At 51.0% G+C, this 57,671-nt stretch carries 51 protein-coding genes, 1 other RNA gene and 1 pseudogene (1 of these 53 running past the window's edge); 35 read left to right on the top strand and 18 right to left on the bottom strand.

Annotated elements, in window-relative coordinates; translation table 11 throughout:
- Window positions 1–594 carry the 5' portion of a DUF6683 family protein gene (locus tag AC4IE8_RS19730; protein ID WP_068988445.1) on the bottom strand. Its footprint begins 51 nt before the window's first position, so only the first 594 of its 645 coding nucleotides appear in the window; its start codon is at window positions 592–594; its stop codon lies off the left edge, out of view.
- A gap of 554 nt (window positions 595–1,148) precedes the next feature.
- Between AC4IE8_RS19730 and AC4IE8_RS19725 the strand changes: the two genes are divergently transcribed.
- Together AC4IE8_RS19725 and AC4IE8_RS19720 are read left to right on the top strand one after the other, a co-directional pair.
- Complete coding sequence (locus AC4IE8_RS19725; protein WP_068988447.1) at window positions 1,149–1,976, top strand: 2-oxoacid:ferredoxin oxidoreductase subunit beta; 828 nt, start codon at window positions 1,149–1,151, stop codon at window positions 1,974–1,976.
- Window positions 1,973–2,494 carry a ferritin-like domain-containing protein gene (locus tag AC4IE8_RS19720; protein ID WP_083225947.1) on the top strand — a complete coding sequence of 174 codons (522 nt, stop codon included), beginning with the start codon at window positions 1,973–1,975 and terminating at the stop codon, window positions 2,492–2,494. Before AC4IE8_RS19725 ends, AC4IE8_RS19720 begins: the two co-directional genes overlap by 4 nt.
- A 124-nt stretch (window positions 2,495–2,618) precedes the next feature.
- Here the strand turns inward: AC4IE8_RS19720 and AC4IE8_RS19715 are convergent, their stop codons facing one another.
- Complete coding sequence (locus AC4IE8_RS19715) at window positions 2,619–2,939, bottom strand: hypothetical protein (protein WP_068988449.1); 321 nt, start codon at window positions 2,937–2,939, stop codon at window positions 2,619–2,621.
- Window positions 2,940–3,282: 343 nt separating this feature from the next.
- On the opposite strand from AC4IE8_RS19715, the gene AC4IE8_RS19710 reads away from it, so the two are divergent.
- The gene (locus AC4IE8_RS19710; protein WP_490791808.1) at window positions 3,283–3,468 is read left to right on the top strand and encodes a hypothetical protein; all 186 of its coding nucleotides are present in this window, start codon (window positions 3,283–3,285) and stop codon (window positions 3,466–3,468) included.
- 293 nt (window positions 3,469–3,761) lie between these two features.
- On the top strand, window positions 3,762–4,223 hold the full coding sequence (locus AC4IE8_RS19705; RefSeq protein ID WP_490791807.1) for a hypothetical protein: 462 nt from the start codon (window positions 3,762–3,764) through the stop codon (window positions 4,221–4,223).
- A gap of 341 nt (window positions 4,224–4,564) precedes the next feature.
- Here the strand turns inward: AC4IE8_RS19705 and AC4IE8_RS19700 are convergent, their stop codons facing one another.
- The 3 genes from AC4IE8_RS19700 to AC4IE8_RS19690 are packed head-to-tail and all read right to left on the bottom strand — an operon-like array spanning window position 4,565 to window position 8,161.
- The gene (locus AC4IE8_RS19700; protein WP_490791806.1) at window positions 4,565–5,056 is read right to left on the bottom strand and encodes an efflux RND transporter permease subunit; all 492 of its coding nucleotides are present in this window, start codon (window positions 5,054–5,056) and stop codon (window positions 4,565–4,567) included.
- Window positions 4,983–7,472: an ABC transporter permease gene (locus tag AC4IE8_RS19695; RefSeq protein WP_490791805.1), complete on the bottom strand. Its 2,490-nt coding sequence runs from the start codon at window positions 7,470–7,472 to the stop codon at window positions 4,983–4,985. The genes AC4IE8_RS19700 and AC4IE8_RS19695 overlap by 74 nt, the downstream gene beginning before the upstream one ends.
- A complete protein-coding gene (locus AC4IE8_RS19690; protein WP_068988469.1) occupies window positions 7,469–8,161 on the bottom strand; it encodes an ABC transporter ATP-binding protein in 693 nt (230 codons plus the stop codon). Before AC4IE8_RS19690 ends, AC4IE8_RS19695 begins: the two co-directional genes overlap by 4 nt.
- Between AC4IE8_RS19690 and AC4IE8_RS19685 the strand changes: the two genes are divergently transcribed.
- The 5 genes from AC4IE8_RS19685 to AC4IE8_RS19665 all read left to right on the top strand — a co-directional run bounded on the left by AC4IE8_RS19685 (window position 8,160) and on the right by AC4IE8_RS19665 (window position 14,787).
- The gene (locus tag AC4IE8_RS19685) at window positions 8,160–8,810 is read left to right on the top strand and encodes an arylesterase (protein ID WP_068988471.1); all 651 of its coding nucleotides are present in this window, start codon (window positions 8,160–8,162) and stop codon (window positions 8,808–8,810) included. The genes AC4IE8_RS19690 and AC4IE8_RS19685 overlap by 2 nt on opposite strands.
- An 82-nt stretch (window positions 8,811–8,892) precedes the next feature.
- Window positions 8,893–8,989: signal recognition particle sRNA small type (gene ffs / locus AC4IE8_RS19680), an RNA gene on the top strand.
- A 78-nt stretch (window positions 8,990–9,067) separates the two neighbouring features.
- A complete protein-coding gene (locus tag AC4IE8_RS19675; RefSeq protein ID WP_083225950.1) occupies window positions 9,068–10,939 on the top strand; it encodes a sensor histidine kinase in 1,872 nt (623 codons plus the stop codon).
- A 218-nt stretch (window positions 10,940–11,157) separates the two neighbouring features.
- Window positions 11,158–12,516, top strand: a complete 1,359-nt coding sequence (locus tag AC4IE8_RS19670; protein WP_490791804.1) for a sigma-54-dependent transcriptional regulator — start codon at window positions 11,158–11,160, stop codon at window positions 12,514–12,516.
- A 612-nt stretch (window positions 12,517–13,128) separates the two neighbouring features.
- Window positions 13,129–14,787: a right-handed parallel beta-helix repeat-containing protein gene (locus AC4IE8_RS19665; protein ID WP_490791803.1), complete on the top strand. Its 1,659-nt coding sequence runs from the start codon at window positions 13,129–13,131 to the stop codon at window positions 14,785–14,787.
- 107 nt (window positions 14,788–14,894) lie between these two features.
- Here AC4IE8_RS19665 and AC4IE8_RS19660 read toward each other — a convergent pair whose 3' ends face one another.
- On the bottom strand, window positions 14,895–15,599 hold the full coding sequence (locus AC4IE8_RS19660; protein WP_068995652.1) for a DUF3581 family protein: 705 nt from the start codon (window positions 15,597–15,599) through the stop codon (window positions 14,895–14,897).
- Window positions 15,600–15,754: 155 nt separating this feature from the next.
- Here AC4IE8_RS19660 and hspQ point away from each other — a divergent pair, with 155 nt between their 5' ends.
- The 14 genes and pseudogenes from hspQ (at window position 15,755) to AC4IE8_RS19590 (ending at window position 27,618) form a co-directional block, all read left to right on the top strand.
- On the top strand, window positions 15,755–16,087 hold the full coding sequence (hspQ, locus tag AC4IE8_RS19655; protein ID WP_490791802.1) for a heat shock protein HspQ: 333 nt from the start codon (window positions 15,755–15,757) through the stop codon (window positions 16,085–16,087).
- Between the two features lie 59 nt (window positions 16,088–16,146).
- A complete protein-coding gene (locus AC4IE8_RS19650; RefSeq protein ID WP_490791801.1) occupies window positions 16,147–16,596 on the top strand; it encodes a DUF3465 domain-containing protein in 450 nt (149 codons plus the stop codon).
- Between the two features lie 39 nt (window positions 16,597–16,635).
- Window positions 16,636–17,148, top strand: a complete 513-nt coding sequence (locus AC4IE8_RS19645) for a paraquat-inducible protein A (RefSeq protein ID WP_490791800.1) — start codon at window positions 16,636–16,638, stop codon at window positions 17,146–17,148.
- Entirely contained in the window at window positions 17,145–17,612 is a 468-nt protein-coding gene (gene ybaK, locus AC4IE8_RS19640; protein WP_490791799.1) for a Cys-tRNA(Pro) deacylase, read from the top strand. Before AC4IE8_RS19645 ends, ybaK begins: the two co-directional genes overlap by 4 nt.
- 282 nt (window positions 17,613–17,894) lie before the next feature.
- The gene (locus AC4IE8_RS19635; RefSeq protein ID WP_068995656.1) at window positions 17,895–18,104 is read left to right on the top strand and encodes a hypothetical protein; all 210 of its coding nucleotides are present in this window, start codon (window positions 17,895–17,897) and stop codon (window positions 18,102–18,104) included.
- 89 nt (window positions 18,105–18,193) lie between these two features.
- A complete protein-coding gene (locus AC4IE8_RS19630; protein ID WP_490791798.1) occupies window positions 18,194–19,276 on the top strand; it encodes a 3-deoxy-7-phosphoheptulonate synthase in 1,083 nt (360 codons plus the stop codon).
- Between the two features lie 767 nt (window positions 19,277–20,043).
- Window positions 20,044–20,922 (top strand): hypothetical protein, encoded by an 879-nt coding sequence (locus AC4IE8_RS19625; RefSeq protein WP_490791797.1) that lies wholly within the window; start codon window positions 20,044–20,046, stop codon window positions 20,920–20,922.
- A 601-nt stretch (window positions 20,923–21,523) separates the two neighbouring features.
- Window positions 21,524–21,646: pseudogene (locus tag AC4IE8_RS19620) on the top strand (universal stress protein); the annotation flags it as partial.
- Window positions 21,647–21,665: 19 nt separating this feature from the next.
- A complete protein-coding gene (locus AC4IE8_RS19615; RefSeq protein WP_490791796.1) occupies window positions 21,666–23,945 on the top strand; it encodes an NADP-dependent malic enzyme in 2,280 nt (759 codons plus the stop codon).
- Window positions 23,946–24,064: 119 nt separating this feature from the next.
- Window positions 24,065–24,445: a succinate dehydrogenase, cytochrome b556 subunit gene (gene sdhC / locus AC4IE8_RS19610; RefSeq protein ID WP_490791795.1), complete on the top strand. Its 381-nt coding sequence runs from the start codon at window positions 24,065–24,067 to the stop codon at window positions 24,443–24,445.
- Window positions 24,442–24,783, top strand: a complete 342-nt coding sequence (gene sdhD, locus AC4IE8_RS19605; RefSeq protein WP_068995660.1) for a succinate dehydrogenase, hydrophobic membrane anchor protein — start codon at window positions 24,442–24,444, stop codon at window positions 24,781–24,783. The genes sdhC and sdhD overlap by 4 nt, the downstream gene beginning before the upstream one ends.
- Before the next feature lie 20 nt (window positions 24,784–24,803).
- A complete protein-coding gene (gene sdhA / locus AC4IE8_RS19600) occupies window positions 24,804–26,564 on the top strand; it encodes a succinate dehydrogenase flavoprotein subunit (protein ID WP_490791794.1) in 1,761 nt (586 codons plus the stop codon).
- 84 nt (window positions 26,565–26,648) lie between these two features.
- A complete protein-coding gene (locus AC4IE8_RS19595) occupies window positions 26,649–27,341 on the top strand; it encodes a succinate dehydrogenase iron-sulfur subunit (RefSeq protein ID WP_068995662.1) in 693 nt (230 codons plus the stop codon).
- A gap of 16 nt (window positions 27,342–27,357) precedes the next feature.
- A complete protein-coding gene (locus tag AC4IE8_RS19590) occupies window positions 27,358–27,618 on the top strand; it encodes an FAD assembly factor SdhE (protein ID WP_490791793.1) in 261 nt (86 codons plus the stop codon).
- 97 nt (window positions 27,619–27,715) lie between these two features.
- Here the strand turns inward: AC4IE8_RS19590 and AC4IE8_RS19585 are convergent, their stop codons facing one another.
- From AC4IE8_RS19585 to AC4IE8_RS19570, 4 genes are all read right to left on the bottom strand, one after another.
- A complete protein-coding gene (locus AC4IE8_RS19585) occupies window positions 27,716–28,075 on the bottom strand; it encodes a CZB domain-containing protein (protein ID WP_068995663.1) in 360 nt (119 codons plus the stop codon).
- 165 nt (window positions 28,076–28,240) lie between these two features.
- The gene (locus AC4IE8_RS19580) at window positions 28,241–28,777 is read right to left on the bottom strand and encodes a GTP-binding protein (RefSeq protein WP_068995664.1); all 537 of its coding nucleotides are present in this window, start codon (window positions 28,775–28,777) and stop codon (window positions 28,241–28,243) included.
- A gap of 11 nt (window positions 28,778–28,788) precedes the next feature.
- Window positions 28,789–29,928, bottom strand: coding sequence for a hypothetical protein (locus AC4IE8_RS19575; protein ID WP_490791792.1), 1,140 nt, complete (start codon window positions 29,926–29,928; stop codon window positions 28,789–28,791).
- Between the two features lie 403 nt (window positions 29,929–30,331).
- Complete coding sequence (locus tag AC4IE8_RS19570) at window positions 30,332–30,805, bottom strand: hypothetical protein (RefSeq protein ID WP_490791791.1); 474 nt, start codon at window positions 30,803–30,805, stop codon at window positions 30,332–30,334.
- A 299-nt stretch (window positions 30,806–31,104) separates the two neighbouring features.
- On the opposite strand from AC4IE8_RS19570, the gene dnaX reads away from it, so the two are divergent.
- The 6 genes from dnaX (at window position 31,105) to AC4IE8_RS19540 (ending at window position 37,528) form a co-directional block, all read left to right on the top strand.
- Window positions 31,105–32,751 carry a DNA polymerase III subunit gamma/tau gene (gene dnaX / locus AC4IE8_RS19565; RefSeq protein WP_490791790.1) on the top strand — a complete coding sequence of 549 codons (1,647 nt, stop codon included), beginning with the start codon at window positions 31,105–31,107 and terminating at the stop codon, window positions 32,749–32,751.
- 148 nt (window positions 32,752–32,899) lie between these two features.
- Window positions 32,900–33,223, top strand: coding sequence for a YbaB/EbfC family nucleoid-associated protein (locus AC4IE8_RS19560; RefSeq protein WP_068995668.1), 324 nt, complete (start codon window positions 32,900–32,902; stop codon window positions 33,221–33,223).
- Between the two features lie 72 nt (window positions 33,224–33,295).
- Entirely contained in the window at window positions 33,296–33,892 is a 597-nt protein-coding gene (gene recR, locus AC4IE8_RS19555; RefSeq protein ID WP_068995669.1) for a recombination mediator RecR, read from the top strand.
- A 9-nt stretch (window positions 33,893–33,901) separates the two neighbouring features.
- Entirely contained in the window at window positions 33,902–34,246 is a 345-nt protein-coding gene (locus tag AC4IE8_RS19550; protein WP_068995670.1) for a histidine triad nucleotide-binding protein, read from the top strand.
- A gap of 30 nt (window positions 34,247–34,276) precedes the next feature.
- Complete coding sequence (locus AC4IE8_RS19545; protein WP_490791789.1) at window positions 34,277–37,195, top strand: heavy metal translocating P-type ATPase; 2,919 nt, start codon at window positions 34,277–34,279, stop codon at window positions 37,193–37,195.
- Between the two features lie 18 nt (window positions 37,196–37,213).
- Window positions 37,214–37,528, top strand: a complete 315-nt coding sequence (locus tag AC4IE8_RS19540) for a hypothetical protein (protein WP_068995671.1) — start codon at window positions 37,214–37,216, stop codon at window positions 37,526–37,528.
- A gap of 39 nt (window positions 37,529–37,567) precedes the next feature.
- Here AC4IE8_RS19540 and AC4IE8_RS19535 read toward each other — a convergent pair whose 3' ends face one another.
- Window positions 37,568–38,344 carry a hypothetical protein gene (locus AC4IE8_RS19535; RefSeq protein WP_490791788.1) on the bottom strand — a complete coding sequence of 259 codons (777 nt, stop codon included), beginning with the start codon at window positions 38,342–38,344 and terminating at the stop codon, window positions 37,568–37,570.
- 321 nt (window positions 38,345–38,665) lie between these two features.
- Between AC4IE8_RS19535 and AC4IE8_RS19530 the strand changes: the two genes are divergently transcribed.
- Together AC4IE8_RS19530 and AC4IE8_RS19525 are read left to right on the top strand one after the other, a co-directional pair.
- The gene (locus AC4IE8_RS19530; protein WP_490791787.1) at window positions 38,666–40,633 is read left to right on the top strand and encodes an ATP-binding protein; all 1,968 of its coding nucleotides are present in this window, start codon (window positions 38,666–38,668) and stop codon (window positions 40,631–40,633) included.
- Window positions 40,623–42,230, top strand: coding sequence for a DUF3369 domain-containing protein (locus tag AC4IE8_RS19525; RefSeq protein ID WP_490791786.1), 1,608 nt, complete (start codon window positions 40,623–40,625; stop codon window positions 42,228–42,230). The genes AC4IE8_RS19530 and AC4IE8_RS19525 overlap by 11 nt, the downstream gene beginning before the upstream one ends.
- A 104-nt stretch (window positions 42,231–42,334) precedes the next feature.
- On the opposite strand, the gene AC4IE8_RS19520 is transcribed toward AC4IE8_RS19525, so the two are convergent.
- The 3 genes from AC4IE8_RS19520 to AC4IE8_RS19510 form a co-directional block, all read right to left on the bottom strand.
- The gene (locus AC4IE8_RS19520) at window positions 42,335–43,588 is read right to left on the bottom strand and encodes a diaminopimelate decarboxylase (protein WP_068995675.1); all 1,254 of its coding nucleotides are present in this window, start codon (window positions 43,586–43,588) and stop codon (window positions 42,335–42,337) included.
- 98 nt (window positions 43,589–43,686) lie between these two features.
- Window positions 43,687–44,907: an LL-diaminopimelate aminotransferase gene (locus tag AC4IE8_RS19515; protein WP_068995676.1), complete on the bottom strand. Its 1,221-nt coding sequence runs from the start codon at window positions 44,905–44,907 to the stop codon at window positions 43,687–43,689.
- 267 nt (window positions 44,908–45,174) lie between these two features.
- Window positions 45,175–45,516 (bottom strand): ArsC family reductase, encoded by a 342-nt coding sequence (locus AC4IE8_RS19510; RefSeq protein ID WP_068995677.1) that lies wholly within the window; start codon window positions 45,514–45,516, stop codon window positions 45,175–45,177.
- Window positions 45,517–45,962: 446 nt separating this feature from the next.
- Here AC4IE8_RS19510 and AC4IE8_RS19505 point away from each other — a divergent pair, with 446 nt between their 5' ends.
- Window positions 45,963–46,154: a hypothetical protein gene (locus tag AC4IE8_RS19505; protein ID WP_068995678.1), complete on the top strand. Its 192-nt coding sequence runs from the start codon at window positions 45,963–45,965 to the stop codon at window positions 46,152–46,154.
- Between the two features lie 259 nt (window positions 46,155–46,413).
- On the opposite strand, the gene AC4IE8_RS19500 is transcribed toward AC4IE8_RS19505, so the two are convergent.
- The gene (locus tag AC4IE8_RS19500; RefSeq protein ID WP_068995679.1) at window positions 46,414–47,880 is read right to left on the bottom strand and encodes a lipase maturation factor family protein; all 1,467 of its coding nucleotides are present in this window, start codon (window positions 47,878–47,880) and stop codon (window positions 46,414–46,416) included.
- Window positions 47,881–48,240: 360 nt separating this feature from the next.
- Between AC4IE8_RS19500 and AC4IE8_RS19495 the strand changes: the two genes are divergently transcribed.
- Complete coding sequence (locus tag AC4IE8_RS19495) at window positions 48,241–48,909, top strand: YceH family protein (RefSeq protein ID WP_068995681.1); 669 nt, start codon at window positions 48,241–48,243, stop codon at window positions 48,907–48,909.
- Window positions 48,910–48,979: 70 nt separating this feature from the next.
- Here the strand turns inward: AC4IE8_RS19495 and AC4IE8_RS19490 are convergent, their stop codons facing one another.
- On the bottom strand, window positions 48,980–49,693 hold the full coding sequence (locus AC4IE8_RS19490) for an SDR family oxidoreductase (protein WP_068995682.1): 714 nt from the start codon (window positions 49,691–49,693) through the stop codon (window positions 48,980–48,982).
- Window positions 49,694–50,319: 626 nt separating this feature from the next.
- Here AC4IE8_RS19490 and AC4IE8_RS19485 point away from each other — a divergent pair.
- Together AC4IE8_RS19485 and AC4IE8_RS19480 are read left to right on the top strand one after the other, a co-directional pair.
- Window positions 50,320–51,264, top strand: a complete 945-nt coding sequence (locus AC4IE8_RS19485) for a hypothetical protein (protein WP_068995683.1) — start codon at window positions 50,320–50,322, stop codon at window positions 51,262–51,264.
- Window positions 51,265–51,576: 312 nt separating this feature from the next.
- Complete coding sequence (locus AC4IE8_RS19480) at window positions 51,577–53,790, top strand: AAA family ATPase (protein ID WP_068995684.1); 2,214 nt, start codon at window positions 51,577–51,579, stop codon at window positions 53,788–53,790.
- Window positions 53,791–54,239: 449 nt separating this feature from the next.
- Here the strand turns inward: AC4IE8_RS19480 and cysC are convergent, their stop codons facing one another.
- Window positions 54,240–54,848: an adenylyl-sulfate kinase gene (gene cysC, locus AC4IE8_RS19475; RefSeq protein ID WP_068995685.1), complete on the bottom strand. Its 609-nt coding sequence runs from the start codon at window positions 54,846–54,848 to the stop codon at window positions 54,240–54,242.
- 41 nt (window positions 54,849–54,889) lie between these two features.
- Window positions 54,890–56,335 carry an undecaprenyl-phosphate glucose phosphotransferase gene (locus AC4IE8_RS19470; RefSeq protein ID WP_490791785.1) on the bottom strand — a complete coding sequence of 482 codons (1,446 nt, stop codon included), beginning with the start codon at window positions 56,333–56,335 and terminating at the stop codon, window positions 54,890–54,892.
- Window positions 56,336–57,671 lie beyond the last annotated feature (1,336 nt).

Here is a 57,671-nt window from a genome sequence, read left to right as displayed (position 1 = left end):
GATGGAGATCGACTCGGGTTCAATCTTCAGGCTGCGGGTGATGATCTCTCTGACCATGATTTTGACATTGTTCAATGCGGTCTCATCCGGTTGTGAGGTCAGGTGGTGCTGGATCATCAGCAGCCAGTTCCCAATCATCGCAAAAGTCTCATAGAGGGCCGACCGGTTGCCGCTGCTTGATTTCTCGTACTCTTTGAGAAACTCCGCTCTTTCGCGCATGGTATCCCTGGTCTGAGTGACCAGCGTATCGAACCGCTTGCCGGGGAGGGCGGCACCCTGGTTGTAGATCGACCAGATGCCATAGAGAAAGATGGTGATGGCTCCGTGAATATCCTGTTTTGGCAGCTTGTGGATCTCTTCAAAGCGATGGTGAATGAAGAGGGAGATATTGAACAGTTTTTCCATCTCCCCACGATGCTGTTGCGGTGCGTTTCTCGCCAGTTTGGCCGCGGTGGAGGACTTCTTGCGTACGGCGCTCTTGATCTCCTGTTCGGTCAGTTCATTAAACAGGCTTACATGATCCCGATAGACTGCCTGGGAGTAGTTGCCTTTGGCTTCGCTGTGATTGTTCCCGGATCTGTTGAGTGTGTTCAAGGGTTACCTCACTGAGTGGTGCTTATGCTGGTTTATCTGGGCTATTCTGTTTCAAGTGCGCTGTTCAGGCTTTGACAGGGAAACTGCCATGGGCGTAAATCTGCGGATAGGTGGGGGTAGAGTAGACAGATACTCATGTCTGTCAGCAGTTGCGTGATCTGGTATCGGGAACAGAGGTTGCCCTGCACTCAGGACGGACCGGGCCAATGGGTTTGCCGAAAACCTATGGTGATACCCGGTTCCCTGCTGGGAGGAGGTACGGTTAACGGGATTCAATCTACACTCCATGTAAGCTATCCATCCCTGATAAATACAGTATGCTGAATTTCCATATAAAAATTTGCAGATGACATGAGAGTCATCTGGTGTGCTCCTAACCACTTTATGCCATGTGCCAACTAGGTGGATATCAGGGATAACCCCTATATGCCAAGCTGATGCACACTAAAATTGTCGATGGCGGTTGATTTTCGACATGTGGGTTCTGGTGATATTGGTATATGCTTTTAATCGTTAAGGTGTTTATTTTTTTGGGTTAAATCGCTGGGGGGAACATGCCGGTACCTTCGCTGAAGGCAAAAGACTATAAATCGGATATCAAGCCAGTATGGTGCCCGGGCTGCGGTCACTTTGCCGTGCTTGCTTCATTGACCAAGGCGATGGCCCACCTCGGGCTGGTCAAAGAGAATGTGGCCGTGGTCTCGGGGATCGGTTGTTCATCCCGCTTGCCTGCCTATATCGACAGCTACGGTTTTCATGGTATCCACGGTCGCGCACTGGCGGCGGCCTCCGGTCTGAAGGCGGCAAGGCCCGATCTGACGGTGGTGGTGGCAGGCGGTGACGGGGATGGATTCTCGATTGGCGGAAACCATTTTCTGCATGCCTGCCGGCGCAATATGGATATGACCTATATTGTGATGGACAATGAGGTCTACGGCATGACCAAAGGACAGGCTTCGCCCACGACCAAGCCGAACTGGGATAAGAGCAAGCTGACACCCCATGGCACCGGCATACCCAGTTTCAATCCCGCCGCCATCGCCTTGGCTGCTGGCGCCGGTTTTATCGCCAGAGCGTTTGCCGGTAATCCTTCGGATTTGACCAAGGTTCTGGTGGAAGCGATCGAGTATCCCGGATTCGCCTTTATCCAGGTACTGAGTGGTTGTGTCACCTTTCGTCCAGACCAGAAGGCGTGGAAGGAGACGGTACACCCGTTCATCAACGAAGTGCCGACCGAGGATCGTATCAAGGCGGCGCAGATCATCCAGGCGGATGATGGACTTGCTACCGGAGTAATCTACGCCACACCGATACCGGTATGGCAGCCTGAAAATATAAAAAGTTGCGAAGTGGCAGAGTTGGAGGAGGAGTTTTGTCTATGAGTGATGATCTCGTCGAACCGATAATCAGCATCGAAGAGTTCCTGGTGCATGCGCTGGAACTGGAAGAGGCCTCCAGTGACCATTATGACGAACTGGCGGACAGCATGGAGATCCACAACAATCTGCAGGTGGCGGAGCTGTTTCGTAAGCTTGCAGGCTACAGTCGTCAACATGCCAAGGAGGTGATGGAGCGCACCCACGGTCTGGAACTGCCCCAAATGACACCCTGGGATTTCAAATGGCGCTGTCCCTCGTCGCCGGAAGCCTTCTGTATGGAGGAGGCGAACTATATGATGACGGTTACCCAGGCCATGGAGATCGCCCTCTATAACGAGATCCGGGGGCGGGAGTTCTATCTGCAGATATCCGAGCATTCACCCACTGAGGATGTGCGTAAACTGGCTGCCGAGATGGCGGAAGAAGAGGGTTGGCATGTGGCCATGCTGAAGGAGTGGCAGAACAATCTTCAGGATGAGCTGCCGGTGGAAGATCTGGATCCGCCCAATATTCCCGAGTAAGTCGAGCGGGAGATTTGACTGTTCTGCTTAACCAGCGATCAAAGCGTTTCTTGAAAGACCTTGTGGGCCTGCCATGGAAAGAAGCGTTATGTCGCTGGTTAGCAGAGTGCCGGGTTAATAGCTATCAGCTTGTGTGTATACCGGTCTCGTTCTCGTGAGATTGGTTTCGTTGTTCCATCTCTTCGGCTTCCTTCTCCATCTTCCTAAGCAGTTGACCGAAATAGAATGCCAGATAGGTTGAGGTGTTGAGAGTAAACCAGAAAAAGACAAAAACGCCGAGATAGATATTGAAGTTACTGGTTTGGGTTTTTTCCGCCAGATTCATGACGGCAGCAATGGCAGCCGGATCGATGAATGAAAAAAAGATGAATGTCAGCAGACCCGCTGCGATCGCACTGGTCCATAGAAAGCCGAATAGGCATTTACACTTCAGTAGATTTAGCACAGATTTCCTCCAGATTATTGGTGTCGCCGGAAAGGTGTTCCGGGTTGGAACCTCAACGTTCTTATCTTGCAACTGGTCGCGCTTTACTCTCGATGCGTGACAGGGGTCGGAGCGCATCGGTTGGACCGGACCAGACGAGTGGATATCCTGCAGGGTTCCTTATCGTTATCTTCTTTTACTGCCAGTACTAGATTAGCAACTCCACCCGCCGCATAAACCATAATTTTAATCAGGGATTGGTGAAAGGTGTGAGTCTTCATCTGAAGGGGTTGAGGAAGGCGGGAAATGACTCGGCTGCGAATGGACGCCAATCAGCGCAATGACTCGCCAATATACGACTGCAATGAAGACAATATCCTCATCAAAAATGATCTTACTCCCCGTCATCCCGGTGCATGCCGGGATCACTACCCTTCGGGGTGAAAAAGCACAACAGCGTGCTTCACACAATGATCCGGTTATTACCGGTCAATACGCTTCTGAGAAGGGACGCTATGTATTCGCCATCAGTACCACAGATATCAGTTAAATTGTTGTTTCATAAAAAATTAGACTGCTGCACCCACGGATATTGAACTGGTCAGAGTGTAAATCTGTGATTTGTTTACACAATTTTAATGTTGAATTAAGGAATTGCCGCTAGGATTTAAATGATTTTAAGGAAATGGATACTGCTTCAGCGGTTTTTGGAGCAATGTTCTGTACGGAGTTTGAAAATGCTCGGTTGGTGAGAACGGCTAGATCACTGGGTTTACAAGTGGCTGTACGATAACCGTTTTTACCTGAAACTCAAATAAAAGGCTTAAGGATAGGTGTTGTGATATGTTGAATTATATCTTCGAAAAAAGCCAGGAAAGGAAACACTTGAAAGTCACGCTCTCTCAATATGGTTTGGGCCTGACTGATCTGGATCCCCAGGATCTGAAACTGATACTGGCCGCTGTTCACAAACTGATCACTATGGTCTCGAAAAAGTACGGCCAACCCCCGGCGACCGTGCTTCACCATGTCATCACACCGGTGGGTTGGGCGATCGCCTATTGTTTGCTGGGCCGAAGCAAGATTGTTCAGATCGATCCCGGTTTTCTGGATATCATCGATGAGGTTGAGACTGAACTGTTACTCTATCTGTCCGGTGACAGCGGCAGCGCTCAGAGTATCTATAAGGAAGTCTTCCACATACTGCTTGAGTCAACTTCCTGCCATCCGCAGGTATTAGCTATTCTACGCAATCTGAATTACCTCGGGCATATCGATAAACGTCAGAGATCCTGGGCTGGCTGAACAATCACCTTACCTGAGTTCAACCTGAGTCGGTCTCTGCCATCCCTGTTGCTCTGGTGTAACGGAGTGCATTGCTGATCTGTAATTACAGGGGGCAGTCTCTAACATATTGCCGTAAGAATTCGGATCTTCCCCAGTTGGCGCTGGACGGTAGTAAAATCGTGCAGATCAAGGCTGGCATTTGAGATCAAATCGATGATGTCGAGACAGAGCTGGTACTTCACCTGTCTGGTGAGATTGGTGAAATTAAAAAAGCATCTACCCGGAGATTTTCTCCACCTTGCTGGTATCAGGTGCCTGCCATCCTGAGGTGATGACGTGCCAACACAAGCTGGGTTATATCAGCCATACCATGAATCAGCAGAGATCACAGGTGGTTTGATCCCTTGGCTCTGCGTGATTGTTCGGGATAGCCAACAAGCTGTCCAGAAATAACCGGTTTTACAGCTATTCACTGCATAATACAGGTGGCCTGTTAAGAGGTGGGTTGCTGGTGTTTGGGTAATCACTGAGAGTCTGCTGGGCAGGGACTTCCTTTTGATCAGCAGTACCAGTGCCGGGATCACAAACAGTGACAGCAGTGGGGCTGTCAGCATGCCTCCGATGACTGGTGCGGCGATACGCTGCATCACTTCCGAACCGGCACCATCGCTGAGCATGATTGGCATCAATCCGATCACAACCACCAGCACCGTCATGGCCTTGGGTCGTACTCTGAGGGCCGCACCCTCGATGATGGCCAGCTTGAGACTCTGCCGATCAAGCCCGTCGCAAAACCAGAATCGGCGGGGTGTTGAAAAGTGACCAGCTGGCCAGTGTGCCGGCAGCCCCAATGCCGATCGCTCCACCGAATACCGCCACCAACCAGAGCTGGGGATTGAACTGCCAGGGTAGATTGAAGACCCCGGTTGACAGGCTATAACCGATGCCACTGGCAAGCCCGGCGGAGATTACGCCTGCCAGTCCGCCGAGCAAAGCGAACTCCAGGGTGATGGAGAGGATCAGCTGTTGCCGGCTGAGCCCCAGGGTGCGCAGAATGGCGGTCTCCTGAACCCGCTGTTCATGACTTGCCTGGATACCGGCATAGAGTACGATCAACCCGGCAGCCAGGGTAAACAGGAATACCGATTCCACCGCCATCGCACCCCGATCCATAATCCCCCGTACCTGTTTCATCAAAGCCGTGACATCCAAGGCGGTGATACTCGGATAGTTGTGAATCAGTTTGTGTAACACCGTACGCTGCTCATCCGGCAGGTAGAAGCTGGTGATGTAGGTTGCAGGCAGGTCCTGCATCAGGCCGGGTGTGCCCACCACAAAAAAGTTGACGTTGAAGGAGTCCCACTTGACCGACCTGAGATTGGTTACCTTGCCGCTGACCTGCTGTCCGGCCACCTCAAAGGTCAGCAGTGCCCCCATGGGGATGCCAAGGGTTTTGGCAATCCCTTCCTCTACCGAGAACCAGGGCTCCCCCCAGTCGGCTTGCGACCACCAGCGACCTGCAACGATCTTGTTGTCGGTCTGCATGCTGGTGGCCTGGCTGAGATTGAAATCCCGGGTCGCCAGTCGTTGGGCTCTGGGATTAGGGTAGTCGCCAGCGGAGACCGCTTTGCCATCGATACTGATCAGACGCCCCCGCATCATCGGATAGAGCCCGACCGAGGGGATGCCACTCTGTTGAAGATGATTCCTGACTCCATCCACCTGATCCGGTTGGATGTTGATCAGAAACTGATTGGGACTGTCCGCCGGCAGGGCCTCCCGCCAGTTGCTCAACAGATCGACACGCACCAGGGCGAGTACCAGCAGTACCGTCATCCCGAGGCCGAAACCACTCAGTTGGACGCTGGTGGTAATCGGGTTACGCGAGAGACTGGCCAGGCCATAGCGCCAGGAGCCAGCCGTTCGGGTTCGCAGCGGTGTCAGCAGGGTGACCAGCAATCGGGCGATCAACAACAGCAGCAGCAAACCACCCAGTAGTCCACCGATCAGTTTGAAGGCTATTTGATCGTCGCCGATCTGCCAGATCAGCAGGGTGGCCAGGGCGGCAACCCCTGCAGAGATGAACAGCAGATAACCGATCGGCGGTGCCCCCAGATGGCGTCGGAAGACCCTTAACGGGGGAACCTCGGCGAGCCGGGTCACCATCGGCAGTGAGAAACCGAGCAGCACCAGGATACCGGTGGCGACGCCGGACAGCAGAGGCCAGGGTGAGGGGGGGGGAATCTGCTGGGTAAACCAGTGGCCCACCAGTTCCACCAGCAGGGTCTGAGCCGCCAGTCCCAACAGACTGCCGAGCAGGCTGGCGATCACTCCCAGGCCGAGCAGACGAATGACAAAAATCTGCAACACTTGGTTACGCTTGGCTCCCAGGCATCGCAGCAGGGCGCTGGTGTCCGCCTGTCGCTCAACGAAGCGTCGGCTGGAAAGAGCCACCGCAACCACGCAGAGCAGAATGGCAGTAGCGGCGGCCAGTCGCAGGAACCGGCCGCCCTGGTCCAGTGCCGCACGCAGCTCGGGACGGGCGGCGCGGATGTCCTGCACCTGAATGCCGCTGATCTGTTGTGCATCCAGCCACGCCCGGTAGTCACTGATCTGAGCTGGGGTGCCGGCAATCAGCAGATTGTGTCTGACCCGGCTGGCCGGTCCCAGCAGTCCGGTTTGCTGCACATCCTGTTGATTGATCATGACTCTGGGGGCGAGCTGAAACAGGTTGGCGGATCGGTCCGGTTCATAGGTGATGATGCGGCTCAGGGTGAACTCAAGCTGGCCCAGTTTGAAACGGTCGCCGATCTGCAGCCCCAGCAGGGGCAGCAGCCGCTCCTCGAGCCAGGCCTCCCCGGAGCCGGGCAAATCATCCGCATAGCGTGTTGTGCCGTTGACCTGATCCCTGACCTGCAGTTTGCCTCGCAGGGGGTAGTTTGCCGAGACCGATTTAACCTGAACCAGCTGGCTGTTGCCGTTGTTCAGTACCACGCTGGGAAAGGTCAGGGTTCTGGCTTGGCGCATCTGACGCTGCTCCGCCTCGTTACTGAGTGCTTCATCTAGGCGGCGATTGCTCTCGATTCTCAAGTCGGCGGCCAGCACCTCCGTTGCCTGACGGGCCATCGCCCGTTCGATGCGATCCGTGAAGAAGCCCACGGCGGTGACTGAGGCGACCGCGATCACCAGGGCGGTGGCCAGAAGACGCAGCTCGCCGGCTCGCCAATCCCGGCGCAACAGTTTCAACGCCAGCATGAAGGGATTCATCGATCACTCTCCAGGCAGCCCTCACGCAGATAGAGCCGGCGGTCACAGCGTTGAGCCAGCATCTCATCATGGGTGACCAGGATCAGTACTGTACCGCTCTGCTCCTGCAGTTCGAACAGCAGTTCTGCCACCTTCTCACCGGTGTGGGCATCCAGGTTGGCGGTTGGCTCATCGGCAAACAGCACTTTCGGACTGGGAGCAAAGGCCCGGGCCAGCGCCACCCGCTGCTGTTCGCCGCCGGAGAGCTGCGAAGGGTAGTGGGTCAAGCGCTCCGCCAGACCGGCTTTGGATAGGGCATCCCTGGCCGCCTGTTCGGCGTGGGCATGGCCGACCAGCTCCAGGGGCAGCATCACATTCTCCAGCGCGGTCATGCCGCTGAGCAGCTGAAAGGATTGGAACACAAAACCCACCTGACCGGCCCGTAATGCGGCGCGGCCATCCTCATCCAGTCCACCCAGGGTGGTGCCGAACAGGGTGACATCACCTGCGGAGGCCTCATCCAGACCCGCCAGCAGGCCCAGCAGAGTCGATTTGCCGGAGCCGGACGCACCTAGGATCGCCACCGCTTCTCCGGCAGCGACTTCCAGATCGATCTGTTGCAGAATGTCGAGTCTGCCTTGGGAGGTTTCAACGAACTTCATCAGCCCTTTGGCGGTCACAGGATGAGAGTTGGGAGATGTCTGCAACATGAAAAGATTCCTACGGAAATTGTTACTCTTTTTGTTTCTGTCTCTGCCGGTTGTCACTCTGGCACAGACCACACTGTTGGTGGTTGGCGATAGTCTCAGCGCCGGTTACGGTGTCACCACCGAGATTCGCTGGGTCAATCTGCTGTCGCAGCGATTGAACTCCCATTGTGGCCCGTTCCAGGTGATCAACGCCAGTGTCTCCGGCGATACCAGCCAGGGTGGCCTGAGCCGTCTGCCTGCCCTGTTGTCGAAGCATCAACCGACCCTGGTGATCATCGAACTGGGTGGTAACGATGGTCTGCGGGGTATCAACAGCCGGGCGATGCATGACAATCTGCTACGCATGGTCAAGCTCTCCAAGCAGGCCGGTGCGGCGGTGCTGATATTGGGGGTTCGCTTGCCTGCCAACTATGGACCGGAATTCACCAATGCCTTCCATCAAGTCTATTATGATGTCTCGGAGGCGGAATCGGTTCCCCTGGTTCCCTTTTTTCTTCAGGGGGTAGCATTGGATATGTCGCTGATGCAGAACGATGGCATACATCCCAACGACAAGGCTCAACCGATCCTCAAGGATAACGTCTGGGCTGGGCTCAGGCCGCTGTTGAAAGCGGTTGGTTTCTCCAAAGATGCCTGCTTGCAGCCATAGTTGACCGGGATGAATCGGCTTTAGACTTTTTTCCATGGCAATTATCGGTATAATCCCCCGTCTCACCTTTTATGGCGGTTGGTATCGGTCCCCCCGCAACGAGAAGCTGTGAACCCCGTCAGGCCCGGAAGGGAGCAGCGGCAGCAGTGGCATCGTGTGCCGGGGTGTGGCTGGTACCCACTGCCACCCAATTCCAAAGCGTCATAGCCATTCGGATACTATTTACCCGGTAACCAAATAGGCTATGGTTAACTGTTGTGGAAGTCTCAGATAAACCCTTCATAAGCCTGCGCTATCTGCCGCGCAGAAAATGGCTCATCGTGCTCTTGGTGGTGATTGCCTATGCGCTGTTGCTGTGGCAGGTCACCGGTTTCGTACGCCACCGGGTTCAGCAGGAGATGTCGGTTTCCGGTGAGCGCCAGCTCAATATCTATGTCAACAATCTGCAGGCTCAACTGGAGAAATATGAGTTTCTGCCTGAGTTGCTCTCTACCAATGCGCCACTGGTGGAGCTGCTGAAACGTCCCGGTGATAGACAGCGCATCAACGCACTGAATCGCTATCTGGAGACCATCAATACCATCACCAATGCTTCAGATACCTACCTGATGGATAACGAAGGTTTGACCATCGCAGCCAGTAACTGGCAGTCGGAAAAGCCATTCGTCGGACGCAATTTCAGTTATCGGCCCTATTTCAAGCAGGCGATGCAGGGGCAGCTTGGACGCTACTACGCCCTGGGCAGCACTTCAGGCAGGCGGGGGTACTATTTTGCCTACCCGGTACGCCATGAGGGGGGCATCCTGGGTACGGTGGTGATCAAAATCGATCTGACCAACCTGGAGCAGGATTGGCAGGGGCGTGACACTGAAGTGATCGTCACCGATCCGGAAGGGGTTATCTTCATTACCACCCGGCCGGGTTGGCGGTTTCGCAGTCTCTCTCCGTTATCTGCCGAGGTGCGGCTGCGTATCCAGGAGAGTCGGCGCTACTCGGGTGCAGCGGTTGAACCCTTGAATGTGGCCTATCGGGAGCAACTTTCCGAGTCGGCTCAGAGGATCGATATCCGTGGCCAGCAGCGGCGGCGGGCCGAGTCCTATATGATGCTCGCCCAGCCGATGCCGGAGGCCGGCTGGCTGGTGCATCTGCTGATTCCGATGAAAGAGGTCAATCAGGAGGAGTTGCATGCCATTGGAGCCAGCAGTTTTGCTTTTACCGTAATGCTGCTGATCGGTCTGGTGATGTCGCAACGATATCGGAGAAACCGGGAGAGGTCCCACTATGAAGCGGAAGTCAACCAGTCTCTGCGGGAGGCCAGGGACAGATTGGAGCAGCGGGTTCAGGAGCGCACCGTGGACCTGCATCAGGAGATCGAGGAACGAAGGCGTACCCAGGAAGCTCTGCAGGAGACCCGGGACGAGTTGATCCAGGCGGCCAAGCTGGCGATGCTTGGACAGATGTCAGCCAGTATCAGCCATGAGGTGAATCAGCCCTTGGCGGCGATCCGAACCTATACGGACAATGCCCGTCTGCTGCTGGAACAGGAGCGTTGTGCCGATGTCAGCTGGAACCTGGAGCAGATCTCCGAGCTGATCGAGACGATGGCCCAGATCAGCTCTCAGTTGAAACTGTTTGCACGCAAATCCGATGGCTCGAGACGGCCGGTTTCAATGCATAACGTCATTGAGTCGAGTAAACGTATCCTGCATCCCCAATTGCGCAAGAGCAGTACGGAAATACAGTACAAACTCGCCAAGGAGGAGCCTATGGTGATGGCCGATCCGGTACGTCTGGAACAGGTGTTGGTAAATCTCATTGCGAATGCGGTGAATGCCATGGAGAACCAGCAGAATCGATGGGTGTCAATCGAAATGGTGAGGCAGGGTGGGGGCCTGAAGGTCGACATTCTGGACAATGGGCCGGGTATTCCCGCAGACCACCTGGAGCGGATCTTTGATCCATTCTTCACTACGAAAGAGAGTGGCCTGGGTCTGGGACTCTCCATCTCCCATCACATCATAGAAAGCATGGGTGGTACACTATCAGCTCAGAACAGCCAAAAGGCTGGGGCTTTGTTTACCCTTCGTTTGCCATTGGCGGAGCGAGTGGTCGACAACGCCGGCGCATAGACGGGATAGGATCTGTCTTAAAAAGCGTCAATCAAGGTGCGAGGAGAGAAGATTGGTAATTTCAGTTGGGCGACAAGTCACGCAACATTTAGCTTCAGGTGATAACCAAAAGGCTGATGCTGACACTACCTCTGGTGACGTTCTGATTCGCTCATCCCGTTCTAGCGACTGGAAATCACTCCCGACAGATTTCATTGGCGCGGCGACAGGGGGTGACCATGTCGAGTAAATCGCCTGTTCTGTTCATCGATGATGAGAAGCATATCCGCATCGCCAATACCCAGACCCTGCAACTGGCAGGCATTGAGGTCAATGCCATGGAGCGTGCCGACAAAGCGCTGCCGATGCTCTCCTACGACTGGCCCGGGGTTGTGATCTGTGACATCAAGATACCTGGCATGGGTGGCATTGAGTTTCTGCTAAAGGCTCAGGAGATCGACCGGGATCTACCAGTAATCCTGATCTCCGGGCATGGGGACATCGCCATGGCGGTACAGGCGATTCGAGACGGCGCCTACGATTTTATCGAAAAGCCATTTGCCGCGGATCAGCTTGTGGAGACAGTGAAACGGGCTTTGGATAAGCGTGCTCTGACATTGGAGAACCGATCCCTGCGCCAGGAGCTGGACGCCCAGAACAATACCCCGGGACCCCGTATCATCGGACGTTCACCGGCGATGCAGCGTCTGCGTTCAACCATTGCCCAGATCGCCGATACCGACGCGGATGTGCTGTTGCTGGGTGAGACCGGAACCGGTAAAGAGCTGGTGACCCGTTCACTGCACGAACACAGTCGCCGACGGGAGTACAACTTTGTCGCGGTGAACTGTGGTGCGGTACCCGACAATCTGATCGAAAGTGAGCTGTTCGGTCATGAACCCGGTGCGTTCACCGGGGCCAAGGGGCGGCGTGTGGGGCGTTTTGAGCATGCCAATCACGGTACCCTTTTTCTCGATGAGATCGAGAGTATGCCGACCCCGGTGCAGGTCCATCTGCTGCGGGTGCTGCAGGAGCGCGCAATCGAGCGACTCGGCTCCAATGCCCTGATACCCCTCGATTTACGGGTGGTCGCAGCTACCAAAGTCGATCTTAAGGCGGCCAGTGAAAGGGCGGAATTCCGTGAGGATCTCTACTATCGATTGAACGTGGTGACCCTGGAGATACCCCCCCTGCGTGACCGGCGGGAGGACATTCCACTGCTGTTCCACCATTTTCTGCTGATGGCCGGGGCCAGGTATCGACGGGAAGTGCCACAACCCAACAGTGATCAGATCCGGGTGTTACTGACTCATCCCTGGCCGGGTAACGTGCGTGAGCTCTGCAATATTGCCGATCGCTATGTACTGCTTGGCGAGAATGTGGGGTATGACCTGAAAACCCTGATGCAGGAGGTGGACAGTGAAACGGCGATCACTCTGCCGCAGCAGGTTGACTGTTTCGAGAAGAGTCTGATCAAGCAGCAGCTTGAAATCCAGAAGGGTAATTTGAAAAACACCATGGAAGCGCTAGGGGTCCCACGTAAGACCCTCTATGACAAGATGCGCAAATATGGTCTGGACAAGAGCCACTACAAATAAGATCGGATCGCTTGCCCGATTAGATTACGGTAACTCGAAGTCGGATGTCACAGGTAGGCCACTTTGCTCCTCAGTTGTTCAACTTCTTACTTGATCGCTCCGCCAGCAATTTGCATCCGTGGTTTTTTTAACCAGCAGGACTTCTGCGGATTTAGAAAATTGTCCGACCAGATCACAATCCAACTAACCAGATAGTGATAGTGTTTATGACGCCAAGCAAGGGAACGCGGGGTTCTTATTGGTGAATGATTCGCCAGACACTCGAATGTCGTTTTGCAGTTGACCGTTCATCGGTTGTGTCAGCGACTGATATCAGAAGATAAGGGATTATCAGACCGGTGGGAATCCTCTGGTGTCGATATTGAAGAAATCATCGGATGTGCATTTTGATATATCGAATGACGTATTTACAGGACAAGGAAGGCTATGAAAAGAAGAGTATTTTTAAAGGGCCTGCTGACATCAAGCCTACTAGCAGCGCTCCCTATCCCTCGACTCAATCTGAAAGCAGCATTACCACCAGTCGGTGGAAGAGCGTGGAACTATATCGGAATTCACTATCCTACTGATCCGCTACCCGGGATTACCGGATCACCAGCCACGATACCGATCATGCCGACCTTGCCCAATGGCGCCTACTATACGGCACATGATTGGTACTCAGGTAATCAGGATGCCTATGACCCATGTGTTATCCCCAATCCACAGCCACCGGCTTCTGTTACGCAAGGGGAATATGTCGTTGATCGATTTCATCCCAATGCTTCAGATTTCGATCAAGGTGATAATGCGATTGCTGGTGTTGTCTATGGAACCACCAGTCGCCCTAGGGTAAGTCTCCCTTCCATCATGCCGGCTGCCGCCGGAACCAAGGTGTTTGTTTATGGTGATGGGACACCGCGCCCTACAGCATACAACAGCAACAGAAAGGTCGACTACAATGACTGGGCGGGCGTTGACTGGACTTTCAATGGCAGTCGCTCGAACCCATGTTGGATCATCGGTATCGACGAACCAAGGATTGAATGCAACGAGACTACAATCGAAAACTCCACCCACTTGATCGTTGACGGCATTGTATTCGACACTTCTGTTTTTTATGGCTCCTCTTTTGATCTGGATGCATGCCAATACATTACCTTTCGAAACTCTGCACAATATGGAATTAATAAAAACGGATTGTTTGATGTCAGTAATTCACAATTCGTTATGTACTATAACAATGAAGTTGCCTATACCGGTTATAGCGATGGTAGTCACAACGGGTCTGATCGTCACGGTGTAAGACCGCTCTATGGGGCTCGCTATGTCTGGTTTGTGGATTGCCATATTCACTCGGTCAGCGGTGACGCCATGCAGGTAGGCAACAGTGCTAACAGAAATCCTCAGGCGGAATCACCATACTTTGTCTACTTTGCTGGTAATCATTGTCATAATTGCGGTGAAAATGCCGTTGATAACAAGAACTCATATCATGTGGTGATCAGTGAATGCGAATTTCATGATTTCAAGCCTGAATATAATGCAGATGGTGGTACTGCAGTAATTCTGAGCAACAACGATGAAGGCCCCTGGACAGGCTATCATTGGATCATCGGATCAAAAATCTACGATTGCCAGAACGGGATCAGAGACTCATCCGATCAGGATGGCGAAGTTTGTTACGTGATTGGTAATGTGCTTTACGGTATTACCGATGGGGCACTGGTGGAGCAGGATAGCAATCGCGTCAATCATGAAACTGTTTATTGGGTGAATAATACAATTCACAATTGCGGCTATGGCTATCTCAGGGCGCGACAGCAACGCAGTTACGACTCATACATGGAGGGGAACCTGTTCCATAATCTGATTCACTCGGTCTTTGCTTCAAACGGCGGTTCAGGGTTGCGTGAAAACGATGCTGACAACCGTATGCATGTATCAAATAACTTAATGTACGGTAATGCCACAGCTACCCCAACAACCGGCTGGGCATCCTGGTCGAATAATATTGTCGGTGATTCATCCAACGAGGATCCGCGGCTTACCAATCCAGATCAACAGATTTTTACCTTGGCTGACGGTAGCCCGGCGATTGATGCCGTGCAGACAGAATCTGCTGCTTATCAGCATTTCAGTAATCTGTATGGCGTGGATATCCGCTGCGACTATTTGGGGAATCTGAGAAACAACGACAGCATGGATATTGGTGCGACAGAATCATCTGGGACAGGTGGCTTGGCGCCACCCAGTCCACCCATCTTGCTAGGTCGTCTGACTGGTTATTGATTCCGCAGGGCGAAAACGATGCGACAATTTGAATAGGTAAATGGCACCTGCTTATTGAGTCGAAATTAGCTAACGATCAATCGATGCAGAGAAAATCCGCTTAAATCCTAAACGCTATAGGCGGCTTTATATTGATTGTACTCGTCGACCACTTTCTGCATATCCTCTTCCTGATAGGCACGCAAACCGCGTAAGGCCATGTGCTTGGCTCCGTGCCCCACTTCTCGGCCATTCTCCATGATATGGAATTTAAGTTCCGCCATCGCCTTTTTACCCTGAACCTCAAGACTGGAGCCGGTGGATTCCAGAATAGGCTGTTGGATGTCGAGCGTATTGAGGCTGATCTCCATGCTCTCATACATCACCAGCGGGCGCCCCGGATTGATCATCACCTTCTGTTCTGCCATCAGCGGAACCAGCAGGTGGGGAAAAGTTCTGCCGGAAAAAGAGACGTAGCTCTGAGTCAGATTGCTGATCAGCTGGTGATCTTTGCTGAGCGGGCCCTGGCGTTGGACGGAGAGATATTTTTTACCCTCATCGTCAGTGATATCGATCTTCTCCCCGGCCGTATCGGAAAAAACCAGCTGACTGTCAGTAACCATGCCGGCAAAATGGAAACACATCTGCTGGCTCAAGCCGAAGCGATCCAGAGCCACCGCAAACAACAGGTCTCCGGGTACACAGAACATTTTTGCATCAATGTTATGCAATGGGTTGAAATCATTGGCTATTTCTTTTGCGAATCGACTTGCCTGCTGGCGGGAGAAAGCGACTTTATCGCCTTCGTTTGTAAAATAATCGGCCAAAATCATGGTCTAACAATGCCCTAAAACAAAATTGTGGGCGATCATAACACAATTGTAACAATCCACCGGTAGGCCAGTGATGGCCGAGGGTTGGATTTCTAGGTAATATGAAGTGAAACGGCATCGATTTGGATGCACGAGCACAATTATGGGAGCCACTCTTGTCAAACTCTGAAATTCAGACCGGTCAGGCAAAATTTGGTGTGGGGGATCTGGTGCATCATCGTCTCTTCAGCTACCGGGGTGTGGTGGTGGATATCGATCCTGTCTTCATGCTCTCTGACGAATGGTATGAACAGGTGGCCAAATCGAGACCTCCGAAAGATCAGCCTTGGTATCGGGTGCTGGTGCACAACTCCAGTGATGAGACCTACGTGGCGGAGCGTAATCTGACCCATGACCTGGAAATGGAACCGATTGAACATCCCCAGCTGAACGCTTTTTTTACCGCGTTCGTAGGCGGTCGCTACGTCAGCGGCGAACCCATGAACTAAAGCTTCCTGACAACCCGCTTTCAATCCCGATCAAATCCACTCGAAACTGGATATCCGTTGTGTCTCAACTGAAGAAACTTGTTGTACTGTTACTGCTGCTGGTCGCCGCCTATTTTGGTTTGTGGTCACCCGGTGAACATGGCACAACGGCACCCGTCGAGTCGAAGCGGGGCGAATCTCAGGATCGGATTGAGCAGGCTTTTCGCAATCGGGCCACCGATCTACAGCTGACCCTTGAGGGGCGGGTGAAGCGGGTGTTGTCTGACGATCGGGAGGGGAGCCGACATCAGCGTTTTATCATCAACGTCGAGTCCGGGCGTACCCTGTTGGTGGCCCACAACATCGATCTTGCGCCACGAGTGAAGAACCTCAAGGCGGGAGATCGTGTGCAGATTCATGGTGTGTATGAATGGAATGAGAAGGGGGGTGTGGTGCACTGGACCCATCACGATCCTCAGGGGCAACATGAAGGAGGCTGGATTAAACATCAGGGTCGAACTTATCAATAGTGCCATCGAAGGGGCGATAACAGGCCCGGATTAATAACAATGCAGGTTGAAACAGAACCACAAGCAGTGGAAATTCCTTTGGCGGCAGCCCGTCGGTTGATGCTGCTGTTGCTGGTGAGCAGCGGATTGCTGATCGCCGGTCTATGGCTGCCGATGCTAACCCTCACCAAGTTTCTGTTGATCGCCAACTCCTTTTCGGTGATCTCCGGAGTGGTGGAGCTGTACAAACGGGATCAGTGGTTTCTATTTGTTGCGGTCGGCTTGTTCAGTGTCCTGTTGCCCCTGTTCAAACTGGTGTTTCTGTTTCTGCTGTTACGCAGTCGACAGATTGGTTCAGCCCATTTTCAGCGCTGGCTGAAATGGATGCACGATTTTGGCCGCTGGGCGATGCTCGATGTGATGGTGGTAGCGGTGATGATTGTCACCGTGAAGCTGGGTGTGGTGGCCGAGGTGGAGATACACAGTGGTCTCTATCTGTTTGGCGCTGCTGTGCTACTGATTATGTATATCACCCATCAGGTCGTTGTCCATTTCGAGAGAGGCCAACAATGACACCCGCTGTAAAAATGGCCAAACTGGCCGGCATAACCTACCAGACCCACAGCTACCAGCATGATCCGCAGCACGATTCCTATGGGATGGAAGCCGTGGAGAAACTTGGACTGCCGGCAGAGCGGGTCTTCAAAACCCTGGTGGTCTCAATCGATGGTGGTGGGCTTGCGGTTGGTGTATTGCCGGTTTCAGCAATGCTTGATTTGAAGGCGCTGGCCAAAGTCCTGAAGGTGAAGAAGCTGGCCATGGCTGAACCCCGTGCGGTGGAGCGCAGCAGTGGTTATGTCCTGGGTGGGGTCAGTCCCCTCGGGCAGAAACGAAAACTGCCGACAGTCATCGATAGTTCAGCGGCACAATCCGCCACGATCTATGTCAGTGCGGGCAAGCGGGGGCTTGAAATTGAGTTGAGTCCTAGCGATCTGGCGAACCTGTTGGATGCAACGATGGCGGCGATCACAAAATGAATTTAGCTTACCGAACACCCCATGTAAGACGATCCAGCAGCGGGTTTGTTTCCTCGTTTCAGATCGGAGTCAGTCGTCAAGGTGGCCCACAGGAGAACGAATTTCCGGTGGCAACTGTCCAAACTGAAGATACGGTAATGGCCTATCTGAAAGTGCTCGCCCTGGCCGGGTCATTTTCCCGGGACAGAGTCACCCGACCAATGTTTGCGGAGTGATCACAGGCGCCGACAGTAGCGTAGAAGCGGACCGGCCGAACCTGATGATGATTGGTTTCTCTCGGGAATGCTCAAACAGAATAAGCGTGATGATCGGAATGGAGACGGTATGTCGGATCAATGGGAACAGCAAAAGAGTCTGGATCCAGATCGTGATTCAGCCAATCAGCTGATGGCCAATGGCTATACCGAAATTAAGGTCTATCTTCATAGAAGGGCAGAGACGCCGATCAACGGGCCATGGGATAGGGGAACGATAGCGTTGGCCATCGACTGATGAGGCGTGATGAACATGACATTCCGAGTCACCGGATTAATCACTCGATATTGTTGATCTGATCAGTTAACAAGCGTGGACAAATCGATATGAACGAACAACAAACGGATGAAATGCAACGGGTATCGGATCTGAGAGTCTCCAGTGTTCAGCCACTGATACGACCATCGGAGCTACTCAAAGCGATGCCTGTCAATGCTCAGGTATATGATCATGTGATCACAGCGAGGCAGGCAATACATCAGATCCTGACTGGGGAGGATCAGCGGCCTCTGGTAATCGTCGGTCCCTGCTCAATTCATGATCCCGATGCGGCAATGGCGTATGCACATCGATTGAAACCCGTTGCTGAAAGTCTCAGTGATCGGATGATGATCGTGATGCGGGTCTATTTCGAGAAACCCCGCACCACCATTGGCTGGAAAGGGCTGATCAACGATCCGGAGATGAACGGATCATTTGATATGGCAGAAGGTTTACGGTTGGCAAGACAGCTGTTGCTTGACATCAATCAGCTGGGATTGGCCACGGCGAGTGAAATTCTGGAGCCCTTTACGCCCCAGTATATCGGAGACCTTCTGGCCTGGGTGGCAATCGGTGCCCGTACAACCGAGAGCCAGACCCATCGGCAAATGGCCTCCGGACTCTCCACGCCGGTCGGATTCAAGAACTCCACCGACGGTAATACACGGGTGGCGATCGATGCCATGCTATCGGCGGCAAATCCTCATACCTTCCTCGGTATCAATGAGTCGGGAGAGACCTCCATCATTGCCACCACCGGCAATCAGGATACCCACCTGATTCTGCGTGGTGGTAGCCAGGGGGAGAACTACGATGAGTCCGAGGTGGTGCGTGTCGCTTCAGCGTTGCAGGATAGTGGATTGACTCCCAGATTGATGGTGGACTGTTCACATGCCAACAGCCGAAAAGATCATATGCGCCAGGTGGTGGTCTGGGGTGACTTGATCAAACAGATTGTTCAGGCCAGAGAGAAGGGGGCAGGGCAGTCGATGATTCTGGGGGCGATGCTTGAGAGTCACCTGAATGCCGGTCGTCAGGATATCCCTGAGGATCTTTCTGACTTGCAGTACGGAGTATCTGTGACTGATGCTTGTATCGATTGGCTGACGACTGAACAGTTGTTACGGGAAGCTTATGAACAGCTTTAGGGTCTGCTAACAGTGGTCATCTCCACCATAGACAGAACGCTTTAATCCTAAGGTTCCATTCGTGGATCCAGACAAAGCAAGGAGAAGATTGCGTTTTTCAGCGGAATGATTGATTGTTATCCAGGGAAAGCTGATATGTCAGGGCAATTTAAAAGTGCAGTCGTAAAACTGTTGCGATAGAACGACAACAGTAATCTGAATAACTTTCAGCGCAATCAGTACAACCGGTTGCTGATCGAAACCGATGGCCAGAATCAGGTGGTCGACTTCGCTGGTGCTGAAGCCACAGGCAGCAACGGCCACCGGGAGTGCGGCTATTCACATATCAACTGGCCGAACCAGTACACACTTCAACCACACCGAATAGTCTGGTAGATATCCGCCTATCCGCGCCGATCACCTCGCATGTTCGGCTGGTATCACTGAGTGGCCCCCTTAACCAGCTTTGGCAAGACTCGACAATTGATTTTTCAACACTTTTTTAAAGGTCGTTTGGGAACCTACTTCATTTAAGCGGCTGGTTATTTTGCCGCTACACTCTATGGACCAGTTAAAAAAACAATCCATCAGTTTCTGCTGCCCATGTAGCGCGATAAAGAGGCATCAGAACCCATGGGACCACCGTTAACAGATCCAAGCAGAGAGAGGCAACTTGCAGAACCAACAGAATGAATCCGGAAGAAGTTTTTTATGTGGTGGTAAAGCACATAAGGCCTTGTTCGGATAAGGGTTTTGCAGTCAACAATCGTATTGGGAAAGGAGCCGAGATGTCTTCAAACGATCCATTCAACCAAAGCATGCAGAATGATATTGCCAAGATAGAGGGCAAGCGCAAAATCCTTCAGCAGATTGTTGAAATCACGAATGCTTTAGAGAGTATGCAGGAGAGTCTGAATGCGGTATTGGTATTGGGCGTTGCTTCCAAGGATCTCCCCGACGATGCCCTGAATCTCTATAGCTCCTTGAGTGACAGTCTGCGCAACCTGCCGATCAAACAGGTCCAGCTCTACTACAGTAACCTGGAGACCCTGATCAAGCGCCAGCTGGAAAAGATAATGCAATATTCCGGGCTGGACTACTCCAAGGATGAGAACATCGAATTCATCTCCCTCTCCAGTGACGAAGAGGAAGCCACGGCAAGCCCGCTCGAACTGCTGGATGAGTTTAAGCGTACGGCTCAGACAGCCGTATCGATGCGGGTACTCCTGCGCAAACGGGGCGTATCCACCCCCGGCGCAACGATTCCGGTCTCTCCCGAGGTGATTAAGAGGCAGTTGGTCGATCTGGATAACCAGGAGAAACAGCAGAGGAATCAGGCTGAAGAGAAGATCGATGAGATGCAAGCGGATGTCCAGGGTATGCTGGACAATCCCGACTACCCGGACGGTATGAAGGAGATTCTCAAAGGGGTCGTATCGAATCTGGAAAAGGATAAAAAGCTACTGAATGCCGGTGCCTCCCTCTGTAAGCTCAGTTTTGTCGCAGAGGCTGAAGAGATCGTGGATGTACAGGATGTCGAGGTCGAAGAGACCATCGAGATAACCGGGGTAGCGGAGCCGGCTGATGAAACCGGTTTTTCAGAACGGGCCAGTCGCTGGCTTAACAGTCCCTGGGATGTATCCTGGAAAGACACGGTTGATCAGTAGCTGTGGATTCAGGCAGATAAACACTTTGTGTTCATATCCTGATTTTCAGCTCAGCAGCAACACCTCAAGTCGTCACATGTGGGATTTATAACCGCTGATTTACTAAGGTTTTTGTTTGGATGAATGGGTGGAAATCCCCCTGTCATATCCCGCGAAATTGGTGGTAATCCGCCGATTTTTGCGCTTCTGACATCCTCTCAAACTGACTCAGTCCCACTGGCAAGCGGTTTTCATTGAACAGGGCCGGTTTTGGCCCCTTTTTTGCTGCCTGAGATCCAATCCGCAATTTTTGGATTCACTAAAGAACCCTTTGGACGTTGCATGTCCTGGAGCGATTGGGTCGCCGCTGTGAAGCGGTGCTCTTAGGGTCAATTGGATTAGTGTTAACAGGCCCTAACCTATCTGCCGGGAAAAAGATCGAAAATTGTTGGAAACGAAGGAATGAAAAAGTCCTTGAGAAGATGAAGGAGCGTCTGCAGACTTTCTGTCATGATGAGATGCATCTCAGCGAAGAGATAAGTTCCATAGTTAAACCTATATTGGTCATCACCGGTCATCCGGCCGACCGCATTCCTCAGTAGGCTGAAAACATGATGCGGACACCATTTTGATTGGTAGCTGCAGTAAAGGATTTATTCGAACTGGTTTGTTAGGATCCATAGTTCGTCATGTCACCCAAGTCAGCCACCTCCCGGTAATGGTGGCGCCAAACTGTAACCGATAAAATTGGAATCATTTTTTGTATGTCTGAAGAGTTGAGAAAGGCGGCGCTCGATTATCATCGATCCCCCAAACCCGGCAAGCTTGAAATCAAATCAACCAAACCAATGGCCAATCAGCATGATCTGGCCTTGGCCTATTCACCTGGTGTTGCTGCTGCCTGTGAAGAGATTGCTGAGGATCCCAATCGTGCCGCTGACTATACTGCCAGAGGCAATCTGGTTGCGGTAATCACCAATGGCACGGCTGTATTGGGCCTGGGGGCAATCGGCAGTCTGGCATCGAAGCCGGTGATGGAGGGTAAGGCGGTACTGTTCAAACAGTTCGCCGACATTGACGTATTCGACATTGAGGTCGATGAGCTGGATCCCCATCAGTTTATCGAGACTGTTGCCCGCCTTGAACCCAGCTTTGGCGGCATCAATTTGGAAGATATCAAAGCGCCGGAGTGTTTCATCATTGAAAAGGCACTCAAGGAGCGGATGAATATCCCTGTCTTTCATGATGATCAACATGGTACCGCCATCGTTGTCTGTGCTGCCATTCTGAACGGCCTGAAGGTGGTCGGTAAGGATATCGGTGATATCAGACTGGTTACCGCCGGTGCCGGTGCGGCCGCTTTGGCTTGCCTGGGACTGCTGGTGGAACTGGGTCTGAAAAAGGAAAACATCATCGTTACCGATATTGCCGGTGTAGTCTATCAGGGCCGCAGTGAGGAGATGGACCCCTATAAGTCGGAGTATGCCGTCGATACCGAGCTCCGCACCCTGGAGCAGGCTCTGGATGGTGCCGATCTGTTTCTCGGTCTCTCTGCGGCAGGGGTCTTGAAAGCCGACTGGTTGCCGAAGATGGCGCCCAATCCTTTGATCATGGCGCTGGCCAATCCCACACCTGAAATATTGCCTGAAGAAGCGAAACGGGTTCGACCCGATGCAATTCTGGCGACTGGGCGGACCGACTACCCGAATCAGGTGAACAATGTCCTCTGTTTTCCCTTTCTCTTCAGAGGGGCGCTGGATGTGGGGGCAACAGAGATCAACAGCGCCATGAAGATGGCTTGTGTAAAGGCGATTGCCGAGATGGCCCAGGCCGAATCCTCGGATGTGGTTCGATCGGCCTATGGTGGACAATCCTTGCAGTTCGGTCCGGAGTATCTGATTCCCAAACCCTTTGATCAACGGCTGATGGTCTCTGTTCCATGTGCCGTTGCCACGGCGGCTATGGAGTCCGGTGTGGCACTGAGACCGATCGAAGATCTGGATAGCTATCGTGCCCGTTTACAACATCGGGTGTTTCGCACCAGTCTGACCATGCGTCCTCTGTTTGAGCGTGCTCGGGCGGATATCCGGCGTATTGTTTACGCGGAGGGCGAAGAAGAGCGGGTGCTGGAGGTGGCGCAGCAGGCGGTCGACCAGGGTATCGCCAGGCCGGTACTGATTGGACGTCGCAAAGTGATACTGCAACGGATTGAGCAGTTGGGCCTGCGCCTGACTGAGAACAGTGATTTTGAAATAGTCGATCAACTCGATAATCCAAACTTTGAGCTGCATGCCAAAACCTTCTTCGATATGGTTCAAAGGCGAGGGTTTTCACCGAAAGAGGCAAGGAAATATCTGAATCGAAATCCGACAGTATTGGCTGCGATAATGCTATCTATAGGTGAAGTTGACGCAATGATTTGTGGTACGGTTGGTCGTTATCGCAAGCATCTTCGAAATGTCACAGAAATCATTGGTACCGAAACTGGCGTAAATAAGCTATCTTCCATGAATGCTCTGGTTTTGCATTCAGGCACTCTGTTCATGGCGGATACCTACGTGCAGGAAGATCCCTCTGCGGAGGATCTGGCAGAGATTGTATCTCTGTGTGCAGAAGAGGTGCTATGGTTCGGTGTACAGCCCAAAGTAGCACTGGTCTCACATTCAAATTTCGGCAGTCACGACTCACCTTCTGCCGGAAAAATGCAACGTGTGCTTGAGCTGGTCCGACAGCGTATGCCTGATCTTGAAATCGAAGGTGAGATGCATGCTGATCTGGCACTCTCGGAAGAGTTGCGCAGCAGCCGCTTTCCCAATTCGCGTTTGAAAGACAGTGCAAATCTGTTGGTGATGCCGAATCAGGATGCGGCGAATATCGCCTTCAATATGTTGAAAGTTTTGGGTGAAGGAATCGCCATCGGCCCGATCCTGATCGGCACGGCCAAGTCAGCTCACATTGTAACGCCGAGTATCAGCGTTCGCGGACTTCTGAATATGACCGCCCTGGCGTCTGTGCGAGCCAGTTGCATGATGAAGCGTGATTGACTATGGATGTTGATCTAAACCAGTTGCAGGTTTGCTGGTTGGTAATCGGATTACAATGAATTGTTAACAGAACCTAGTCCCCCATCGTTTATTTTGAATTTTATTTGGAATACGACACTATGCTAGACACGAAACCAAGACCTGTGTTTCTTAATCTTTTTAAAATACGTCTGCCTATGGCAGGCATCATGTCAATCATTCACCGGGCAACCGGTGTGGTCATGGTGCTCTGCATTCCCTTGTTGATCTATCTGTTTGATCTCTCCCTTTCGGGGGCGGATGGGTTTGCAGCGGTGAAAGCCATACTCGGCATGGGACTGGTCAAATTGATTCTGTTTCTGATGTTGTGGGCATTGATGCACCATCTGTTGGCAGGTATCCGTTACCTTTTGATCGACATCGATATCGGTGTTGAAAAGCCGCTGTTTCGTCAGACTGCCCTGGCGGTCACGGTGGCTGCTCCGGTAGTGGCGCTGATTCTGCTGGGAGGTCTGCTATGAGTCGTCGAGCAAGCGGATTGAAAGCCTGGTTTCTACAGCGTGCCAGTGCCATCTATCTGATACTGTTTTTCCTCTATATGCTGCTTCATTTCATTGCCGATGCGCCAGCGGATCATGCGGCCTGGCAGAGCTGGGTGGCTCAGCCCCTGGTGGGATTCGGACTGCTGCTGTTCTTTGCCTCACTATTACTTCATGCCTGGGTCGGGATACGTGATGTGGTGATCGACTACGTTCATCCAACAGCGATTCGTGTCTCAGTACTGACCGCGATCGGCTTTGTACTTATCGGCTGCGCACTTTGGGTGCTGCAGGTCATCATTCTCGCGCACGTCGCCTGAACAGAAAGGGTTACTCATACATGGCACTTGATAAACAACGATTCGATACACTCATTCTGGGCGCCGGTGGCGCTGGTCTGAATGCAGCGCTTCAATTGGCCAATGCAAATCTGAAGGTGGCCGTTGTATCCAAGGTCTTTCCTACCCGTTCCCATACGGTGGCTGCCCAAGGTGGTGTAAATGCCGCTTTGGCCAATGTATTGCCGGACAACTGGCACTGGCATATGTTCGATACTGTGAAGGGGTCGGACTACCTGGGGGATCAGGACGCCATTGAGTACATGTGCCGTGAAGCGATACCCACTGTGTATGAACTCGAACACAACGGTGTGCCATTCTCCAGGCTGCCCAATGGCAAGATCTATCAACGGGCGTTTGGCGGGCAGAGTCAGAACTTCGGTGGGGATCAGGCGGCGCGAACCTGTGCTGCTGCCGACCGTACCGGTCATGCCATACTGCATACCCTCTACCAACAGAACATTCGCGCTAAAACCCACTTCTATGATGAATACTTCGCAGTCGATCTGATCAAGGATGAAGAGGGGGTCGTGCTGGGTGCACTGGTGTTGAATATTGCCACCGGTGAACCGCTGCTGATCGAGTCGAAGACAACCCTGCTTGCCACCGGTGGCTGCGGACAGGTTTTTCGCACTACCAGTAACGCACACATTAACACAGGTGATGGCATGGCGATGGCACTGCGTGCCGGGTTGCCACTGATGGATATGGAGTTCTTCCAATTTCACCCAACCGGCATTGCCGGCAAGGGGATGTTGATCACGGAGGGTGTTCGCGGTGAGGGCGGCTATCTGATCAATAAGGATGGGGAGCGCTTCATGGAGAAATACGCCCCGAATGCGAAAGATCTGGCCAGTCGTGACGTGGTCGCGCGTTCCATCGTTACCGAAGTGAGAGAAGGCCGTGGCTGTGGTCTGGACGGTGATCATGTCATGCTCAAGGTGGATCACCTTGGCGAAGATGTAATCGCCAAACGTCTGCCCGGTATACGCGAAAGCTCCAAGATCTTTGCCGGTGTCGATCCGGTACAGGATCCAATTCCGGTCTTTCCAACCGCGCACTATGTGATGGGCGGCATACCCACCGACCGTTTCGGTCGGGTGATGCCAACCGCCAGTGATGATGGCGATCCGCTGCCCGGCTTATACGCTGCCGGTGAATGTGCCTGTGCTTCCGTGCATGGCGCCAACCGTCTGGGTGGCAATTCACTGCTCGATATTCTGGTATTCGGTCGTCTGGCGGGACACAACATCATTGAATATGTAAAGCAGAACAGTGCACATCGCCCACTGTCTGATGACAGTGTTGCTCAAAGCGTAGACAGACTGGAAAGATGGGACGTCAAAGGCGAGGGTATCACCGTCAGTGAACTGCGTAAGGAGTTCCGCAAGACCATGGAGGATCATGCTGGTGTATTCAGGGTTGAGGATATGATGGCTGATGGTGTCGAGAAGGTGAAAGCGATTCGGGACAAGCTCAAGGATGTGCGCCTGACAGACCACTCCGCCACCTTCAATACCAACCGAACCGAGGCGCTTGAGTTGGAGAACCTGATCGATGTGGGATTGTCGATTGCAGTCTCCGCACTGCACCGCAAAGAGAGTCGGGGTGCCCACTCCAGACCCGATTTTCCGAAACGGGAAGATGGTGAATGGATGAAGCACACTTTGTACTGGAAAGAGGGCGATAAGCTGGAGTACAAGGGTGTGCGATCTCAACCGCTGACCGTGGAGAGTTTTCCACCGAAAGAGCGTGTCTACTGATTGAGTTCGTTTTGACAACAGTGTTGCGTGCGGTTCAATCCGCAGCAGCCAAATCAGAACGCAAACAAGAGATGAGGTTTGAATATGAAAGTCAGCGTATATCGCTACAATCCTGAAACTGACAACGAACCCTACATGCAGGAGTTCGAAATTGAACCCCGTCAAGGCATGATGTTGCGCGATGCCCTGTTGGCGGTTCAGGACCAGGATGAGTCCTTTACCTTCAGGCACTCCTGCGGTGAAGGTGTGTGTGGCTCTGATGGGGTGAACGTCAATGGCAGTAATAAGCTGGCCTGTATCACACCCATGAGTGAATTGAAGGAGCCGGTCGAGGTCAGGCCTTTTCCCGGTCGTCCGGTGATCCGCGACCTGGTTGTGGATATGAGTCAGTTCTATGCTCAATACAAACAGGTCGACCCCTGGTTGATCCGCAAAGAGCCAATGCCGGAACAGGAAATTCTGCAATCTCCGGAAGACCGGGATAAACTGGATGGGCTCTACGAATGCATCATGTGCGGTTGCTGCTCCACCTCATGTCCTTCGTTCTGGTGGAACCCGGATAAATTCCTTGGCCCTCAGGCACTGTTGAGCGCCTGCCGTTTTCTGGCGGACAGTCGGGATCAGGCCAAAGAGGAGCGCTTGGATAATCTCGAAGGGCCGTACAAACTGTTCCGTTGTCACACCATCATGAACTGTGTCGAGTCCTGTCCAAAAAATCTCAATCCCACCAAAGCGATTGGCCACATCAAAGCGATCATGTTGAAAGACGCGATTTGAGTTTCAATGGTGCAATGTGATTGACGAAGGTGAGTTGAAAAATCTGGATCGCTTACGCTGGCAGTGCCGGCGTGGCATGCTGGAGTTGGATGTGTTGCTGGAAGCTTTTCTTGAGCAGCACTATTCAGAGTTGCCGACACGTATGCAACGGCATTTCATTCAGCTGCTGGAGTTTCCCGATCCGATCATTCATGCCTGGTGTGTCGGTGGTGAAAAGCCTGATGATGAGGAGTTTGCTGAATTGGTCGCCTCAATCCGGGCAACTTCTGTCGCCTGATTTCCAGTGGGCGAGTAGCAACAGTCCCGCCTGATTTTTACCGCTCTGGGCCCCAGCAACGGTTTGCGGCTACGATTCACCGAGAGGTTCAAGCTCTCTACCGATCCATGCCGTCGAGTTTCATCAGGATGTTCACCAGGGTGTTGGAGAGTTTGAACATCTCAGTCATGGCATTTTCCATACCGGCTCGGTCACCCGCAACCTTACACGCCAATGCCTGTTTGCTGGCAAGATGAAAGCACTCATGTGGATCGAGTAGTTGATCAAAGGTTTCACGGGCCTGCGTACTGATCGCGGATGATTCTATGGGCCCGTCACGATCCAGCCAGAGACCCAGTTTACAACTATGGTGGTCAGTTCCCTGGAAATCCCCTTTATCTTCCAATGTGGCTTTGATTTTACCCAGATATTGCACATGATCATTCATGCGCCTTAAAAAAAATGCACTTTCGTTCATCGTTCCCTGCCTCTGGTCAGATGCTTTGACCAATAGATGCTGTAGGCCTGATTTCCCGATGTAATCCTGATTCTGACATCAGGAAAGATTAAAATTTATGGGGCTAATCGTCTTTCTCGCTATCTCCTGTGCAACCTCAACTACTCAATTCATGTTCTGTGACTTTTACTCCTCCAATCCTGGATCCAATGAATAGAGCAGGGCTTCGAGAAGTATCGAGACATCTTTTTTAATCCGTGCATCGATATCGAATACCGGAATCTTCACACCACTGTTTTCCAGTTGCAGGTGATAGTCTTCAATTCTCGGTGTATCGGCCTGATCCATTTGGGTGACCCCAATCACCACTTTTCCCTGTTTAATGAACGCCTGGAAGGCGTTCAGAAAAAAATGCAGATCACCAAAGGGGTCGGGTCTCTGGTTGTTGATCAACAACACCAGACCGATCCCGCCATTGGTCAGGATCTCCCACATGAAGTCGAAACGCTCCTGGCCAGGGGTACCATAGAGGTGGATGCGTTCTGTGCCCGGTAACTTGATCAGACCGTAGTCCATCGCCACCGTGGTGCCGTTTTTCATTTTACGGGTCATGTCACTGGCCTGTTCATCCGTTGTCACAGGCAGGATATCGCTGATCGACTGGATGGCTGTGGTTTTGCCCGCACCGACGGGACCGCTGAAGATGATCTTGTAGTCACTCATGATGAATCCTTTTACCCTCTCAGTCGGCTCAGTAGTTTGCTGAACAGCCCTCTGTTTTCAGCCTGCTTTATCGCAGGAGGCTCAAGTAGGGTATCCACGGCCCGTCTTGTTTCGCCAGCCAGTTGAACCGCATTCGCTGCGCTGTAGAAGGCAAAAACATAACGTTGCGGAATACCGAGACTTTTTGCTGTATCGATCAGGGAGCGTGGCTGTCTGGTCCAGAGAGCTGCGATGGCCAGCGCATGTGGCGTCACCACAAGGCGGCTGAAATTTGGCCAACGTCGCAGATAGATCGGTTGAGTGAGGTTGGTGCCCGAGGGTAACCGGCCTCGTGATGCCCAGAGCGCCAATTGCCAGATAAAGGCGTAGATAGAGTATTCCCGCCGGCCAGTGGCTGATTTGTGTTGTTCATGAAACTGCAATTCAACTTCACGGGTTGCATCAGGAACCGTGCAGAAAGGGCGCAGATGTTTCTCTCCCGCATCCACCATGACCTGCTGTTTGGCGATGATCATATCAATCGCGGGCCACGGGCCTTCGATGGTGACATTTTTGTTGTACCGGGTTGCCTGATTCAATGCTTGTTGTACGTGTCCTTGCAGATAGTGTTGAGGGTCGTAATAGATCTTTGCCAGCTGCGCCTGATTGTCTGGATCGATGTCCGGTGAGGTACCGATGAACACCTTCTCCTGGGCTTCTGTCATCAATGAGGCCACTTTTTGGGTTACCGAGCTTACTGAGTGTCGGGGATGTTGAGGTTCTGATGGTGTTGTTTCGGCATTCTGCGCAGCTTCGATTTTTTGCTCCGCAGCTCTGTTGTTGAGTATCTGGCTTAACTGGTCGATTGCGCTCATCAGTTGGATGACCGGGATCGGCTTTTTTACGAACAGTGTGTGTCCGTTCTCCACTTGCCTGGGTTTCAGCGATGCCAGAATCAACGGGCGGTCTGGGTGACGTAGACGGAACTCCTGCCAAAGGCGTTCGCCACCAAACAGATCCAGGTCGATAATACAGATTTCCGAAGAGTCCTCTTCCACCAGGATATATCGGTTGCGACAATGGTTGCCGAACAGCATCACCAAGGCGTTACGCTGGCGTTGATCCATGCCGATTGCCGCTACTCTTATCGGGGAGACTTGCGGATCACTCATGACAGTTCCCTATGGACTGGATTGGTCGATGTGTTTGATTCGTGCTGCAGCTGTCCTACAGAGGCAGTTGGGTGGGTGGAGGTGGCCTGATCGTTAATCGGAGAGCGAACTGAGGGCAAAGAGAGTGCCTTATCCGCAGGCGAATGATGATACGAATTGGTTTGATCGTGTTGTCCGTTCAGCTGGTCCATGCCATTGCCGTTCCGTGTTGAATAGGTCTACAGGTAACGATGCGGTAACCGGTTCAACGCATCGACAACATACCCGGCATCCGAGGTGTTAGGTCTCACTTTAGCTGATCACTGTTTATTAAATCAGTGGCTCAGTTTTCCCTTCCTCTCTCTTGAAAGCTATCGTTCAGGGGGGCAATCTCTTTAGTCTTCACATTCCTTAAAAAGGCGGTTTACAGGATTGAGTCCGGCAACTTGAGCCAATGCAGCAGCTGTTGATCCTTGCAGAGTGGAAACCAGATGCGATGCTGTTTACCGCTACCATCCCCGTGCCTTGCCGAGAGCCTGTAGTGGAGCAACACCCCCTCACCCTGATAGCCGTACTGTTGAACGGCATACATGTCATCGGGCAGGTCCCGGTATTTGATCGTGGTTACTTTGACGATGGCCTCCATGGGGATCGAGGTGGCCACGGAATGGCCGACGCTTTGCACCATGAGCGTTCTGTTTTCCGGCTGTTGGAGATCGGATTCGATGCAGATCCGGTAGCCATACCCCAGGTACATGACCAGATAGGTTAGCGCAAAAAGGGTGATAAAACTCCAAGAGCGTATTGCCGTATCTCCCTCTGGAGCAGTGACCGCTTGCATAAACAGTGGTAGAAGCAGCAGGGTGAACAAGACGGCAATGACGAGAGCAACCAGCATGCAAAAGCTGTGTGTGGATTTTACATGGCAGCAAAACTCACTTTTTGAAAACAACAAAATATCTCCTGTAAATCGATAATTGGAGCCAGGTCCTACAGGACTGGATTAATAATACGGCCCTGAAACCAAGTGGCTCCAGTGTGCCAACCCCGAATCATTACCCAGACAGAGGAGCTGTCGGATTTTATCTCCGGGGTGAATCAGTGTTTCTCCGGCAGTTGATACTGACGGACCGTGAATCCACCCCGGATTCGGGTTAAACTTCCCCCTTTAATCGGTTGGTTACAGAGCGATAGGTTATGTCATATCAGGTACTCGCCCGCAAATGGAGACCGCAGTTGTTCGGCCAGTTGGTCGGTCAGCAGCATGTGGTGACTGCGTTGAACAACGCCCTGGAGCGCGAGCGTTTGCATCATGCTTATCTGTTCACCGGTACCCGGGGAGTGGGGAAGACGACCCTGGCCAGGATTTTTGCCAAGTCGCTGAATTGTGAAAAAGGGATCAGTGCAGTGCCCTGCGGTGTCTGCGATGCCTGTCGAGAGATCGATGAGGGGCGGTTTGTAGACCTGCTGGAGGTGGATGCGGCCTCCCGGACCAAGGTCGATCAGACCAGGGAGCTGCTGGAAAATGTGCCTTATGCCCCGGTAAGGGGGCGCTACAAAGTTTACCTGATCGATGAAGTTCATATGTTTTCGGCCAGTAGTTTCAATGCCTTATTGAAAACTCTTGAAGAGCCGCCTCCGCATGTGAAATTCATACTGGCAACCACTGATCCACAGAAGGTGCCGGTTACCGTGCTCTCCCGTTGCCTGCAGTTCAATCTGAAACGCCTCAGTCGGGAACAGATTGAAGGTCAACTGCGCCACATCCTCGGGGAAGAGAAGATTCCGTTTGACGAGGAATCACTCAGCCTGTTGGCCAGAGGGGCAGATGGCAGTATGCGTGACGGCCTCAGTCTGCTGGACCAGGCCATCGCCTTTGGTGGTGGTGAAGTGCGGGGTGAAGCGGTCAAATCGATGATCGGCGTGATCGGATCCGATCGTATCTACGGATTGGTTGAGGCTTTGGTGGCTGGTGAAGGCGCCGGTCTGCTCGACCGAGTGTCGGAGATGGCTGAGATGGCGGTGGACTTCAGCCAGGCCCTGCAGGAGCTGCTGGCCATGCTGCACCAGATCGCGTTGCTGCAGTTGGTCTCGGGTTATCAGCCCGACGATGGCTATGACATGGAGCGATTGAAAGATTTTTCCGAAGCCCTGGCGGCGGAAGATGTACAGCTCTACTATCAGGTTGGCTTGATGGGGCAGCAGGAGTTGAGTCTTGCCCCCGACCCTCGCAGTGGTTTCGAAATGGTATTATTGAGAATGCTCGCTTTTCGTCCGGAGCAGGGTGGTGGCAGCGTCACACAACCAAGCGGTAGTGGCAATCGGGCCTCACGTCAGTCTGCACCAAGAACAAAACCGCAAGTGCCAAACAAGAGCGCACCGTCAGCCGTAGCAAAACCGGCACAGGCCGCTGCTCCAGCAGAACTGGCCAAGCCGGTGGCCAAAGTGACCGACCCATCCGATTGGGAGGCCTTTTGCGCCGCCCTGCAATTGGGAGGGATCACGCGTCAGTTGGCGCAGAACTGCACATTTGGCAGCTGGGACGGTAAGACACTGAATCTGACCCTCGATACGTCGAGGCGCCAGCTTCGGGTTGGGCAGTCTGAAATGCGCCTGCTGGAAGGGATAAGGAAACAGCTCGGCGAGTCGGTACAGCTGTCGATTACCGAAGCGGTCCCGCAGCAGGAGACGCCGGCCATGCGCGAGAAGCGTGAGCTCGAAGAGCGGCAGGCTGAAGCGGAAACGAGCATGGCGGTAGACCCGATGGTGAAAGAGATGGAGGAGCGGTTTGGGGCAAAATTGATGCCGGAGTCGATTCGTCCTGTGGATGATTCTGCCAGTTGATGCAGCTTATGCTCCGTCAGAGTTATGTTTTATAACTATCTGTTTTATAGTTATATGAATGTTGTTTTAAAGTGATTTGTTAAATTGATTTCAGGTGCCATCAGAAGCTCAGGCGTCTGGGGTTGGCCATGAATATGAGGTGTTCGACATGAAAGGCGGTATTGGTAATTTAATGAAGCAGGCGCAAAAGATGCAGGCTGAAATGCAGCAGGCACAAGAGAAGCTGGCGCAGGAAGAGGTGACTGGCGAGTCTGGGGGTGGGCTGGTCAAAGTGACCATGAACGGTAAACATGAGGTGCGCCGTGTCGAGATCGATGAGAGTCTGATGGGTGATGATAAAGAGATGCTTGAGGACCTGGTGGCTGCGGCAGTGAATGATGCAGCTCAGCGGGTCAGTCACAAGATGCAGGAGAGTATGTCCGGTCTGACTGCCGGACTGGGTCTGCCTCCTGGTATGAAACTGCCTTTCTGATTCAATCATCCATGCTGATCAATCGCTGTCGGCTCTCTCTAACGGGCTCAACTCTCTGCTGCAGGCCTGCCGATGCCTAATACAGCGCTGCTCGACCAACTGATGACCGCACTACGTTGTTTGCCGGGAGTTGGGGCTAAAAGTGCCCAGCGCATGGCCTACCATCTGCTGGAGCGGGACCGGGAAGGGGGCAGGGTACTCTCCCGGGTGCTGGTTGAGGCAATGGAGAGGATTGGTCACTGCAGCCAATGCAGAACTCTGAGCGAACAGGAGCTTTGCCAGCTCTGCGCTAACCCCAGGCGGGATCAGAGTCAGCTCTGTATCGTCGAGAATCCCGCCGATCAGGCGATCATCGAACAGGCTGCAGACTATCAAGGTGGTTATTTTGTCCTCGGTGGCCACCTCTCGCCTCTGGATGGGATCGGTCCCAAGGAGATCGGTCTGGATCTGTTGCAAGAGCGATTTTCCAGTGGTGGTGTCAAAGAGGTTATTCTGGCAACCAATCCCACGGTCGAGGGAGAGGCAACAGCACAATACATCCATGACATGGCCCAACAGTTCGGCATTCGCACAACCCGTATCGCTCAGGGCGTACCCATGGGGGGCGAGCTGGAATATGTTGATGGCGCAACCCTGGCCCACGCCATTCGAGGGCGATCGGAATTTTGAGGAGATATTATGAGTGACTGCTTATTCTGCAAATTTGTCAGTGGTGAAATATCCCCCCAGACCGTCTATGAGGACGATGATGTACTGGCCTTCAGGGATATCAATCCACAGGCCCCTTGTCATGTGCTGATCATACCGAAAAAGCATATTTCCACGCTGAATGACCTGACAGAGCAAGATGCCGAATTGGTGGGAAAACTCTATCTGGCGGCGGCCAAAGTGGCCAAGCAGGAGGGTATCGATGAAGCGGGATATCGCACCGTGATGAACTGCAACGAACAGGCCGGTCAGACCGTTTTTCATATCCACCTGCACCTGCTGGGCGGGCGGCGCATGAACTGGCCACCGGGTTGATCCGCCTGGCCTGAGCCTGTTACGAATCCAGTGAATACCAAGCTTGAATCCAGTTACCGGCTGTCGATTGACGGTATGTCATGCCAACGCTGTGTGGCGTCTGTGGAGAAGGCAGTCACCGCCTTGCCCGGGGTGAGTCGGGTGGTTGTCGATCTGCAAGGGGCTTCTGCTGCGATTACTGGTGGGAATGCGGATGAAGCCGTATCAGCGGTCAGGCAGGCGGGGTACGACGCGGAACTGATCAGCGAAGATGTTCCTTCGATCCCGGTCTCCCTGCCAGTGCTGCAACCTGTTCCAGCCGCACAGCGTCCTGTTGAAAAGATCGAGGGTGGTTATCAACTGGCTGTGCAGGATATGACTTGTGCCAGCTGCGTAGCGGCGGTTGAGCGGGCGATCCATGCCGTGCCCGGTGTCACTGAGGCTGCTGTCAATCTGGTGGAGAAGAGGGCGCAGGTTGTCGGAGGCTCACCCCAGGCAGTGGCTCAGGCGGTGATTGATCAGGGCTATGGCGCCTATCTGCTGGAGTCTCAGACTGACAGCAATCAACTGCAACTGGGCTTTCATGCGCTGGATCAGGTCACTCAACAAGTGGCGCTTGAGCAACTGTTTACCCGGCTGGATCCACAGGCAAGCTTTGAATTCAAAGATGCTCTGTGGCATCTGCAAACCTCACTGCACCCTGCTGATCTGCTGATCGAGCTTGAGCAACAGGGTTACCAGGCCAGCTTTAAAGAGACCTATGACGATCCCTATGCCGAGGAGGCTTCGGCTGCTGCGAAAGAGATCAGACGTTCCTGGCAGAGAGCCGCGCTGGCCGGGGTTGTCGGTATCGGTCTTATGGTGGCCGAAATGACAGGCAATACGACCCAGGTGACGGCGCCCGGCGGGCAGAGCTACTGGCTGGCGGTTGCCATCATCTGTTTCCTGGTGATGCGTTTCAGTGGCGGACACTACTATCTTGGCGCTCTGAAGCAGCTGAAACACCGCAGCGCCAACATGGATACCCTGATCGCATTGGGAACAGGCAGTGCCTGGCTCTCTTCGCTGGTTATCGTATTGCAGCCTGAAGGTATGGTCCTGCAAGGGGAGAAACTCTACTTCGATGCCTCGGTACTGATACTGGCTTTCCTGCAGCTGGGGCATGGTTTGGAGACTCGGGCCAAACGCACGACCAGTGAAGCTGTAGGCAGTCTGGTTGGACTGGCGCCGAAGCAGGCTGAAGTGGTGCGTGATCAGGGTTCGGCGACCATTCCGGTATCCCTATTGTCAATCGGTGACCTGATCCAGGTACGCCCGGGAGATAAAATTCCGATTGACGGTGAGGTGGTCGAGGGGATTTCAAGCGTCGATGAGGCGATGCTGACCGGTGAGTCACTACCGCAGAAGAAACAACCAGGGGATCCGCTGATCGGTGGAAGTGTCAACCGTTCCGGCCAGCTGCGTTTCAAAGTCACCCGCTTGGGAGAGGAGACTACCCTGGCCCATATCATCGCCATGGTTCGTCAGGCGCAGATGAGCAAACCCGAGATCGGCCGCCTGGTGGACAGGGTCTCAGCGGTCTTTGTTCCTGTTGTGGTGCTGATCGCCGTTGCGGCTTTTCTCGTCTGGCTGTTGGTGGGCCCAACCCCACCCCTCTCCTATGCACTGACCGCCGGTATCGCTGTCCTCGTGATTGCCTGTCCCTGTGCCTTGGGTCTGGCTACCCCCATCGCCATTATGGTGGGAACCAGCCGGGCCGCCCAGATGAATGTGCTGATTCGAAACAGTGACGGTCTGCAATCCGCCAGCAGACTGACCCATCTGGTGGTGGATAAAACCGGTACCCTCACTCAGGGAGCCCCGAAGGTCACCGATCTCCATGCTGAAAACCTGCCGGAAGCGGAGATGCTGGCCCTGGCAGGAGCTGTTGAGGCAGTCTCATCCCACCCGCTAGCGGAAGCGATTCTCGATCACCTCAGGCAGCAGGGTATCGTGATGCCTGAGGTGATCGATTTCCACAACCACGAGGGTCTGGGCGTTGAGGGGCGGGTTGCAGGGAAATTGGTTCAATTGGGTGGTAGTCAATATCTGAAACAGTTGAAGATCACCCCTTCGGAGCCGTTTCTGAATGTGGCGAATCAACAATCTGCCGAGGCGGGAAGTCTGGTCTGGGTGGTTGTGGAGGGACAGCTGAGTGGTTTGCTGGTACTTAGGGATCCCTTGCGAAGCGACTCGGCTGCTGCTGTAAAATCACTTCAAGATCAAGGTGTTGAGGTGATTATCTGTAGTGGTGACAATGACCGTGCTGTGGAAGCGGTTGCTGCGAGTCTTGGCATAAAGCAGGCTCACAGTGAGCTGCTGCCCGAACAGAAACTGGAGGTTGTGAAGTCTCTGCAGCAGCAGGGAAATCGTGTCGGCATGGTTGGGGATGGGGTGAACGACGCACCAGCCTTGGCACAGGCCGATACCGGATTTGCCATCGGTAGTGGCACTGATGTGGCGATCGAGCATGCGGATATCACCTTGGTTGGGGACTCACTGCTGAATGTCAGTACTGCAATCGGTATTTCTAGAGCAACCATAAGGAATATCAAGCAGAATCTTTTCGGTGCTTTTGTCTATAATATGATTGGTATACCTATGGCAGCCGGGCTGCTCTACCCTGTTACGGGCTGGCTGCTTCCACCTATGTTCGCCAGTGTGGCAATGGCAATGTCGTCAGTTACCGTGGTGATAAATGCCAATCGATTGAGATTTTATGGTCCTATGACAACAACCCTGAGAGTTACCGGTATGACCTGTCCCCACTGTGTCAATAATGTGCAGAAAGCGTTGTTGGAAGTACCCGGTGTGGATCGTGCTGAAGTTGCCTTGGAAGAGGCTACTGCGGTTGTGAGTGGCTCCGCAAAGGCAGCAACCCTGGTCCAGGCTGTCGTTGATGCCGGCTATGCTGCAGAGTCCGATTCTTAAGGTCTTTGGGATGCTCTGATGCAAGTCACCAACTCACCACTTGCCCTGCCTAACCTTGCGGTCTCTCTGGAACAGCAGAGAAACGCTGCTACGCAGCTGGTTCAAGCCTTGCCGTTGGCATCACAGGTTGGCGGGAGTGACGCCACCCTGCGCAGTGTGGAGAGTATCAAGCAGGCAGAACAGTTACTGCAACGCCGTCAGTCGGAGCAGCAACTCACTCGGATGAGAGATGATCCGCAGCATCAGAAGGCGGTATCGAGCTATCAGTCAGTACAGTCGGGTCAGGAACGGGATTATGTGAGTGAGGTGCTGGGCATCGATGTTTATGCCTAACCAGGACATCCCTGTCACCTGGTTAAGCCCTATCAGAGATCAAGTTGTCGCCGGTTGAATAGTCTCACGGATCTTATCGTGGGCCAGTATCTTGTCATCACTGCGGATCAAGTGCTCGATGATGTGTTCACCCCGCATCGCACGAGGATTGATACCGCTATCCTTCAATACTTCGTAACTCTCGAAAAAACGCTTCCAGGTTATCTTTCTTACCTGGAGTTTAGCGCGAATTTCCGGGTTGTTGGTTTCCAGGAAAAGGCGGTCAATCTGTTTCCATTCCTGATAACGATCCGGGTGTTCCATACCCAGTTTATTGAGTCGTAACTGGCACTCCTGATGAGTCAGCCCTGAGACCAGTTTGCTTTCCATGAACAGCAGTCCCTGACGTACCGTTGTGGTGGGTGGGCGGTTGTTCCACTCCTCTACTTTTACCGGATCACTGAAGATTTCACGTATCACATAGTGAGCCATGGTCTGGTTCATTTTGAATGAGTAGGGAATGTTGAAGTGCTTTAAAATGTCGACCTGTCGGCCATCGGGAGGGGAGAACAGACCAAGAATGTTCATCGCCTGACCCTTGGTGAGTTCCCGCTTCAAGCGGATATCCTTCTCTGCCAATTCGTTGAGCATGACTTCAGTTGCCGGTTCATTCTGCCAGGCTTCATCAGACTCACCCGGTAGACTTAAAGCGGTTTCAATCTGTTCTTGAAGTTCATCAACTTGATTCTGTTTAGCATTAGCTTTGGATTGGGTCTTTTTAAACATTAACAGTAGGGCGCCAATCATCATTACGGCAAATAAGCTAGCTATCTCCATGGGTAAACTCCCGAGGTTATTGATTATTGAGAGTTGAGTATAAGCAGATCGGCTGGCGCTATTGTGAGAACTAACACACACAATGTATAGTGTTTGTCAATAGGTGAACAAAATGATTATTCAGATTCTTGAGCTTTTTTTGGCTTTGTCTTGTTGAAAATGTGAGCCGCATCAAGTTTGAGGCTTTGGTTGTATAAACTGGTGTATTAGCTAGCTGGTGAGACAGGCCCTAATATGAGTAAAGGCAGACTATAGTATTGAGACTGTCAGGGAGAGTTGATGAAGGATTGTATGATGAATTTGGTAATGGAATTTTAAGCGATGCTAACCAGGTCGAGTCGTCTGTTTCTTTTGATCTCCCTTTTCATATTAGTCACTGACAGTTTCTTTGTCTGGTTGAACTATATCTCATCACGGGATGCTATGTACGAAAGCCTGCAGGATGAGCTGTCCGAGGCTGGCAGTGCGTTTAATATTTCATTGGATAGCAATATGGATATGCTGCAACAGACCGCCCTGTTTGTTGCCAGTGATAAACGGGTGCAGGACTTGTTTCTTGCTGGCAAGCTGGCCGTTGAATCAGAAGGTGGTGGCGCAGGTGGCTCAGAGTCCGATCGGATTCGTCAACAGCTGTACGAACTGCTTGAGCCCGGTTGGAGCGAGATGAGAAAGCAGTTCAATTTGCGACAGTTGCATTTTCACCTGGCGCCTGGTGCGCGCTCTTTTTTAAGAGTGCATCAGCGGGAAAAGTATGGCGATCGTTTGGATGATATTCGTCATACGGTGGTGGACGCCAATCAATTGCAGCGTACGACAAGAGGTTTTGAAATCGGTCGACCCTATGCGGGTATACGCGGCGTGAGTCCTGTGTATGCTACTGTTGATGGCGTGCGAATTCATATAGGTGCCGTTGAAGCGGGTATGTCGTTTTCACAAATTCTGGATCTGCTGATACGTCATACGCACGTCAACTATGCGGTGTTAATCAAACAGCAGGAATTACAGAATCGTGTCTGGTCTGAATCCCTGAAGCAGCTTTATGCTGGACGTCCTCCGGTGTCCGGTTACTATATCGAAGCTAGTAGTGATGATAAAAAGTCAGCTCAATTGTTGTCTGATCGAGTGTTGCATCGAACCCTGTTCGATGAAAGTAAAATTTATATTCAGGATGGGGCTGAGCCATTGGCAATGATTGCATTGCCTTTTTATGACTACCAGGGTTGGAAGAATCCCGATAGAGAACATATTGGGCAACTCCTGATGTGGCGTGATGCATCCACTCTCATAGCAAATTTCAATAAAAGTTTTAGTAACAACATATTGTTTGCTGTAGCCGTATTTGTGTTACTTGAGCTGATTCTCTATCTCGGAATGCGTAGGGTGACTCAACAGCTTGAGAGTGAGGTGAAATTTCAGACGGGCCAGCTATCTGAAAGCAATACGAAACTGGCGCATCGAAATACGGCATTAATCCATTCTCTGCATGAATTGAAAGCAACTCAGAAGCAATTGATAGAATCTGAGAAAATGGCTTCGCTGGCAGGATTGGTTACTGGTGTGGCTCATGAGATTAATACTCCCGTCGGCACCAGTATAACGGCGGCTTCCCATCTTAAAGACAGAGTTGTGAAAATCCGACAACACTTCGAGCGGGATGAGATGACGCGAACCGATCTGGATGGTTTCTTCAATAGTTCGGAGAAGGCCTGCGAGATTCTGTTGTCAAATCTGCAAAGATCCGGTGACCTTGTAAAGAGTTTCAAGCAGGTTGCGGTCGATCAGAGTAGTTTGAAGCGTCGGCTATTCGATATGTGTGAATACCTTCAAGAAATCAAACAGAGTCTTCAGCCCAGACTCAAATATTCACGATATCAGCTAGAGATTGAATGCCTGTCACCAATTGAGCTCAATACCTGTCCAGGGGTGTTGTCTCAGGTCATCACCAATCTGGTTTTGAATTCCATAATCCATGGGTTTGGAGATGATCCCGATCAACCGGGATTGATGCGCATTGAGGTAACATCTGTAGGCGATTCCAATGTCAGGCTAGTCTACACGGATGATGGAGTCGGAATCGCGGAACACCATATCGATAGGATATTCGAGCCATTTTATACCACCAACAGGGAAGTCGGGGGCTCGGGATTGGGATTGCATTTGGTCTATAATTCAGTAACGACTCATTTGGGTGGCAGAATACAGCTTGAATCCAAGCCTCACGCCGGGGTGCGATTCACAATCGAGTTTCCCAGAGTTTTCAGCCATCATGAGGGCAAGGATGATCAGTAAGTCTCAAAATATTCTCTACGCTCAGGAGCGTGATGATTCAAAGCCACCCAAATCAGGCTGGCGGATTCTCATCGTAGACGATGAACCTGATGTACATGCTGTAACCGAGTTAGCTCTGGAGGATCTGGTCTTTGCCGAACAGGGTATCGAGTTTGGACATGCCTATACAGCAAATGAGGCAAGGGACTATCTGAAACGATATCCGGATACGGCTTTGATCTTACTCGATGTGGTTATGGAAAGTGACCAGGCCGGGTTGGAACTGGTCGATCTCATACGAAATGAACTCCACAATGACCTGGTGAGGATCATCTTACGTACCGGGCAACCGGGCCAGGCGCCGGAAAGAGAGGTGATTCTTCACTATGACATCAATGACTATCGGGAAAAGACTGATCTTACCTCACTGAAGCTCTTCTCATCGGTTGTATCTGCTCTGCGTAACTATCGTGACCTGATGGTTATCGAAAAGAACAAAATCGGTCTGGAGAAGATCATACGCTCTTCAGGTTCTTTATATAACATCGACTCGCTTGAAAACTTCATATGCGGTGTGCTGACACAGTTGGAAGCTCTGCTGAATTTAGGCGAACATACTTTTTACAGTCATGCTTTCGGAGTTTTGAAAGATGACAGTGACACAAGCATTGAACAGCAACGCATCATTGCTGGTACGGGGAACTACGCTTCGTCCACCAATCAGAGTCTCATAGACGTTGTTGATGAGCAGGTTATGGAGCGAATCAAAAAGGCCCTATCCGACAGTGGGAGTTTCTTCTATTCTGATGCCTGCCTGATCGAGTTGTGTAATGCCGAAGGGCGTGACGGGCTACTGTATATCGAAGGAAAACTTCCACAGCTCGATGATGTCGATCACAATCTGGTTGAGATATTTATCAGTAATGCAGCAATTGCACTGGGCAATTTGTTTTTAACTCAAGAGGTTGAACTGACCCAGAAGGAAGTGCTTTACACATTGGGTGAATTCGCAGAATGCCGCTCTCAAGAGGTCAGCCGGCATGTGGCCAGAGTGAGTAAACTGACAGGTCTGATGGGACAAAAACTGGGCTTTGACAGCGACGACTGCGAATTGCTGCAACTTGCCGCAGCGATGCATGATATCGGAAAAATTGCCATCCCCTCTGAGTTACTTGAGAAGCCCGGTCCGCTTTCCGATGAAGAGTGGCGAATCATGCATGATCATTGCCGATATGGACACTCGTTACTCAGCAGAGCAAAACGCCCGTTACTCAAACTGGCAGCTATCATTGCACATCAGCACCATGAACGGTGGGATGGCACAGGGTATCCTCAAGGCTTGAAGGGTGACGAGATACATCTGTATGGCCGTATTGTCGCCATTGCCGATGTGTTTGATGCATTGGGTAATGCTCGTGTCTACAAAGAGGCCTGGTCATTGGAGCGGATCGTTGACTATTTCAAGCTACAGCGCGGTCAGCAATTCGATCCGCAGCTCACAGATCTGCTGCTGGAAAATATAGAAGAGTTTGCATCTCTCAGGGAGATCTATAGCGATGAACGTTACCAGCGGCCGCAACTTGCCGATGGTGGCAATGGCCCCGGTTTGGATCTTTAAAGGGTTTTATCACCGGTGGTAGCTGGCTTCGCGTATCGGCATCCACCGGGATGACCATGTTACTGATCCTGAGCAAGGCATACTGAGGAGCCGGTTTAGCAAGATTACATGGTCAAGTTGTCTGCTTCGAAATCCAGGGTTGCAAACAGATCATCCAGGGTCTCTTCACGACGTATCAGCTCAACCGTGCCATCTTCGCGGAGCAGTAGCTCTTTCGGCCTGACTTTGCCGTTGTAGTTGAAACCCATTGCCTGCCCATGTGCGCCGGTGTCATGTATGCAGATGATGTCGCCGTCTTCAATCTTCGGCAGAGGGCGCTGGATTGCAAACTTATCATTGTTCTCGCACAGCGAGCCAACCACGTCCACGATCTCATCCTCACCATCCTTGTTGAGTACCGAGACATGATGGTAGGCGCCATACATACCAGGACGCATCAGGGCGGACATGCATGAATCGACACCGACATAGGTTCTGTAGATCTCTTTACGGTTGATCGCTGTGGTTACCAGTACCCCATGAGGACCGGTAATGTAACGACCGCTTTCCAGGTAGAGCTTAGGGGTATAACCATGGCTGTTTTTAAAGACCTTGAACAGCTCTGAAATTTCTCTGCCCATGCTGACGATATCCAGCGGCTTCTCTTCGGGTCTATAGGGTATGCCCAGACCGCCGCCGATATTGATGAAATCGAACTTGATGCCGAGTTCATTGGAAATCCAGTCAATTCGGTCGAGAAGCATGCGCGCGGTCTCAACCATGTAGGCGTGATTCAACTCATTCGAGGCCAGCATGGTGTGCAATCCAAATCGTTTTACACCGAGTGATTTAGCCTTGCGATAGGCATCGATCAACTGATCGTGGGCAACGCCGTATTTGGCCTCCAAAGGATTGCCGATGATACTGTTACCGGTTCTGCGTTCACCCGGGTTGTAGCGAAAACAGATCAACTCTGGAACCTCTGGCACCTTGTCGAGCAGGGAGATGTCATCAAGGTTGAGGATACAACTGCCATCCGCCTCGGCGACATTGAACTCGTTGCCACTGGTGTTATTGGAGGTGAACATGATCTCTTCACCCCGGGCACCGATCTGTCGACTCATCACCAGCTCAGCAATGGAGCTGCAATCGAAGCCAAAGCCGATATCCTGCATGAGTTTCAGGATGGTTGGGTTCGGTAAGGCTTTCACTGCGAAGTATTCACGAAAGAAATCGACGCCACTGAATGCCTTGATCAATTGTTGTCCGGTTTCACGGATCCCTTTTTCGTCATACAGATGAAATGGGGTGCCGTAGTGTTCGACAATTCTTTCAAGGTTCTGAGCAAGACGTTCAGAATAATCTTTTGATACTGGCACTTGTGTACCTCTTAATACTTCATAGTGCTTATGTTCGATGAGCTGGCCACGGATGGTGGTGAGTTATCCGCCATTCGTGGGCCAGGCCGTATTCAAGTTCAAAGTGACGCTTTAACCCTCTCCATGGCTTGCTGCACGTTTTCAAAGCTGTTGAAGGCGCTGATTCTGATATAGCCTTCACCGCATTTACCGAAACCGGCGCCAGGTGTGCATACCACACCGGCATTATTCAGCAGGGTGTCAAAGAAGTCCCAGGAATCCCCTTTGGCGTCAATCCAGATATAGGGAGAGTTTTCACCGCCAATGCAGTCATAACCCAGACTCTCAATTTGTTCGCGGATATACTTGGCGTTTTTCATGTAATAGGTAACCAGTTCGGCAACCTGCGCCTGGCCTTCAGCTGTATAGACAGCGGCGGCCGCCTTCTGCACCGGATAGGAGACACTGTTGAACTTGGTGGTATGTCTGCGATTCCACAGTTCATGGATGGAGACAGGCTCACCGGCTTCGGTGTAAGCCGTGCAGTCTTTGGGCACCACCGTGTACGCACAACGGGTACCGGTGAAACCGGCATTCTTTGAAAAACTGCGGAACTCGACAGCAACTTCCCGTGCTCCCTCGATTTCGAAGATGGAGCGGGGCAAATCCGGATCCTGTACAAAGGCTTCATAGGCGGCATCGAAGAGAATCAATGCCTTGTTCTGTTTCGCATAGTCGACCCACTGTTTGAGCTGCGCTTTGGTTGCTGTCGCTCCGGTGGGATTGTTGGGAAAGCAGAGGTAGATCAGATCCACAGGCTCAGTGGGAAGTTCTGGGATGAAGCCGTTGGCTTTGGTGCCATCCAGATAGGTCAGCCCGGTGTATCGACCGTTTTCAGCCGCACCTGTACGACCAGCCATGACATTGGTGTCCACATAGACCGGGTAGACCGGGTCGGGAATGGCAACCCTCACATCATCGGCAAAGATCTCCTGGAAATTACCTGAATCACATTTTGCCCCGTCACTGACAAAGACTTCGTCAGTTGCGATATTGCAGCCGCGGCTCTGATAATCGCCTTCAGCAATCGCCTTACGCAGAAAATCGTAGCCCTGCTCAGGGCCATAACCGTGAAAAGTGGCGTCTGTGGCCATTTCGTCCACGGCAGCATGAAATGCCTTGACGCAAGCTTCCGGCAGTGCACGGGTTACGTCACCTATACCCAAACGAATGATATCTTTATCCGGGTTGGCCTCCTGAAAGGACGAGACCCGTTTTGCGATGTCTGAGAACAGGTAGGAAGCCTGGAGTTTCTTATAGTTCTCATTGATTTTGATCATGCTGCACCTCAGGAAACCGAAAAACGGGCCATTATACAGGGATTGAGGCTGAGTAGGAGTGTTTCCAGCCAATCGTCGCTAGCCGGGTCGTGATCAGAGCGAGTGGTGGAGATTCTATCTAACATATTGAATTACATAGAGTATCAAGCGCTATTCTCGATTCTTTGTTGATTCAAAAGGTCAATAATCGAGGTGTTTTATCGCACCGGCATCCAGCTCAGCCGGCGAATCCCCTGTTCTGTTCAGATTGATCGGCCGCTGATCTCATCAGAAGAGCTGTGCATATTGATCCGCTTTGAAACCAAGGTGGAGCTGTTTTCCATCATCCAGCAATGGACGTTTGATGATCGATGGATGAGTCAGCATGATTTGAATCGCTTGTTTCTCGTCCAGATTTGCCTTTGCAGCTTCGTCCAACTGGCGCCAGGTGGTACTGCGCTTGTTGAGTAAATTCTCCCAGCCCAATTGACTGGTCCAGGCAGTGAGCATGGCTTCATCAACCCCCGCTTTTTTATAGTCGTGAAACTCATATGCCACGCCGTGGTCGTCAAGCCACCGACGGGCTTTTTTTATCGTGTCGCAATTGGGGATGCCGTACATTTTGACCATTTTTTTACCACTTGAGGATCTAATTGCCTCTATAGTGACTGTTAAGAAAACCGTCGGCAAGTTAACTAATGGTGATCTTATCAACCACATGCTGAGTCTGGTGCAGACAAGTTCTAAGCAACCGTCACTTTTATGCAGTATGGATGTATGTGATGATGTAACGAATTGTTTTTTAATAAATTCAATGTGTTAGGTATGAATTGTTCTCAAGTCTGCTACTTGCATCAATGGTGGCCCATTCTATAGTCAGCCAATAATCGGTTGTTCAGGCCACCAGTAAGCGACGTCTCAGCGGAAAGGTCTCGAAGCAGATTCCTATTTGAATTTGTTTATCCCTGATTTGCTACCGTCTGTTCCTTTTGTGCCCTTTTCAGGGTAAATCTCGTCGTGACTGGTGATACAATTCCCGCCACCAAAGTTGCAAGGGTTACCAAAAAGGATTTTCGATGTTTAAGTTTAATGAAGACGAAGGTTGGCAAGTGAATGCTGACCAGCACTTGATTACTCACCAGAACGGTTTCAAGGCTGAATACAAGGGTAACTGCATTTACGGAATCAAGCATTTTCCGATTGAGGCAACCATCCACGACATACGTAATATGGTCAGTAAGGCTGAAGAGTTTCTATCCCGCCTTTGATCAGCGTTATCGGGATGTGGACCAATGTTCCATAACTGAGCCGTCATATTGCCACTGTAGGCAGGGCTCATCCCTCAATCGTTAATCAATCACCCATCCAGTTGTGTGAGATGCTCTGATCGGTCTCTTTAGAATCAATTGGTTAGAGTTACCTGGCATCACCTTGTTCCGGGTAGGTGGTTGCTATGGGAAGCATCACTCGACGCCCCCGATTTTTCTGCCATTCACGCCTTGTGTATCGACTTCCCAGAGCCGTAATTCAAGGGCTTCTTGGCGATAGATGGGGAAACTCCCCAAGAAATTCTGTCTTCCACCAGTGGCCTGTGTCAGCCTTCTCTTCACTGTTGGTGAATGAGTAACGGTATACCAATACCCGAAGGTATTTTGGTGGGGTTTCCGGATAGGGATTGTGTGCCAGTAAGCTTGTCACACTGGGCGACCCTGCCTTGACTTGTCGCATGAACTGATCAAACCAATAGATCTGCACCGGATGCTGGGTCGGTACGAACCAGAGCATCCAGTCGAGTCGGGGTTGATGGGGCAGGTTGAATCGGAGTCGATCCGTTGTGTCATCCGGCTTGTAGTTGAATTGATAGCTGCGCCATGCCCGGCCATCGTTTGATCCCTGAATGATCAGTTCATGTCGCTCGGTCTGCATGGTCGGAAAAATATGATACAGGTGTCCAATCCCGAAATGCTGCACGGTTTCAGCTAAGGGTAGTGATTGTTTTATCACTGAATGATCCCAGAGTTTCGCCGAGAAGCTGATCAGGCTGGATGTGGGTATCGCAATAAAACATAAGATAATCATAAAGCTACGAATTGAGCCTACAGAGTTGTGGGTGCTTTTGATATTGGTAACCAGTCTGGCTGGCATGATTGACTTGATCAGTTTGTCATCCAAGAGAAACAGACAGAGTGCGATGGTCAGAAAGTTGATGAAGTTATGGTTGCTGGTGGCGATGATCAGCAACTGCATCAGGATGGTGATCCCTGCAGCGGCCATGCGGAATTTCCTCGGCAGGAAAATGAAGAATGGCACGATCAGTTCGCTGAACAGGGTCAGTCCCACCCCGGCTTTCAGCAACAGATCGGGCAACTGATGGGCATACCAGGCGCCGATATGGGGTAGTGGTTGGGTCTCAAAATAGGTGTTGAGGGCGGTGAAACCAGACCAGGAGGGATCATTGCTGAACAGTTTGAACAGCCCTGACATGAATCGCAGACGAAACAGCAGCCAGTCGAACAAAAATATCAGCAGCGGGTTGGCGCCGCCAACCAGGAATATGGCGAGAAACCCGGCTTCGAGTAGCAGCGTATCCCATTGAAAATTCATGAATACCTGTCCTGCATGATAGAGCGACAGATAGAGCAGGAATAACAGGATCAGAACGGATCGCTGCCAACGCCCGATCAGTAGCATCAATGAGAGCAGGACTCCCAGCAGAGCCGCACTCTGAAGCCGTCCGTCCTCTGTCCCAATCAACCAGAAGATTGATGGAAAGCGCAGCCAGGCCTGATCCCCAAGGTGTTGCTGAGCCAGGGTGAAATGGTTATCCAGCGGTAGGATGCCTTGACTCCCCACCAGGCCGGTAATCTGAGAAGCCAGTGAGGCGAAAGCGCTCAGGTAGATCAATGCAAGCAATCGCAGGAACAGCCAACTGATGATCTGATACCGGTCATCATGGTCAAGCAAAGGTTTGAGCCGGGCGATTATGGATTCCATCCGGATTGGCCTGTGATTACTGGATATGAAAAAGTTTACAGAAATTCAGCTGATTCCAGTAGGCCTCAGTGGGATTTTTAAACCGGGGCATGTAGTCACGAATCTAAAAATCAGGATGGATCGATGCTATGAAGTGGGTGGGTAGGGGTGAGGTGCCAATTGAGATGAAACTTGCACTGGACCAACGGATAAACCCGGCGCATGACCGAGTTCAGGGGAAGCATCAGATATGGCATCAGAAAGAGCTGACGTATTTTATGGCAAGCTATACTAGTCATCATGAATGCTTGGATGGCCAGGCAGTATCCGGTTGTAGATTCCGGCACTATCCCCCCGATCAGTAGGAGCTAGAAAGAGTAGATGCTTATTGAATTGACACCTCTGCAGGCGAGAATCATTGGTTGTCTGCTGGAAAAAGAGATTATCACTCCGGATCAATACCCCTTGTCACTCAGTTCATTGACCAATGCCTGCAATCAGAAAAGCAGCCGGGAGCCTGTACTCCAGCTCAGTGAGTCCGAGGTTCAGAACGGTCTTGATGAGTTGAAGAAGAAACATCTGGTCAGCGACCGCACGGGTTTTGGCAGCAGGGTGGCCAAATATCAGCATCGGTTTTGCAATGTGGGTTTTGGTTCTCTGGAGTTGAGCGGCCAGGAACGTGCGGTTGTCTGTGTTCTGCTCCTCAGGGGAGCGCAAACACCGGGCGAATTGCGTAGCCGTACAAACCGGCTTTGTGAATTTGAGGATGTACACCAGACGGAAGCAGTACTCGATCAATTGATGCAGAGGGAGGACGGGCCATTTGTAGTTCGACTGGGACGTGAACCCGGTAAAAGGGAGTCAAGATATGCCCATCTTTTCTGTGGGGAGGTCAGCGGTCTAGAGCGTCAGGAGCATGCTGAGGCAGCTGAGCTTACACAGACATCTGATGAGAATCGTTTGGTTCAACTTGAAAAAGAGGTCGAGTCTTTAAGGCATGAGCTGGATAGTATCAAGGCACGACTTGATCTGCTTACCGAACAGGAGTGAGTCCCGCTTTAACCAAAAAGCGTGGGTGTTGGCCTGTTCCCCGCAAGCCATTAATCGGGCAGGGGTCGACTTACCAGGGGATCTCCTCACCACGACGGAAAAATCCACCGCTGGGGCCATCATTCAAAAGTGTGGCAGCCCACACGATACCCTTGACCCCCTCTTCCACAGATAGACTGGCCTCATCACCCCCCATTCGGGTCCTTACCCAGCCTGGGCAGACTGAGTTGATCTTAATCCGGGTCTGTTTGAGTTCATCGGCAAGAATCCGGGTGACCGCATTGAGTGCGGTCTTGGAGAGTCGGTAGGCCGGGCAACAACCATTCATATCACTTAATTGCCCCATCCCCGATGAGACATTGACGATTCTGCCTTCACCGTGCATAAGTGGGATCAGGGCCTGGCAGAGGCGAAGGGGAGCAAGGGTGTTGACCATGAATCCCTGTCGTACCAATTCCGGATCAGCATTGAGTATGCTGCTTCGGTCGTCAGACGGAGGTGGATCGGGAAAGATTCCGGCATTGTTGACCAGTACATCGATATCTTTAAATTTTTCAGACAGATAAGATGCTAATGCTGTTATCGACCCACTGTTGCTCACATCGAGCGGGAAAAACTCCACATTCAGCCCCTCATCAAGTAGTTGTTCGGTGGCTGCCAGGCCCTGTGCCTCATCTCTGGCAGTAAGCACCACATGTCGATCCAGTTGAGCCAGTTGTCGACTGGTTTCAAAACCTAACCCGCGATTTGCCCCTGTAACGACAGCAACTGATTGATTTGGCATGAATTATCCTCTGAGTTTTCGAGTTTTGCCGGATCGGTTTCCGGTAACAGGCTAGCGGACGAATCCCCATCAGACCCGGATTATGACCGTATCGGGAACACACCCGTAGATTATATGGTCAACTCAATGGAGAGTAACAGATCGATCAACCTTCATGACAAACACGCCAGCTTCATTCCTGTGGAATCCAATGGTTTTGCCCATACCAGCTGTTGATCAATCAGGTTAAGGACCACTGAACAAGTCATTAACCGACATCTTGTCGCCAAAATGCGCCGCTTCTGCGTTGCAGATCTTCGCAATAGCGGGCTATATCGTGCGATCTGCGCCTTGGTTCGGCAACTTTTGATCGACAATCTGTTCGGCTCAGACTTATTCAGAGGTTCCTTAAGATTTGCTTATAAGATTCATCGGCGAGAAGATTGCCGATATTACATATTTGTGAAGGAAATAAGGCAAGAAATAGCCTATTCTTCATACATTGGTCTCAGGGATGAGGAACAAGCCAGCTGACAGATTATGGGTTTGTGGCGAAGCTTTTTTTATTGCCCGAAAGCCATAATCTATGTGACAAATTGAAGCAGATAAGGTCAAATCTCGCGTATAGCCGATGTCGGGTTGTTAATATGCAGAGCTCAAAAACGATTGCCAATGGAACCATCCAGAAAATAGATGGAAAAGCCTCTATTTATTACGATGGTTATTGGATTAAGTACTACAAGCCCATGGAAGATAGCTTGGAAACCAAGAAGTATCTAATCGATGCATTGACTCGGCGTCTGTTCAATCATGTGGAGCATGGCATCAATATTCCTGGAGACCGCCTGGACGAGGCCCGTGAAGCCTATACGGATGAGCAGGATGAAGATCTGAAACGGGTAAAAGGAGCCATGTTAGCCGGCGCGCTGTTTAACCGGGGCACACAAATATTCCGTGAACTGGTGAAGCAGGATGATGAAAGCATAAAGAGAGGTAAGGGAAGAGAGATGCTTCATGAGTGTGGCCAGTATCTGCTGGAGGCCCTGGAGCTTGGCAAGCTGGTAAAGCACCGCAGCGGCGATGAAGGTATCGATGAACTTTGGGGTGAGCCTTTTCGGGCATTCACTGTACCGATTGAGTCGTTTTACGAAACTCGATACATAAAAATCGCCCAGACGATGTATGACATCGATCGCATCTCCTTAGCGATGACCGAGGCTTTCAGCGGAAGCACATTTTTTCGAAACACGGAACATCTGATCAAACAACTAGGTGACACCGCCAAGCTCAAATGTGAGACCCTGCGTACCGATCCGGTCATATTCAACGTTTGGCCGAAATTTGCGGTTGCTGGCGAAAAACTGCTTGCCCTGGCCCCCAGTGAAAAGACCAACAACTCCTGTCTGGCCTGCTGGGAGGTGGATGAGGGGCAACGCCTGATAAAGGATGGTACTGATCTGATTACCCATATGGCACGGGCAAGAGTATCGATGCCGAAGAGTACCACTGCCTATCTGGAACGTTGCAAAGCCTATCTGGTGTGCCGCAAACCAGGAATTCAAACTTCAGCTGTTGAACTGAAATCCCTGTAACAGACCACTTGGTAATAACCCAGAAGATAATTATTATTTATGGAAGAATTTAATTAGATTATGGGTCAGGGGTGTTGATCGGCCGTTCTTGCTTTACTCTCATTTCACCTGTCGAGTCAGTCTGCTGGCCTGAGGGCCGGTGAGAGCTTTTTAACCAAGAAATTATCTCGGTTATTCGCCATTGGCCACCTTTACTAAGGCGGGGAGATGTCTGACAGGTATCAGAGGCGAGTGAATATTCAAAGTGACTGTATATCTGTGACTGTCTAATATACGATCTCCAATAGAACCCGCAAATCACTAATATAGGTCATGTTTGAATCCTACTACGAGCTGAACGACAACCCCTTTCGTCTGAGTGCAGACGAAAGCTTTCGTTTTGCTCACAAGAACTACCTTAAAGCCTGGTCCTATCTGAGCTATGCCTTGGAGCAGGGGGAAGGCTTTGTGATGATTACGGGGCAACCCGGATGCGGGAAGACCACGCTGATTCGGGATATCCTGGCTCAACTCGATAAAGAGAAGACCCTGGCAATCAACCTGGTAACCAACCAGCTGCAGGCTGAAGAGCTGTTACGCAAGGTTGCCTTGGAATACGGATTACCCGCTGAAAGTTACAATAAGGCCACGTTGCTCACCCACATTCAGGATTTTGTGGAAAAGGAGTATCAGAAAGGCCGGCGTGCAATCATCGTCATCGATGAAGCTCAGAATCTCACCTTGAATGGTCTTGAGGAGCTTCGGCTCCTATCCAATCTGCAGTCAGGCAGTCACCCTCTGTTTCAGATTTTTCTGGTTGGACAGGATGAACTGAGAGGGGTCGTACTCAGTCCGCAGATGGAGCATGTCAGGCAACGATTGATCGCCACCTGCCAGATCGAGCCCATGTCTGTCTCTCAAACAGAGGGGTATATCGAGCATCGACTGGGCATCGTGGGATGGCACGGAGACCCGGAACTCGAAAGTACGATCTTTCCACTGATCCACTATATAACCAAAGGCATCCCCAGAAAGGTCAATCATGTCGCCAGTCGGTTACTACTCTATGGTGCGCTGGAAGAGAAGCATAAGTTCACCGATGAGGATATCTGGATCGTAGCCGAAGAGCTGTTTGGTGAAGAACGGTTGGCACTCAAGTCAGGTGAGACCTTCGAAGAGTTCAAGGCCGCCTATTCGGTTGAGTATGAAGAGCATATATCTGATCTGGATGGTAGTGTTTCCGAACAAACCCTGGATCAATCCTCCGAAGAGGAGAGCATTCATGCTGAAAGCAACGAAGGGATTTCGTTAAGTATTGAGAATGACACCTTTGAGCCCGACCTTGATCAGCCGATGTTGGTGGAAGAGGATGCCGGTCTATCTGCCGAACAGCAAGGTGAAACGGCTGAGCCAACTGGCTATAAAGAGGAAGATACGGGTCAGCTGCCCCCTCAGTCTGAAATATTTATTGATTCAGATGAGGTCAGGACATTAACCGAGAAGATTGTCGATGAGAACCGCTCGGTTGCGGATGATCTTGCAATCGAAGCGCAGTCTGACGGTACGCCAGCGGAAAGCGACTTGGACGATACCGTCAGGCGCGCGAAAACAGATGATGAGAGTACTGAGGCCGTTGCTCTGAATCCGGAAGAGATCCTCAATACGCCTACGATGAAGGCCGAGCGGTATCGGCATGAAATCGAAGCGTCCGGCGGTTTTATCGTTACTGATGACAATGCGGACAAAGAAGAGCTGGTTTCCGGAGGATTACTAAAGTCGATTCGTAATGTTGCATTGATCGTATTGGTTGGATTTCCATTGATTGCCTACATCGTATGGACACCGGAACAGATCAATGGCTTTTTGAGCGAAGCAAACCACACAATTCAATCTTTTCTGACACCCAAGTCTCAACCCTATAAAAACAGAACTGAACCCAAGACCAACGAGAGCATTGCCACAGCTGTGGGTAATCGCCCTGACTCAGTAGAGCAGACGCAAGCAGATCAACCACCGAGCGCTGCATCAGATACTCCGGACACTTCAGCTGTTAATGTGGAGCCTGTGACAGAGACAAGTGATGATACAGCGACCTCTGAAACCAAAGAGGCCGGTGAGGACTATATTGCCACCCAGACCAGGTATCAGCAGATAGAGGTCCCGGATAAACAACCACCACCGATCCCAAGCCGTGTATCAGAAAGAAAATTTCAAATTTTCTTCGAAGACAACAATGCGGAGATACCAACTGAATTTGAAGAGATGCTGAATGATCTCTATATCGTCCTGTCACTGAACAGCCAGGCGAATCTGAAGATTCGTGGATACACCGACCCCAGCGATGATCCATTGCAAAATATGCGGCTCTCACTGGAGAGGGCACAGAAAGTATCACTCTATTTCATCGACCGGGGGATAGATCAGACGAGAATCAAAATCGAGGGCCACAGTCCAACCATCTACGAGGCAAACCGAGCCAAAGAGGTGCTTGAGAAACACCTTAGCAGCAGGCGAGTGGAATTACTTCTGCAGGAAGGGTTGTACTAGGGCCTATTGGATTAGTGTTAACAGGCCCTAAGAACCCATTGCTCACTTCTCGATTCCGGCGAATACCGTATCCATCCTATTTCCACAATGGGAATACTAGCCACACATCAGAGCGAGAGCAAAGCTAATCAGGAGATCCTAACTGCTTCAGGTAGACCATCAAATCTGTTTGTAAAATTCCAACCTTGGACACTGCTGTTCCCTTAACTTTGATCGATATGATACTAACGGGTCAATTACAGTTGGTTTCTCCAGCCTATCGGGATTTGTGACATGAAAAAGAGATAACCAAGCAGAAGATGAAGGTTAGAAAAAGCACCAATGATGATTGTGGTAAACAGATAAAGAGAGTAGCTCCCCTCTCCCCTTGCATGAGAGGAGCCGGGGGAGAGGGGGAGTATTAATCAACACCCTAATATGTCTAAATGACAATGCCACTACGATGTGGCTTAAACCACAACATTGGGAATCACCCCTTGCTGCTCCAGTGCGGCCAGCAATGAGTCGACACACTCGTCAACCTCCCGGTTTTCCGTATCCACAACAATTTCAGGATTCTCAGGCTCATCGTAAGGAGAACTGATCCCGGTAAAGTTCTTTATTATTCCGTCGCGAGCCTTTTTGTAGAGCCCTTTTACATCTCTGGACTCGCAGGTTTCAATCGAGGCCCTAATATAGACCTCAATGAAATCACCCTCGGCGAAAAGTTCGCGGGCCTTGTTCCTGTCTTCACGTATGGGTGAAATGAACGCAGTCAATGCGATCACGCCCGCATCCACGAACAGTTTGGACATTTCGCCAATTCGTCGAATATTTTCAGTTCGGTCGTCAATGCTAAAACCAAGGTCGTTGCAAAGGCCGTGCCTGACATTGTCTCCATCAAAAACATAAGTTCTACACCCTCTCTGGTGGAGGCGTTCTTCGAGTGCGTGGGCAAGTGTGGATTTACCGGAGCCGGAGAGACCAGTAAACCAGAGGAGTTTGGCTCGGTGTAAGTTCATCTTCTCCCGTCGATCGCGGGTTACAGTGGCTTGGTGCCAAACAATGTTATCGTCCATGTATGTGTACCTGATAGTTTTCTATGCAATTAGCTGAATGCTTAGTAGACATTGCCACTTCTAAGCGAGAAGGGTGTTCTCGCCAAGATTGAAATATCTAACCAAAGAGACCAGTTGTTAATGTACTCTAAATCGTACTTGACCCGTTTTTCCATCTGCTCTAACTCTTTGGTTTCCCCACGATAACCACGAATCTGAGCGAGCCCTGTAATGCCAGGTTTAATCCGATGACGGGCAAGATAGGCTTCAATCTGTTTTGAGTATTCAACATTGTGTTGCAGTGCATGGGGACGTGGTCCTACAAGTGACATCTGGCCTGTTAAAACATTAAATAATTGAGGCAATTCATCGATACTGGTACGCCGTATAAATCGGCCGATCCGGGTAATGCGTGGGTCCTCTCTGGTTGCCTGTTTTACTTCTCCATTTTCTTCTGTATGCAGTTTCATGCTACGGAATTTCCAGATCCTGAAGGTTTTACCATCCCAGCCGGTTCGCTCTTGTCTGAAAAAAACCGGTCCTGAAGATTCGGTTTTAATTAGGATCCCAGTAACGAGCATGATGGGGCTTACCATGATTAGTATGAGTAGAGACAATATCCGATCTTCGACGGTTTTTATCAGCAGGTGTGTGCCGATCAAGGGTGTCTCAGAGAGAGTCAAAATTGGTATCCCTGCCAACTCTTTCACACTATGATTGATCAGATTTAGGGCGAAGATATTAGGTGCCCAATGAATGTTTACGTTTTCATTCAGTAAATCAAAGTAGATCTGCTGAATCATTGGTGAGCTATCAAGTGAGACAGCTATGTAAATGGTTTGAATCTGATGGCACTTTATCAATGTTTTGATATCTTCCAACTTGCCAAGTACTTGTAAATCAGCTTTAGCATAGGATTCAGTTGTCTCCTCGCAGTCGGAGGTCAATACAGCACCAATGATTTCCTCCGGCATCCAAGGATTGTTATTGATCCTGTGATGCAAGTGTTTGGCTAATGCACCATTACCAATAACCAGAGCGTTTGTATTGGCCTCGTGCGTAATCATATGACGCTGTAGCAGGCGAAAGCCGAAATGGAGAATTACTTGAGCAAAGTACCCGAAGAGAAACAGCAGTCCAATGACAGTTCGTGAATAAGTATCAGAATGTTTGGTAGCAAAGGCAAGCAGGAGAAGAAAGGCGAAAGCGGTACTCCAAGCCTTGAATAGTTTGAAGGCTTTCTTTGTCATGGTTCCATGGTGACGATAGATATTCATCCGGTCATAAATGACAGACATGCTGCCCAACAGAGCCATGGCTAATATTACATAGTGAGTGGTCAGCTCCCCGTGCAGGAAGAACAGGAGAGCGAGTAGAACAACAACAACAGAAAGGCCATCAAGCAGTGCCTGAAAAGATGTTGTCAGACTGTTACGGCGTTGTAATAAAGACCGATCTGTTTGCTTGACATCGAGCAAATCCATTTCCTCCTGAGCTTCTGAATCCATGTAGAATGTCTAGCCTGAAATTATGATCCAAATTGTATAAAAATAACAAGCGAGATTTGCAAGTTTGAGTATAAAAACCAGTTTGTACGGTAGTTGTGTGAACTTTCAAGAGTTTGTGATGCAGTACTGATTGATGCATCTGGAACAATCAGATTGAGTCGTGCTTACTGATACAGATGATTTAGTTGTATCTGTATAGGGATTGATTGTATTATCCACAGATAAGTATCTCGTCATTATCATTAAAACAGAGTTTAATAAATAGTTGATACGGTTACCAGAATCTTTAAAGAAAATGAATCTTGAGGATTCAGAATGTATCTGGTTAGTATATGACATAGAGGTTGTTCGATAATAAAATTTAAGCAGCGCTTAAATTGCTTGGCATAAATATGAGTTACAGATACTTATTTATTCAGTGCTTCAGGACCTGTATTTCAAGGTATGGTTTCACTTCATATATTAGGAATGTGATTTTGTATGGCTTTACAAAACACATGGTGTAGGAGTTGTTTTGCTAAACGATGTCGAAATAATTTCACTAACTGGTACAGACTCAAGCTTAATCGTTATTGAAAGGTATTTAATAAAATACTATCTTCTATAAAAACAATGAGATACTTTAAAGCGATTGAGCTCAGGCATTGAAATAGACTGGAAGTCTGGTGATCACGGATTTCTAATGTAAAAATTGTGATCAACCTCTCTGTTGAATCGGTTAGACTATGCCGATTAGAGAGTATGATAATAGCCTCAGTAGAATGGAATGTACTAGCTTTAAACACAGTGACATAATGTTATCTAAAGGGATATTAAAATCAGTATTAAGCCTGATTTGTCTGGTTGAGTTGGCAATTGATTCGACAGCTATGGGCCACAATATTGAACATTTTCTAGAATAAAGACATGCTTTCAATTACGTAAAACATTGAATTGTTAGATTGCTCTCAATTTTACACCGATACAGGCGATTGTGAACTGACTTGTTCTGGATTTGTCAGAACGACAATTTGTAATAGAGAGTTAACTTCTGTAGTAGATCTGCTGGGTGTTTCAGCATCTACTGATTATGATCTCGACTTGTGTCAATTTTATTCATTCGATAATCATGCAACTCTTTATCTCAGTGATTGGCCCTGCTGCAGGGTATTGCTTATATCAAGTTTAATAGAAATGAGATTATTGCAACCTAGTTAAAGACTGATTTATCTTGTATGGTTGAATTTGAGTACTGATAGCCGATCCCTGCCTCTAAATGGAGAGTTGATAAAATGAAGCCCGTAACTTGTAGCAGCAAGTTACCGGTTCAGTAGCCCGATGATGCACAGGTCTATAA

It is taken from the genome of Candidatus Thiodiazotropha sp. AKAK2 (assembly GCF_058244685.1).
Note: the sequence above shows the minus strand (reverse complement) of the source record. Positions and strands in the feature narration are given on the sequence as shown.

Bases quoted from the DNA above. Each gene is read 5' to 3' on its own strand.
- AC4IE8_RS19725 (WP_068988447.1), top strand. From the start codon at position 1,149: ATGCCGGTACCTTCGCTGAAGGCAAAAGACTATAAATCGGATATCAAG.
- AC4IE8_RS19720 (WP_083225947.1), top strand. From the start codon at position 1,973: ATGAGTGATGATCTCGTCGAACCGATAATCAGCATCGAAGAGTTCCTG.
- AC4IE8_RS19710 (WP_490791808.1), top strand. From the start codon at position 3,283: ATGAAGACAATATCCTCATCAAAAATGATCTTACTCCCCGTCATCCCG.
- AC4IE8_RS19705 (WP_490791807.1), top strand. From the start codon at position 3,762: ATGTTGAATTATATCTTCGAAAAAAGCCAGGAAAGGAAACACTTGAAA.
- AC4IE8_RS19695 (WP_490791805.1), bottom strand. From the start codon at position 7,472: ATGAATCCCTTCATGCTGGCGTTGAAACTGTTGCGCCGGGATTGGCGA.
- AC4IE8_RS19685 (WP_068988471.1), top strand. From the start codon at position 8,160: ATGAAAAGATTCCTACGGAAATTGTTACTCTTTTTGTTTCTGTCTCTG.
- AC4IE8_RS19690 (WP_068988469.1), bottom strand. From the start codon at position 8,161: ATGTTGCAGACATCTCCCAACTCTCATCCTGTGACCGCCAAAGGGCTG.
- AC4IE8_RS19670 (WP_490791804.1), top strand. From the start codon at position 11,158: ATGTCGAGTAAATCGCCTGTTCTGTTCATCGATGATGAGAAGCATATC.
- AC4IE8_RS19665 (WP_490791803.1), top strand. From the start codon at position 13,129: ATGCCGACCTTGCCCAATGGCGCCTACTATACGGCACATGATTGGTAC.
- AC4IE8_RS19660 (WP_068995652.1), bottom strand. From the start codon at position 15,599: ATGATTTTGGCCGATTATTTTACAAACGAAGGCGATAAAGTCGCTTTC.
- AC4IE8_RS19645 (WP_490791800.1), top strand. From the start codon at position 16,636: ATGCAGGTTGAAACAGAACCACAAGCAGTGGAAATTCCTTTGGCGGCA.
- ybaK (WP_490791799.1), top strand. From the start codon at position 17,145: ATGACACCCGCTGTAAAAATGGCCAAACTGGCCGGCATAACCTACCAG.
- AC4IE8_RS19635 (WP_068995656.1), top strand. From the start codon at position 17,895: ATGCTCAAACAGAATAAGCGTGATGATCGGAATGGAGACGGTATGTCG.
- AC4IE8_RS19630 (WP_490791798.1), top strand. From the start codon at position 18,194: ATGAACGAACAACAAACGGATGAAATGCAACGGGTATCGGATCTGAGA.
- AC4IE8_RS19625 (WP_490791797.1), top strand. From the start codon at position 20,044: ATGTCTTCAAACGATCCATTCAACCAAAGCATGCAGAATGATATTGCC.
- AC4IE8_RS19615 (WP_490791796.1), top strand. From the start codon at position 21,666: ATGTCTGAAGAGTTGAGAAAGGCGGCGCTCGATTATCATCGATCCCCC.
- sdhC (WP_490791795.1), top strand. From the start codon at position 24,065: ATGCTAGACACGAAACCAAGACCTGTGTTTCTTAATCTTTTTAAAATA.
- sdhD (WP_068995660.1), top strand. From the start codon at position 24,442: ATGAGTCGTCGAGCAAGCGGATTGAAAGCCTGGTTTCTACAGCGTGCC.
- sdhA (WP_490791794.1), top strand. From the start codon at position 24,804: ATGGCACTTGATAAACAACGATTCGATACACTCATTCTGGGCGCCGGT.
- AC4IE8_RS19595 (WP_068995662.1), top strand. From the start codon at position 26,649: ATGAAAGTCAGCGTATATCGCTACAATCCTGAAACTGACAACGAACCC.
- AC4IE8_RS19585 (WP_068995663.1), bottom strand. From the start codon at position 28,075: ATGAACGAAAGTGCATTTTTTTTAAGGCGCATGAATGATCATGTGCAA.
- AC4IE8_RS19580 (WP_068995664.1), bottom strand. From the start codon at position 28,777: ATGAGTGACTACAAGATCATCTTCAGCGGTCCCGTCGGTGCGGGCAAA.
- AC4IE8_RS19575 (WP_490791792.1), bottom strand. From the start codon at position 29,928: ATGAGTGATCCGCAAGTCTCCCCGATAAGAGTAGCGGCAATCGGCATG.
- AC4IE8_RS19570 (WP_490791791.1), bottom strand. From the start codon at position 30,805: ATGCTGGTTGCTCTCGTCATTGCCGTCTTGTTCACCCTGCTGCTTCTA.
- dnaX (WP_490791790.1), top strand. From the start codon at position 31,105: ATGTCATATCAGGTACTCGCCCGCAAATGGAGACCGCAGTTGTTCGGC.
- AC4IE8_RS19560 (WP_068995668.1), top strand. From the start codon at position 32,900: ATGAAAGGCGGTATTGGTAATTTAATGAAGCAGGCGCAAAAGATGCAG.
- recR (WP_068995669.1), top strand. From the start codon at position 33,296: ATGCCTAATACAGCGCTGCTCGACCAACTGATGACCGCACTACGTTGT.
- AC4IE8_RS19550 (WP_068995670.1), top strand. From the start codon at position 33,902: ATGAGTGACTGCTTATTCTGCAAATTTGTCAGTGGTGAAATATCCCCC.
- AC4IE8_RS19540 (WP_068995671.1), top strand. From the start codon at position 37,214: ATGCAAGTCACCAACTCACCACTTGCCCTGCCTAACCTTGCGGTCTCT.
- AC4IE8_RS19535 (WP_490791788.1), bottom strand. From the start codon at position 38,344: ATGGAGATAGCTAGCTTATTTGCCGTAATGATGATTGGCGCCCTACTG.
- AC4IE8_RS19530 (WP_490791787.1), top strand. From the start codon at position 38,666: ATGCTAACCAGGTCGAGTCGTCTGTTTCTTTTGATCTCCCTTTTCATA.
- AC4IE8_RS19525 (WP_490791786.1), top strand. From the start codon at position 40,623: ATGATCAGTAAGTCTCAAAATATTCTCTACGCTCAGGAGCGTGATGAT.
- AC4IE8_RS19515 (WP_068995676.1), bottom strand. From the start codon at position 44,907: ATGATCAAAATCAATGAGAACTATAAGAAACTCCAGGCTTCCTACCTG.
- AC4IE8_RS19510 (WP_068995677.1), bottom strand. From the start codon at position 45,516: ATGGTCAAAATGTACGGCATCCCCAATTGCGACACGATAAAAAAAGCC.
- AC4IE8_RS19505 (WP_068995678.1), top strand. From the start codon at position 45,963: ATGTTTAAGTTTAATGAAGACGAAGGTTGGCAAGTGAATGCTGACCAG.
- AC4IE8_RS19500 (WP_068995679.1), bottom strand. From the start codon at position 47,880: ATGGAATCCATAATCGCCCGGCTCAAACCTTTGCTTGACCATGATGAC.
- AC4IE8_RS19495 (WP_068995681.1), top strand. From the start codon at position 48,241: ATGCTTATTGAATTGACACCTCTGCAGGCGAGAATCATTGGTTGTCTG.
- AC4IE8_RS19490 (WP_068995682.1), bottom strand. From the start codon at position 49,693: ATGCCAAATCAATCAGTTGCTGTCGTTACAGGGGCAAATCGCGGGTTA.
- AC4IE8_RS19485 (WP_068995683.1), top strand. From the start codon at position 50,320: ATGCAGAGCTCAAAAACGATTGCCAATGGAACCATCCAGAAAATAGAT.
- AC4IE8_RS19480 (WP_068995684.1), top strand. From the start codon at position 51,577: ATGTTTGAATCCTACTACGAGCTGAACGACAACCCCTTTCGTCTGAGT.
- cysC (WP_068995685.1), bottom strand. From the start codon at position 54,848: ATGGACGATAACATTGTTTGGCACCAAGCCACTGTAACCCGCGATCGA.
- AC4IE8_RS19470 (WP_490791785.1), bottom strand. From the start codon at position 56,335: ATGGATTCAGAAGCTCAGGAGGAAATGGATTTGCTCGATGTCAAGCAA.